This is a genomic window from Metamycoplasma alkalescens, from assembly GCF_900476125.1.
In the GTDB taxonomy this organism is placed as follows: domain Bacteria; phylum Bacillota_I; class Bacilli_A; order Mycoplasmatales; family Metamycoplasmataceae; genus Metamycoplasma; species Metamycoplasma alkalescens.
The window spans coordinates 692,058-749,728 of the sequence record NZ_LS991949.1; the positions used below are offsets into that span (position 1 = coordinate 692,058).

The 57,671-nt window shown below is 24.9% G+C and carries 46 protein-coding genes and 1 other RNA gene (2 of these 47 cut by a window edge); 10 read left to right on the forward strand and 37 right to left on the reverse strand.

Annotated features, from left to right (window positions below):
* The 5 genes from D2845_RS02950 to D2845_RS02970 form a co-directional block, all read left to right on the forward strand.
* Positions 1–161, forward strand: partial view of a LemA family protein gene (locus D2845_RS02950; RefSeq protein WP_110858095.1) — the 3' end only. 508 nt of this gene lie to the left of the window's left edge; the window shows 161 of its 669 coding nt (coding positions 509–669); the start codon falls outside the window, past its left edge; the stop codon is at positions 159–161.
* A gap of 158 nt (positions 162–319) precedes the next feature.
* The gene (locus D2845_RS02955; protein ID WP_110858094.1) at positions 320–2,287 is read left to right on the forward strand and encodes a DNA topoisomerase subunit B; all 1,968 of its coding nucleotides are present in this window, start codon (positions 320–322) and stop codon (positions 2,285–2,287) included.
* A 30-nt stretch (positions 2,288–2,317) separates the two neighbouring features.
* Entirely contained in the window at positions 2,318–3,067 is a 750-nt protein-coding gene (locus D2845_RS06790; RefSeq protein WP_110858093.1) for a phosphotransferase, read from the forward strand.
* A 25-nt stretch (positions 3,068–3,092) separates the two neighbouring features.
* A complete protein-coding gene (locus D2845_RS02965; RefSeq protein WP_110858092.1) occupies positions 3,093–4,565 on the forward strand; it encodes a hypothetical protein in 1,473 nt (490 codons plus the stop codon).
* Between the two features lie 12 nt (positions 4,566–4,577).
* Positions 4,578–5,384 (forward strand): hypothetical protein, encoded by an 807-nt coding sequence (locus tag D2845_RS02970; protein ID WP_002881650.1) that lies wholly within the window; start codon positions 4,578–4,580, stop codon positions 5,382–5,384.
* Here D2845_RS02970 and D2845_RS02975 read toward each other — a convergent pair.
* On the reverse strand, positions 5,381–7,111 hold the full coding sequence (locus D2845_RS02975) for an MATE family efflux transporter (protein ID WP_110858091.1): 1,731 nt from the start codon (positions 7,109–7,111) through the stop codon (positions 5,381–5,383). The genes D2845_RS02970 and D2845_RS02975 overlap by 4 nt on opposite strands.
* Before the next feature lie 55 nt (positions 7,112–7,166).
* Positions 7,167–7,940: a DUF2779 domain-containing protein gene (locus D2845_RS06795; RefSeq protein WP_110858090.1), complete on the reverse strand. Its 774-nt coding sequence runs from the start codon at positions 7,938–7,940 to the stop codon at positions 7,167–7,169.
* 193 nt (positions 7,941–8,133) lie between these two features.
* Here D2845_RS06795 and D2845_RS02985 point away from each other — a divergent pair, with 193 nt between their 5' ends.
* The gene (locus D2845_RS02985) at positions 8,134–8,655 is read left to right on the forward strand and encodes an adenine phosphoribosyltransferase (RefSeq protein WP_110858089.1); all 522 of its coding nucleotides are present in this window, start codon (positions 8,134–8,136) and stop codon (positions 8,653–8,655) included.
* A gap of 29 nt (positions 8,656–8,684) precedes the next feature.
* Positions 8,685–10,511, forward strand: a complete 1,827-nt coding sequence (gene pepF / locus D2845_RS02990) for an oligoendopeptidase F (RefSeq protein WP_110858088.1) — start codon at positions 8,685–8,687, stop codon at positions 10,509–10,511.
* Positions 10,512–10,561: 50 nt separating this feature from the next.
* Here pepF and D2845_RS02995 read toward each other — a convergent pair whose 3' ends face one another.
* From D2845_RS02995 to dnaK, 6 genes are all read right to left on the reverse strand, one after another.
* Complete coding sequence (locus D2845_RS02995) at positions 10,562–11,494, reverse strand: aromatic motif membrane protein (protein WP_110858087.1); 933 nt, start codon at positions 11,492–11,494, stop codon at positions 10,562–10,564.
* Positions 11,478–12,326, reverse strand: coding sequence for an aromatic motif membrane protein (locus D2845_RS03000; protein ID WP_110858086.1), 849 nt, complete (start codon positions 12,324–12,326; stop codon positions 11,478–11,480). The genes D2845_RS02995 and D2845_RS03000 overlap by 17 nt, the downstream gene beginning before the upstream one ends.
* On the reverse strand, positions 12,313–13,536 hold the full coding sequence (locus D2845_RS03005) for an aromatic motif membrane protein (protein WP_170107385.1): 1,224 nt from the start codon (positions 13,534–13,536) through the stop codon (positions 12,313–12,315). Before D2845_RS03005 ends, D2845_RS03000 begins: the two co-directional genes overlap by 14 nt.
* Positions 13,511–14,218 carry an ABC transporter ATP-binding protein gene (locus tag D2845_RS03010; RefSeq protein WP_110858084.1) on the reverse strand — a complete coding sequence of 236 codons (708 nt, stop codon included), beginning with the start codon at positions 14,216–14,218 and terminating at the stop codon, positions 13,511–13,513. Before D2845_RS03010 ends, D2845_RS03005 begins: the two co-directional genes overlap by 26 nt.
* Before the next feature lie 2 nt (positions 14,219–14,220).
* On the reverse strand, positions 14,221–16,059 hold the full coding sequence (locus tag D2845_RS06800) for an ABC transporter permease (protein WP_110858083.1): 1,839 nt from the start codon (positions 16,057–16,059) through the stop codon (positions 14,221–14,223).
* Positions 16,060–16,253: 194 nt separating this feature from the next.
* Positions 16,254–18,044: a molecular chaperone DnaK gene (gene dnaK, locus D2845_RS03020; protein WP_110858081.1), complete on the reverse strand. Its 1,791-nt coding sequence runs from the start codon at positions 18,042–18,044 to the stop codon at positions 16,254–16,256.
* Positions 18,045–18,702: 658 nt separating this feature from the next.
* Here dnaK and D2845_RS06805 point away from each other — a divergent pair.
* Both D2845_RS06805 and D2845_RS06810 read left to right on the forward strand, forming a co-directional pair.
* On the forward strand, positions 18,703–19,107 hold the full coding sequence (locus D2845_RS06805; protein WP_110858080.1) for a hypothetical protein: 405 nt from the start codon (positions 18,703–18,705) through the stop codon (positions 19,105–19,107).
* Positions 19,108–19,550: 443 nt separating this feature from the next.
* Positions 19,551–19,928 carry a hypothetical protein gene (locus D2845_RS06810; RefSeq protein ID WP_002881771.1) on the forward strand — a complete coding sequence of 126 codons (378 nt, stop codon included), beginning with the start codon at positions 19,551–19,553 and terminating at the stop codon, positions 19,926–19,928.
* A 50-nt stretch (positions 19,929–19,978) separates the two neighbouring features.
* Here the strand turns inward: D2845_RS06810 and D2845_RS03035 are convergent, their stop codons facing one another.
* From D2845_RS03035 to D2845_RS03150, 24 genes are all read right to left on the reverse strand, one after another.
* Complete coding sequence (locus tag D2845_RS03035) at positions 19,979–21,082, reverse strand: nicotinate-nucleotide adenylyltransferase (protein ID WP_110858079.1); 1,104 nt, start codon at positions 21,080–21,082, stop codon at positions 19,979–19,981.
* On the reverse strand, positions 21,073–22,335 hold the full coding sequence (locus D2845_RS03040) for a Y-family DNA polymerase (protein WP_110858078.1): 1,263 nt from the start codon (positions 22,333–22,335) through the stop codon (positions 21,073–21,075). The genes D2845_RS03035 and D2845_RS03040 overlap by 10 nt, the downstream gene beginning before the upstream one ends.
* Positions 22,328–22,753 carry an iron-sulfur cluster assembly scaffold protein gene (locus D2845_RS03045; protein WP_110858077.1) on the reverse strand — a complete coding sequence of 142 codons (426 nt, stop codon included), beginning with the start codon at positions 22,751–22,753 and terminating at the stop codon, positions 22,328–22,330. The genes D2845_RS03040 and D2845_RS03045 overlap by 8 nt, the downstream gene beginning before the upstream one ends.
* Positions 22,740–23,915 carry an aminotransferase class V-fold PLP-dependent enzyme gene (locus D2845_RS03050; RefSeq protein ID WP_002881778.1) on the reverse strand — a complete coding sequence of 392 codons (1,176 nt, stop codon included), beginning with the start codon at positions 23,913–23,915 and terminating at the stop codon, positions 22,740–22,742. The genes D2845_RS03045 and D2845_RS03050 overlap by 14 nt, the downstream gene beginning before the upstream one ends.
* Positions 23,916–23,919: 4 nt before the next feature.
* Entirely contained in the window at positions 23,920–24,657 is a 738-nt protein-coding gene (locus D2845_RS03055; protein ID WP_110858076.1) for a TlyA family RNA methyltransferase, read from the reverse strand.
* Positions 24,658–24,660: 3 nt separating this feature from the next.
* Positions 24,661–25,092 (reverse strand): transcription antitermination protein NusB, encoded by a 432-nt coding sequence (locus D2845_RS06815; RefSeq protein ID WP_002881783.1) that lies wholly within the window; start codon positions 25,090–25,092, stop codon positions 24,661–24,663.
* Positions 25,092–25,898, reverse strand: coding sequence for a TIGR00282 family metallophosphoesterase (locus D2845_RS03065; RefSeq protein WP_002881785.1), 807 nt, complete (start codon positions 25,896–25,898; stop codon positions 25,092–25,094). Before D2845_RS03065 ends, D2845_RS06815 begins: the two co-directional genes overlap by 1 nt.
* A gap of 78 nt (positions 25,899–25,976) precedes the next feature.
* Complete coding sequence (recA, locus tag D2845_RS03070; RefSeq protein WP_002881786.1) at positions 25,977–26,975, reverse strand: recombinase RecA; 999 nt, start codon at positions 26,973–26,975, stop codon at positions 25,977–25,979.
* A gap of 91 nt (positions 26,976–27,066) precedes the next feature.
* Positions 27,067–29,244, reverse strand: coding sequence for a phenylalanine--tRNA ligase subunit beta (locus D2845_RS03075; protein ID WP_110858075.1), 2,178 nt, complete (start codon positions 29,242–29,244; stop codon positions 27,067–27,069).
* Positions 29,245–29,255: 11 nt separating this feature from the next.
* On the reverse strand, positions 29,256–30,194 hold the full coding sequence (gene pheS / locus D2845_RS03080) for a phenylalanine--tRNA ligase subunit alpha (RefSeq protein WP_002881788.1): 939 nt from the start codon (positions 30,192–30,194) through the stop codon (positions 29,256–29,258).
* Between the two features lie 10 nt (positions 30,195–30,204).
* Positions 30,205–31,410 carry a replication-associated recombination protein A gene (locus tag D2845_RS03085; protein WP_002881789.1) on the reverse strand — a complete coding sequence of 402 codons (1,206 nt, stop codon included), beginning with the start codon at positions 31,408–31,410 and terminating at the stop codon, positions 30,205–30,207.
* A gap of 149 nt (positions 31,411–31,559) precedes the next feature.
* Entirely contained in the window at positions 31,560–31,859 is a 300-nt protein-coding gene (gene rpsR, locus D2845_RS03090; protein ID WP_110858074.1) for a 30S ribosomal protein S18, read from the reverse strand.
* Between the two features lie 14 nt (positions 31,860–31,873).
* Complete coding sequence (locus D2845_RS03095; protein WP_110858073.1) at positions 31,874–32,338, reverse strand: single-stranded DNA-binding protein; 465 nt, start codon at positions 32,336–32,338, stop codon at positions 31,874–31,876.
* 41 nt (positions 32,339–32,379) lie between these two features.
* Entirely contained in the window at positions 32,380–32,802 is a 423-nt protein-coding gene (rpsF, locus tag D2845_RS03100) for a 30S ribosomal protein S6 (protein WP_110858072.1), read from the reverse strand.
* 246 nt (positions 32,803–33,048) lie between these two features.
* Complete coding sequence (locus D2845_RS03105) at positions 33,049–33,750, reverse strand: ribonuclease HIII (protein WP_231992767.1); 702 nt, start codon at positions 33,748–33,750, stop codon at positions 33,049–33,051.
* Positions 33,751–33,761: 11 nt separating this feature from the next.
* On the reverse strand, positions 33,762–34,709 hold the full coding sequence (locus tag D2845_RS03110; protein ID WP_002881800.1) for a Cof-type HAD-IIB family hydrolase: 948 nt from the start codon (positions 34,707–34,709) through the stop codon (positions 33,762–33,764).
* Between the two features lie 93 nt (positions 34,710–34,802).
* On the reverse strand, positions 34,803–35,429 hold the full coding sequence (gene upp, locus D2845_RS03115; RefSeq protein WP_002881801.1) for a uracil phosphoribosyltransferase: 627 nt from the start codon (positions 35,427–35,429) through the stop codon (positions 34,803–34,805).
* Between the two features lie 39 nt (positions 35,430–35,468).
* A complete protein-coding gene (gene deoC / locus D2845_RS03120) occupies positions 35,469–36,131 on the reverse strand; it encodes a deoxyribose-phosphate aldolase (protein ID WP_110858071.1) in 663 nt (220 codons plus the stop codon).
* A gap of 37 nt (positions 36,132–36,168) precedes the next feature.
* Positions 36,169–37,464, reverse strand: a complete 1,296-nt coding sequence (locus D2845_RS03125) for a thymidine phosphorylase (RefSeq protein ID WP_110858070.1) — start codon at positions 37,462–37,464, stop codon at positions 36,169–36,171.
* Positions 37,465–37,466: 2 nt separating this feature from the next.
* Positions 37,467–38,186, reverse strand: a complete 720-nt coding sequence (gene deoD, locus D2845_RS03130; protein WP_110858069.1) for a purine-nucleoside phosphorylase — start codon at positions 38,184–38,186, stop codon at positions 37,467–37,469.
* 134 nt (positions 38,187–38,320) lie between these two features.
* Entirely contained in the window at positions 38,321–39,064 is a 744-nt protein-coding gene (locus D2845_RS06820; RefSeq protein ID WP_110858068.1) for a DNA-processing protein DprA, read from the reverse strand.
* Between the two features lie 100 nt (positions 39,065–39,164).
* An RNA gene (gene rnpB / locus D2845_RS03140) (RNase P RNA component class B) lies at positions 39,165–39,480 on the reverse strand.
* A gap of 58 nt (positions 39,481–39,538) precedes the next feature.
* The gene (locus D2845_RS06825; RefSeq protein WP_110858067.1) at positions 39,539–45,082 is read right to left on the reverse strand and encodes an SGNH/GDSL hydrolase family protein; all 5,544 of its coding nucleotides are present in this window, start codon (positions 45,080–45,082) and stop codon (positions 39,539–39,541) included.
* 10 nt (positions 45,083–45,092) lie between these two features.
* Positions 45,093–46,586 (reverse strand): TrkH family potassium uptake protein, encoded by a 1,494-nt coding sequence (locus tag D2845_RS03150; protein WP_231992768.1) that lies wholly within the window; start codon positions 46,584–46,586, stop codon positions 45,093–45,095.
* A 277-nt stretch (positions 46,587–46,863) separates the two neighbouring features.
* Between D2845_RS03150 and D2845_RS03155 the strand changes: the two genes are divergently transcribed.
* Positions 46,864–47,877, forward strand: coding sequence for an IS30 family transposase (locus D2845_RS03155; RefSeq protein WP_117275964.1), 1,014 nt, complete (start codon positions 46,864–46,866; stop codon positions 47,875–47,877).
* Between the two features lie 262 nt (positions 47,878–48,139).
* Here the strand turns inward: D2845_RS03155 and D2845_RS03575 are convergent, their stop codons facing one another.
* The 5 genes from D2845_RS03575 to D2845_RS03180 all read right to left on the reverse strand — a co-directional run.
* On the reverse strand, positions 48,140–53,023 hold the full coding sequence (locus tag D2845_RS03575) for a valine--tRNA ligase (RefSeq protein ID WP_231992769.1): 4,884 nt from the start codon (positions 53,021–53,023) through the stop codon (positions 48,140–48,142).
* Positions 53,023–54,030 (reverse strand): ECF transporter S component, encoded by a 1,008-nt coding sequence (locus D2845_RS03165; RefSeq protein WP_110858424.1) that lies wholly within the window; start codon positions 54,028–54,030, stop codon positions 53,023–53,025. The genes D2845_RS03575 and D2845_RS03165 overlap by 1 nt, the downstream gene beginning before the upstream one ends.
* Before the next feature lie 162 nt (positions 54,031–54,192).
* Positions 54,193–55,287, reverse strand: coding sequence for a YihY/virulence factor BrkB family protein (locus D2845_RS06830; protein ID WP_002881919.1), 1,095 nt, complete (start codon positions 55,285–55,287; stop codon positions 54,193–54,195).
* Positions 55,268–56,695, reverse strand: coding sequence for an Asp-tRNA(Asn)/Glu-tRNA(Gln) amidotransferase subunit GatB (gene gatB / locus D2845_RS03175; protein ID WP_110858423.1), 1,428 nt, complete (start codon positions 56,693–56,695; stop codon positions 55,268–55,270). The genes D2845_RS06830 and gatB overlap by 20 nt, the downstream gene beginning before the upstream one ends.
* Positions 56,688–57,671, reverse strand: partial view of an amidase family protein gene (locus D2845_RS03180; protein ID WP_110858422.1) — the 3' portion only. Its footprint extends 342 nt past the window's final position; only the last 984 of its 1,326 coding nucleotides appear in the window; the start codon falls outside the window, past its right edge — the gene reads right to left on this strand; its stop codon occupies positions 56,688–56,690. The genes gatB and D2845_RS03180 overlap by 8 nt, the downstream gene beginning before the upstream one ends.

Here is a 57,671-nt window from a genome sequence, read left to right on the forward strand (position 1 = left end):
ACAATTCAATTGTAAGAAGTTTCAATTCTGAAATCTATCAATTTTGAACAAATATCATTGCAATTAAACTAAATGCATATAACCAACCTTTATTTAGAGCTTCAGAGGAAGATAGACAAGATATTGACACATCTAGTTTGACAAGTATGTTCAATAAATAAGCAATAAAAGTTTAAGGAAAATCAATCCTTAGACTTTTTATTTTTCTTTATTTTTCTTTGATTTTTCTTTTGCTTATTTATAAGCAAAAAAAAGGTTGATTAATTTGATATAATTTATTGACATTGTTGTATAAATTACAGTTTTTTAAGGAGGTTTTATGCTAGATCAAAAGAAGTATGTTGCAAGTGATATTCAAGTCTTAGAAGGTTTGGATCCTGTTAGAGTAAGACCTGGAATGTACATTGGTTCAACAGGATACAAAGGTATTCATCATTTGATTTGAGAAATCCTTGACAATTCAGTTGATGAGGCAATGGCTGGATTTGCAACAGAAATCAATATAACCTTGCATCCCAATAATTTTATTGAGATTGAAGATAATGGTAGAGGTATGCCTGTTGATATTCATCCCTCAACAAATAAGTCCGCTGTAGAAACAATTTTAACAGTCTTGCATGCAGGTGGAAAATTTGATTCAAGCAATTATAAAGTAAGTGGTGGATTACATGGTGTTGGTGCCTCAGTTGTTAATGCTTTGAGTGAATCTTTTGAAGTTTGGGTTAAAAGAAATGGCAAATTGCATTACCAAAAATATGAGCATGGTGGTAAACCACTTGAAGATTTAAAAGTTATTGATGAAATTAGTTTAAATGAAACTGGAACAAGAATTAAATTTCAACCTGATTATACTGTAATGGACAAAGTTGATTTTGATTTTGGCACAATTAGCGATCATGTTAAACAAGTAGCATATTTAAACAAGGGTCTAAAATTTAATTTAATTGATTTAGTTAAAGATATTAAAAAAAGTTTTTGTTTTGATGGTGGAATTATTGATTATGTCAAGGAATTAAATAAAGGTAAAAAAACAATAAATCCTGATGTTATATATGCCTTAGGAAACTTTAGTGACACTGAAAAATCAAAAGATGAACAAGCTGATTCACAAAAGAAATCAAAAAAAGTTGACATTATGGTTGAAGTTGCATTGCAATACAATGAGGCATATCAATCAACAGTTATTTCTTATGCAAATAATATCCAAACAACGGATGGTGGAACACATGAAAATGGTTTCTATGATGCGATTGTAAGAATTTTTAATAAATATGCTGAAGATAATAAACTATTTAAGGGAAATGAAAAAATTAGTAAAGAAGATTCAAAAGAAGGACTAGTTGCTGTTATTTCAATAAAACATAGTGATCCTGTGTTTGATGGACAAACAAAAACTAAATTTGGTTCAGCAAACGCACGTTATGCAACAAATAAGGTTTTATCTGAATCACTTGAAAGATATTTATTCGAAAATCCTGTCGTTGCTAAAAATATTATTAACAAATGTTTACAATCACAAAGAGCAAGACTTGCAGCTAATGCCGCAAAAGAAGCTTCAAGAAAAAAAGATGGTATGGAATTTAGTGGTTTGCCTGGGAAACTAGCAGATTGCTCTTCAAAAAATGCTGAAATAAGAGAATTATTTATTGTCGAGGGTAATTCTGCTGGTGGTTCTGCTAAAGGTGGCAGAAACCGTGCAAATCAAGCAATATTACCACTTAGAGGAAAAGTAATCAATGCTGAAAAAAATGATAGAGTGAAATTTTTATCAAATCAAGAAATTCAAACAATTATTCATGCATTAGGAACTGGAATTGGTGATGATTTTAATATTAATAAACTAAAATATCACAAGATAATTATCATGACTGATGCTGATGTTGATGGTGCTCATATTTCAACACTTTTACTAACATTCTTCTATCGTTATTTGAAACCTTTAATTGAATATGGGTTTGTTTATATTGCAATGCCACCACTTTATAAAATTTCTTCTGGAAAAAAAGTTGATTATGCCTATAATGATGCACAAAAAGAAGAAATCCTTGCCAAGATTGAAGATAATAAGAATATTTCAATTCAACGTTATAAAGGTCTTGGAGAAATGGATGCAGAACAGTTGTGAGAAACAACAATGAATCCAGAAACAAGAAAGATGCTTCAAGTACAAATCAATGATATGGCAATATGTGATTCAGTGTTTACAACCTTAATGGGTGAAGAGGTTGAAGCAAGACACGATTTTATTGAAGAAAATGCAAAATATGTATTGAATATTGATTTTTAATCTAAACACAACGGATTGGATTTAGTTAAAATGGAATTATTAAAAAACCAAGGATTTACCAATAAAACTTATTATGATAAAGAAAAAAATCAATTTATTAAAATAAAAAATTATGATTCATTTAATCATAAAACCCCAAATGTAATTTTTAATGCTCTTGAATTTGCACCAAAAACAATTTATGAAGATCATGAAAAAATTATTAGTGAATGAATTGAAGGCAAAACACTATTTGGAACCAAAATAAGCAATGATCAATTAAAAGAGATCGGCAAGAAATTAATTACGTTGCATAATTCAAAATTAGATTTTTATAAAGAGAATCAATTGGCAAGGCGCTTTAAGGTCTATCGTGAAAAAATTTCAAAATTAGGAAGAAAAATTCCTATTTTGGATAAGCATTATAAGAAACTTAACTTGTTTTTAAAAAATATTGATAACTCAGCACCTGTGCATAATGATTTATGACTTTTTAATATGATTGAAAATAAAAAGGGAATCTTTATTACTGATTGAGAATATGCAACAATGGGTGATGTACATTTTGATTTAGCTTATTTTATTGAATCATCGAATTTGAATGCAGAACAAGAAAAAATTTTTTTAGATGCATATGGTGATGATTTTGAGCAAAAATACTTATTAGTTCATAAGATTCTTGTTAATGCTTTGATTGTTTTATGAATTAATAAGCATGAAACTAAACCTTTTGATGATCAAGTGTATCTTCAAAGGGTTGATAATTTAATTAATGAATATAATCAAAAATATCAAATTTAAATTAATGAATTAAAAAGAAGTTTTTATGAATTTGAAAGAAAAAAATATTGTTAATGAAGAACATATTGAAAAAATAGATGCAATGTATGAAAAAATATCAGCTGCTTTTTCTTCAGAAGTTGCAAATAATATTACACAAGCAAAGTTTCAGCTTACAAAAAATAATAATATGTATTTTATTGCGAAATATCTTGATACTTGGGTTCAAATAAGAATTCCAAGTGATGGTTTTCTTTCATTATTTGAAAATGAATATGAATTAGCAAAAACACTAAATGATTATTTATTTATTAAAAATGGAATTTTTATAAAAAAATGATTTCCTGGATCAGATTTATTTCAAATTGGACTAGAAAGCAATTTGATTAATCCAATTTTGAATTGTTTAAAAAAATTTCAAGAAAGAAATGTTGAGATTAAAAAATTTAATTGAAATAAATATAATATTAAGGATAAAAGATACCAAAAACTAGTTAAAAAATATAGCAATGATGAATTAGTTTTAAGTCATAACAATATAAGAAAGAATAACATTATTATTAACAAATTTGGTTATATCAAATTAGTTGATTTTGAAGCAGTAACTTTGAATTCAAAATATTATGATTTAGTTGCTTTATATTTCAATATTGGTATTGATAAAAAAACAATAATTGATTTTTTTAATTTAGATAAAGAAAAATTCAATGACTATGTTTATTTGTTTAAACGCTATAAAGAAGCACATTATCAAGATATATATTTAAATATTAAAAATATTCAGAAAAAAATGCCAAGTCCACATGTTTTTTTAAAAAACAACCAAACAATAAATAACAAATTTATTGTTTTTAAGAAGCATAATAAATTTAATTACCATTTGAATTTAAGTGAACTTGAGAATTTTTATTTTGTTCCTACATATATTTATGAAGATGAAAATAAAATTATTTGAAGATGATTAAATAACAAGGGAAATTTTGAACTTAGTTTAAAATCAATTAAACTAATTGCCAAAATTATGAAAACATATCATGATTCACATGTTAATTTTCCTGATTTTGTACTTGATAAATACATCAAATGATTGATCAAAAAAACGAATATTGTTGATTTCAAAAAAGAAATGGATGATTTTGATTTGATTAAATTAATTTTTTTATGACTAAAGCAAATAAAAATTGATGCCAATTGTCATAATAATTTAAGTTTTAAAAATATTCTTTGGGGCGAAAATCAAAATATATATTTTATTGATTGATCACTTGCTTCAAAAGGATCAAGATTTTTAGATATTGCAATTATGTTTGAAAATTTAAATGTTAATAAAGTTCAAAAGGAACTATTTTGAGCAGTATATTGTAATTCAAAACCAATTGACTTTTATAAATATCAAATCATTGCTTTATTTTTAATATATTTGCAAAATAAACAATTAAAAAACCATGATGAAAAAAATTATTTAATTATTAAAAAAATTAAATATGTTTTGATTAAAAACCGCATCAAAGTTAAATAAAATGGAGGTTCTATGGAAGAAAATGAGATAAGAAAAGATGAATTGGAAACAAAAGAAGAAATAAAGAAATCTCAAAAAAAATGTCGTAAGGTGACAACAGCTTTGATGTTCACAGGATTAATTGGTGCCTTGACAATTATTCCGATTGTTTCAATCTTTTTTTCTTCCAAACAACCAAGAAAAAATCAATATATTTTTGATTTTAATGATGCAGTTATTAAAAAAGAAATTCCGATTGATGAAAATAAGAAAGAAATTTTATTTAAATTTGATGAAGAAATTGAATCAAGCAAACTTTTTAATTTCAAAGATCTAATTCAAATTGAAAAAAAGGAAGACGACTATCAAATTGATATGTCAAATAATTTTTCTTTTTATCGAACAGGAGATAGATTTGGTGATTTTTTTAATACAAATCAAATTACAAAAAAGAAATTAAATCAAACTTCAAATAATGAAGAAATTATTGAGATTGATTTGGTAAAAAAACTTGCTGATTTTAATCAAGAAAAAAATCGAAATATCGATTTCAAATATTTTATTCAACAATTATCAAGTTTAAAATTTTCATTTTCTTATTCCTTTAAAAATCAAGATGAAAAATTCTATTTTTATAATACAAATGGTAAACTTGCAGGTTATGAGATAAAGAATTTTTTTTCAAGGGTTACAAAATATCTTAAAGAAGAAACAAATGATCAAAAAATTAGTAATGAAACTTATAAGATTAAAGTTTTTGCAACAAATAAAAATGGTGTGATTGAAAAAATAAGATTTGATATTGAATTTAAATTTCAAGTAGAAAAAAATTTCAGTTAGACTGAAATTTTTTTAGTTTCTTGATTATCCAAATTATTAATTACTTCATTTGTAACATTTCTTTTTCAATTTGTTTTTAAAGCAACAATTTCAAAAATAATAAATCTTACAAAATCAAAACTATAGAATAATAAGAATGTTATTTCTAAACTTAAATGAAAATTTGGTACAAATGCAAATAATAAAATAATTAATCAAATAAATGATGCTCAAAAAGCAGCCAAGATTGTAATTGAACCAATGATATTTCTTCCTCCTGCTCTTGGTAATGCAGCTGCAGTATAGAATCAACATCAAAGTGGATTGAATAAAATAAATGTTAAACAAGTGAATAAGAATATTCTTCTAAATGTCAACCCTGTTTGAATTTGCATTGCTTCAATTCATTTGCTTGTATCTTCATTCGAGACTAAGAAGTTTTTGAAATTTTCAGGATTATCTTTAAATGTTTCTATTGCTTTTTGGGCATTTTCTACAATTCTTGAATCAATAATTCCCGATTCTATTTGCATTCTAAATATTTTATTTAAAAATTTCTCTTTATTTTCATGTTTGAAATAAAATTCAATATTGTTAGGAATATTTGCTTGGGCTCCACTTACTGTTGTTTTACTATAAGCAATGATCAATACAACGACAAGCATAATCATTGACATTCCAAAACCTGCAATTGCATGGAATCCTCTTAGTGCATAAGCATGTTTTTCAGCTTCCTCAAAGTTATTTTTTCCAAGATTACCAGCAACAAAATAAGAAACATTGGTTGAACAAGCGGATGTTATTGCTGATGCGATTGATGAAAGACTTTCAACCAAACCTAATATTGTTACAGCGCTTAACCCCATTCATTTCTGTGATATTCCTGAACCATTTACTAAATCATCAGGAAATGCTCTTGATCAAGCAATCATTCTAATTGGAATTGTAATCATTGCCGCAATTGTAATTAACATTGCTGGAATTCTTTTTAGAATTTGTTTGGCGATTGGTCTTGTTACATAATAAATTTTTAAAACATTGATAAAAATTGGACGATCTTTATAATAAGTGAATAACAAATCAGATGTTAAACAAACTAAACCACTAATAATTGATCCAAAAGCTGCATAATATGCATTTCCTTTAAAACCATATAATAAAATCGCATTGATTGTTGCATTCACGATCAGCGTTAATGAAGCTGAAATAAAAGCATAATTTGAATGCCCTGTTTCATTTAAAAGCATATTTGTATTGAAACTAAATGAAGTAATAATTCATCCAATACAAATTAGCATTAAATACATTCTTGCTTCATTTAAAACTGATCCTTTAATTTGTTTACCACCAATTAAATGAATCATTGCATCAGGTGCACTTCAACAAACAATTGAAAAAGCAATTGTAATGAATAAAAATAATAAGATTCTTAAGTTAATAATTTGCTTGACTTTATCATATTCCTTCCTACCAAAATATTGACCAACAAACATTGCCGCAATTCCTTGAATAGCAAAGAAAATTGTATAAATAATTCCTGTATATGTATTTGCATATGTTAGTGCATCGATTCCGGATGGAATATGACTTACCATGAAGTTATCAAGAAAACCATTTAAACTAAATAAAATTTCACCAATAATAATTGGCCAAGTTTTTAAAAAGTATAGTTTTCAATCGCTTCTTGATTGAGGAATTACTCTTTTGAAATAATTTTTATGTTTATGTGTTGAAGTTTCTTTTATCATCCTTAAATCACCTTGGGTTTTAATTCATTAAAATTTTTAATCAAAAGGTGATTTATTAGAGACTTCAAATTTTTTGTTTAATTTCTTTAATTGTAAGATTATCGTTGAAATTGATGTTTTTAATTAACCTCATAAAGTCTTTTTTGTATAAATACCGTTTAATTAATAAATTTGTTTCTTCAGGATTTGCTGCCAAATATAGCATTTTATTGACATCATCTTGTGAATATTTTCGTAATTCTTTGATTACAACATTTTTGTTTAGTTTTAAAAAGTATTTTTTTCGTTTATCATTAGATCTTAAAATTACTAATGAATTAACATAAAGTCAAAATCCCAAAAAAGATGCAATCAAACCATTGCTTTTTGTTATCATCTTTTTTAAGATATTGATTCCGGATTTTTCAATCATTTTTTTAGTATTTAAAAAATATTCTTGCTTAAATACTGATCCAGTCAATTTTGATAATGAAAGAACCGGATTAGATTTATCATCTATCAAAGGGATAACACTATTCTTTGGAAACATTTTTGTTAATATTTGTTTCTCTAAAGTAGGATTATGACCAATAAAAATGATTTCATCAATTTTTGCTTTTGAATCAATTTCATAAATATGCTTGATTATTTTTTGTTTCAATGTTGATCAAACATCCTTGATCGAATTTCCCTTAACAAAATCAATAATAAAAGTTTTTGTTTCAAACTTATTATCATGATTTAATCCACCAAGTGAATAAGCAAATGGAGTGTTTGCTGGGATTGATAATAATCTTGCAAAAGGATTTGAAATTGCTTCAAAATCAATATATATGTATTTATGACTCATAATTATACATTATAACATTTAATATAAAAAAAGTAATTGATCAAAAATATTGAAAAATATTGCTATTTTTTATTGAATTTTAAAGAAATTTATCTGCAATTAGATTTAATTTTTAATGTCTTTATTTGGTGTTTTTATGAAGATAAAAAACTGTGCTTTTTCTTTGTTGAAAAATATAATATAATATTAAATTATGGACTTAAAAAAATATATTAGAACCGTTAAAAATTTCCCAGAACCAGGGGTTGAATTTAAAGACATTTCTTTATTGCTTGCAAATGGAAAAGCATTGAATTATACAATCAATAAAATGTCAGAATTAGCTAAAGATGCTGACATTATTGTTGGTCCAGATGCAAGGGGATTTTTATTTGGAACACCTGTTGCTGCTAAATTATCAAAACCTTTTATTATGGTAAGAAAAAAAGGTAAACTACCTGGTGAAGTTATTAGTTATGAATATGGGTTGGAATATGGTCGTTCAATTTTAGAAATTCAAAAAAATCTTGTAAAACCAGGGCAAAAAGCAGTAATCATTGATGATGTTTTAGCAACGGGTGGAACATTGGAAGCAATAATAAAATTATTAAAAGACCAAGGGGTGGAAATTCTAAAAATTATTGTTTTAATGGAACTTGATGGTTTTGATGCAAGAAAAAAATTAAATTGTGATATTGAAAGTCTAATTTTTGTTGAAAAAAATAATGATAAATAATTTTTAATTTCTTGCGTGGAGGGTTGAAAATGAAAAAATATACAAAATATGAAGATATTGAAGAAAAATATCGTTTTGATCTTGAAGATATTTTAGGTAATCAAACATACAACGAATTAAAAGACCAATATTTTGAATTAGTTAAAAAACAAATTGAAATTAAAGATTCGAAGTATGAAAGTTTTGAAAATTATGTTGATTCTTTAAGGATTAGTGAGAAACTATTGATATTAAGCAATAAGATTGAAAATTATTTATCAAATAAGTTAAATACAAATGTCGTTAATTTTGAAATCAATAAATTAATTTCAGAATTTGAAGCAAAGAAAGCAGAATATAATAAACAATTTGGTTCAGAGATCAATCGTGTAGCACAACATAAAGAAAAAATTGAAAAATGAATGCATAAACCAGAATTAAAAGAGATTAAAAAAGATCTTGAAGCAACATTGAATGATTTAAAACATAAACTAGATGATAAAACTGAAACATATTTAAGTGCAACACAACATGGATTTCCGAGTGTTGAAGAATTATTTGGGGTTTTAACTGATAGTGAGATTAGTTATGGCTATGCTCATGATAAATGGGGTAAAAAATACGAAATTACTGAAGGTACACGCGTTGCATTATTAAAACACCATGATGAGAGAGTTAGAAAAGAAACTTATTTTAACTATGCAAATGGTTATTTAAAGCATAAACAAAGTTTAGCGCGAATGTTATATCAACATTTAAAATCAATTTCGGTTGATGCTTTGTATCGAAAATATGAATCATCACTTGATTCAATTTTGTCACATGATAATGTAAATAAAAAATTACTTGAAATCATTTATAAAAATGTGTTAAATAACATCAATATTTTTAGAAAATATCGAAAAGCACATGCGAAATTTTTTGAAAAGAAATTTAATAAAAAAATGGAACTATGAGATACAGCACTTGATCTAGTAAAAGTAAAAAATAAGTATTCAATTGAAGATGGTCAAGAGATTCTAAAAGAAATTACTTCAATCATGCCATATGAATATTCAGAAATTGTCAATAAGGCAATCAATGAAAGATGAATTGACTATATCAATGTTCCTTCAAAAAGATCTGGTGCATATTCAATTGGTGGAACCCATGGATTGAATAAAATTTATATTTTAATGAATTGAGATTATACAATTAATTCAATCAATACACTTTGTCATGAAATGGGTCATTCAATGCATTCATATTTTTCAGTAAAAAATCAAAGTGCATTTCGTAGTCAGTATCCAATCTTTTTAGCTGAAATAGCTTCAATTTTCAATGAATTACTATTGAATGACTACTTAATTTCTAAAGCTAAAACAAACGAAGAAAAATTCTTTTTATTGAATGAAAGTATCAATGATTTTATTGGAACAGTTTTAAGACAAACACAATGATCTAATTTTGAATTTGAATTATATAATCGTATTGACAAAGATGAACCACTTAGTTCATATGAGACAATTGAAGAATTATATGTTGAAAATGCAAAGAAATATGTAATTTCTGACATTGAACCAAAAATCAATGATGCAATGAATGTTTATAGTGTAATGGTCCCACATTTTTATTATTTCTTTTATGTATACAAATATGCTTTAGGATACATTGTTGCAAATGTATTTTTCCAAAAATATAAAAAAGAAGGAAAAGAAGCACTTAAAAATTATGTTGATAATTTCTTATCATCAGGGGATAAAGATTGGCCAGTTACAATTTTAAAAGAAGCGGGTGTTGATGTTTATTCAGAAGATATTTATAAACAAGCATTTAGTGTTTTAGAAGAAAAAGTTAATGAATACATTAAATTAGGAAACAAAATTTTTAAAGATTAAAATTAAAAAAAATCAGAGTTTAAGTTACTTAAAAATTTAAAACTCTGATTTTATTTTTTATTATCAATATCAACAATTGTGTAACTAAGTGGAGACCCTCCTCATTCAGCATCAAAAATCGTTTTTTTTGCATCATTAGTTCTTGAATTTTCAAATAATGTTTTTATTTGAACATATTTTGATAAATCAAATTTTTTTAGTAGTACTTGATTATTAAATAATTTAGGATAAATATAGGAATATGTGTTTATTGCAATTTTATGTTTTTGTTTTTCTTTGGGAATTTCTTTTTTATTTTGATCTAAAAGAGTTGTCGAAATTTTTATTTCTAGAATAATTCCTTCCTTAGTTAATAAAAACATCTTGTCTTCTTTTTTATGTTTATTTTCAGCGTCTAATAAGGTAGTGAATTGTAATATTTCATTGGTTTTTGGTTGGTTAAAAGTTCCAAGATTTAAGCTATTTCTTTGAAATTCAACATTTAAATCATCAATATTACCTTTAAATTGGTCAATAGCATTGTAATTTACAAAAATAAATTTATCTAAGTTAAATAAAAATCATAATCAATTTTTTTCATATAACTCATCGAGTTTCTTATCAAAAACACTAATAGCAATTACTTTGTCTTTTTTATCAGTTCAGTCGTTGTCATTTGATCCAATACGAGAAATTATGTTGTTAGCATAATATAGATAAGTTTTAATTTCTTCAAAATATTCATTTATAATTTCTTTTTGTTGTTCAATATACTGTTTTTTTTCTTCCTCATTATCTTTAAAAGCAAGATTTAGAAGTGAATTCACATATTCATATTTTAAGAAAATATCTCATTTATCTTGTTGGTAATTTTTTATATTGATTTCACTTAATTTTTCTTCATTGATTTTTTGATTGCTTTGTTGACATGAAATCATTGTTGTTGGCAATATAGGAATTAAAAAAGACGCAAGAAAAAAATTTTTTTTATTTAATTTTTTCATTGGTTACTAATACCCCCAATCCTGGTTCATTATAATTTCCAATAATAGCTTTTTCAAAATCATTGTATGCTTGCTGATTATGGTGAAGAATACCATTATGAATTGCATCTGAAATAAGTTTAACAATAATCTTATTATTCAATGATCTTGGGAAAAAAATTATTCGATCAAAAGTGACTTCATTTTCATTATTTTTTGAAATAAGTAATCTTATTATTAATTTATCCTTTTTTAAGTAATAGACATATTTATCTTTATAGTGTGCTGATTCGCCACCCTCAATAAGGTCATCAAAATAATTATTAATAAAAATATGATCATTTGGATTCGATAATCTTTCTAGTTTATCTAGAAATTCTTTACTATGCTTTGCATTATTTTTTTTGTTAGTTTGATCAATATATTCATCAAACTTTCATCATTCTAAAAATTTTCATTTTAATTTATCAATGTTTTTGAGAACAAAAAATCAATTTTGTGAATAAAAATCTATTAATTTTTCAACTGAATCTCCATTTTTTATTGATTCAATTAATTTTTTACTTAACTCCTTCAAATTAGAAAGCAGAATTTCATCGTTATTTTGTGAATTTAAAAAATTTGTTTTTTTAATCTTATCTTCTTTAAAAGTTAATTTAAGAAGTTTATTTAAAATTTCTTTTGTTCTAATTTCATCATTGTTTTTTGTAATTGGATTAACTTCAAAACCTGTTGGAATTTTATTTCTTAATTCACTTGATTCAGTTGTGTTAATGCATGAAACTAAAGTTGATGTTATTAATGTATTTATTAATAAAGAAGGAATTAAAATAAGTTTTTTAATTTTTTTCATCTATTGACCTCATACTAAATCTAAAAATTTTTAGTTCTTTGTTTTTGCTTCATGAATAATTATTAATTTCATTTATAACTTTTGTAAAGAATGAATTATATTTATGTGTTGCTTTAAATTCCAAATATTTTTCATCATTTTTATCTTTTGCTCAAGCAATAAATTTTTTTTCTAAATCAACTTCTTCATCTTTATTTTTTTCTTCTAAATTATCTTCCTTATTTTCATCAACTTCTTCACTAAATTTATTTTCTGATTCCTCAATTTCTTCATATTTTTCATCAAATAATTCATCAAAATATTCTTTAAATTGTCTTTCGAAATCATCTTTTCTTTTTTGATGAATTTTATTCTCAATATCAATAATTTGTTCTTCAATATTATTTTTATTATTAAATACCAATAAATCAGTATTGATTCTAATAACATTTTTATTACTTTTAATGTATTTTCAAAGTCTTATTGCTTTATTTTCATCAAAAATTAAATATCATGCTTGTTTTTCTTTGTATATATTTGGAAAAGAACCAAGTTTAGATAGAATATTTTTCATTTTATTTCTAAATTCTTCAAGTAACTTCTTAGTTTTTTCTTCATCGTTTGCGTATTTTTTAATCAATTCTTCAGCTTGCTTTTCAAACTTTTTTTCAAATTCTTTGAAATCGAAATCTTTTAATTCTTTTTCAATTAGTGAATTAGGGAATTTATTATTAATTTTTGTAATTATTGATTTGAAGGTGTCATTTGTTTTTTTAAATCATTCTTTTTCATTCTTAAATGCTTTATAAGCATCCTCATATGGATTATATACAAATTCAATTTTTTTAATATTATTAAGAACTCAATATCAATCATTTTCTAAAGTATTTTTAATTACATTTCTTGAGTTTCGAATAATTAATTCATATTCCGTAGCGCCACTAATACTATCTTGAACTATGATTGGTTCATAAACAAAAGCAGCTTTTAATTCATCATATTTAGAATCAGATTTATTTTTTTGTTGTGAAAGATAAATCTCTTTTTTTTCTTTTTGATTGTTTGAAAAGAAATCAAGAAGTTTATTTATATGTTGATTTTGTTCAAACTTTTCTTTATTTTCTGCAGATTCACTAGTTTGATTTTGATCTTGATTTTTTTTATTACAACTTATTGCTATAATGGGAATTGGGATGAAAGCTAAATTAGTTGCTAGAAATAACTTTTTCATAAAACAATTGTTCAAGGGATTGATTTTTTTTACCAGTGTATAAAATTTTTCCATTATGAATAAGTGTTACAGAATTTACATATCTATCAATTTCAGATAGAACATGTGAACTAATTAAGATTGTGATTTTATCTTTGCGATTAAGTTCTTGTAATAAAGCAAATAATTCATATCTTGCTGTTGGATCTAAATTAGCAGCCGGTTCATCAAGAATTAAGAGCTTAGGGTGATGCAATAATGCTTGAATTAAAAGAATTTTTTTCTTTTGACCAGATGAAAATGAATATGGTTTTTCATGGATTAGATTTTCAATTTTAAAGAGTTTTAAATATTTATTAATTTGCTCAATTAATTGCTTTTTTTTGATATTTGAAAGGATTCCTAAATTATAAAGATAATCAAATGTGCTTAATTCTTTAGGAAAATTTGCAACTTCAGGAATGTATCCAATGATTGAACGAGATTTTGCATCTTTAGTATTAATTTTATTGATTAAAATTTTTCCTTGGTAATCAACATAGGCACCAATAATTGTTTTAATTGTTGTTGTTTTTCCAGCACCATTTTCACCAATAAAAGCATGAAAATCACCTTGCTCAATTGCTAGATTGATACCATTGACACCACGATTTGATTTCTTATAAATTTTTTTTAGATCAATGACTTCTAAGATTTTATCCATGATTATTTATAATCCCTTCTTTTATATAACACAAAAGTTGAACCAAATAAGATAACAATTAAAATTATTCAGATTACAAAATAAACATTTTTATTCACAATTTGTTTATCACGAGTAATGCCAAATAATTGATCTGTTGTTTGAAACAAGTAATTTGAATCACTTTTTGTTAATTCGTATCTTTTAATAACCTTTTTTTCTTTTTCCTCATTTGTGATATTTTCATCATTTTTGATTATTTCTTTTGATTCGTATGAGCTAAATCCACCAATCAAATAATTAAACCCAGCGACTTTTAAAGTAATTTGATAATTTCCAAAAAAATCATTTTGTGGATTCTTAATCATTGCCTCATAAAGTTCTTCATCATGGTAGTTAAAGTAAATGAAATTTAAAATTGCAATTGCAAAATAAATTTTTCTTTCAATTTCAGATTGTAATTTTTTTTCTTTGATTGCTTCTTGATTAAAAATTGTTAGATTGTTATTTTTATATTGATTAATTTTAGTATTTTCATTATTAATATATTGAGATAGTTCATCAAATAATGTTTGATTAATACCAAATAGTCCACTAATTTCTTTTTCTTTAATTGTTTTCAGCATTTCTTCAATGAATTCTTTAGCAATAATATTGAATTCTGAGTCTTTTAAAACTTCATAAACATAGTCTCATTTGATTTTGCCAACAAGATTATTTTCAGCCGCAAATTGCGATTCATCTTCAGGAAAATTAGTTTCAGGATTTTCGGCATTTTCTCTTTCATAAATAAGTTCTGTGTCAATTATATTCGGAATAATTGAGTGAGATTTTAGCAATCCTGGAACAATGTATTTTTTATCATTTTCATCTTTTGAATCATTTGTTAAATATTTTTTTTGTTTGATATCTTTATTTAATTTATATTTATAAGTAATGTTATCAAGATGATGATAATAAACATATTTATCTTGGTTTGAAAATTTGTTGTTGGAAATAGTTTCAAAAACATTGATATTTTTATGATTAAAAATATCTAATAATTGGTATGGAATTGAAAGTCATGAATAAATTTGTCATTCTTTTGAGGAATTATTTGAGATTTTCATTACTTCTTCCAAATATTGTTTTTGTTCTTCTGAAAAATTTTTGTTTTGCATTCCATTTGGAACTAAAAGTAATTCATCTTTTTGATTGTTAATAAAAAAAGGTTCAACATTTGCTTCATTACCTGCTAAATGTAAAGGGTATTGTTTGTTAATATAAAAAGCTGCGTTATTAACATTCGTTGTTGCATTAGCTGATAATAATGCCCCTCCTAGTGATAAAGGAATAAATAAAACTAAAGGAATTGTCATTGAAATTTTTGAACTTAGTTTATAGCAAATTAAAGCTGTTAATAAACTAATTAGCATGTATGTACTAAATCCCACAATGAAAAATAATAAACTATTTAAAAATAGATTTCTAATTGAATAAATTCCATATAAAGAGATTAAGGCTGAAACAAATAAAATACTTGATCAAATTAAACCAAAATAGATTAAGGCAAGTAATTTTCCAAATATTAAATTATTTCTTGAAATTGGTTTGGATAAACTAATTAATTCTAGTCCTTCTTTTTCCATATCTTTAAAGATGTTTAATGTCTTGATTGAGGCAAAAATAATAGTCATTAAAGATATTGCAAAAATATAAATAAAAGTTGATAAATCCAAATATTTTGGATTGATTAAAAATTTAAAAATTAAACCAATTATTAGTGAAAAAATCAACACTAAAATCGGCATGATAATTGAGTTTTTTTTCTTTAGTGTGGTATTGAATGTGAATTGGGAATATTTGATTGCACTTGTATTCATAATTATTGTCCTTTTAACCAAAAAAATTATATCTCAATAATTAAAAAAATACAATTTTTATCTAATTATAATTTTATTTTTATTGTTATTTTTTTGAATATTTGTTATTTAAATGCATATGAAATAATAAAAATCCAAAATTTTCAATTGCATTTTGGATTTTTTATTTATTGATATTTTTTTAAAAAATCAAATTAATTTGTTTCATTATTTTTATCATCTGCTTTCGAAGAATTTGATTGTTCTTGTTGTTTTTTTAGAAATTCCATTGCTTGTGCTAGTTTTTGTTCAAATTCATTTAGTTTTTTTTCTAATGAATCAAAATCTTTATCATTTAGTAATTTTTGAATTTCTTCTTTTTCTTTTTTAATTTCTGAAAGTTGACTTTCATCCATTTTTTTTGCTTCCTCAGATGTAATAGATTTATCAATTTGGTGAATTATTTGTTCAGCACGAACAGTCAGTTCAACCTCACGACGTTTTTTCTTATCAGCTTCTCTGTTTTGTTCAGCTTCTTGCACCATTTTTTCAACATCTTCTTTTGATAATGCTGAAGTATTTTGAATTGTAATACTTTGTTCTTGATTTGTTTTTTTATCTTTAGCTGTAACTTTTGTAATTCCGTTTACGTCAATTGAAAAACTCACTTCAATTTGAGGTACTCCTCTAGGCGCAGGAGTAATCCCACTTAAATCAAATCTTCCTAAGAATTTGTTATCTTGTGCCATTTGTCTTTCACCTTGTGTAACAACGATTGAAACAGATGTTTGGTTATCGGCTGCAGTTGAGAAAATTTGACTTCTTGTCACAGGAATTGTTGTATTTCTTGGGATTAAAGGAGCAACAATGTCGCCTTCAACAACAATACCTAAAGTTAGTGGTGTAACATCAAGTAATAAAACATCTTGAATATCCCCGGCTAAAATTGCACCTTGAATCGCTGCACCGACACTAACTACTTCATCAGGGTTGATTGAATTATTTGGTTTTTTGTTAGTGATTTTAGCAACTAATTCTTGTACAGCTGGCATTCTTGTTGATCCACCAACTAATAAAACTTCAGTGATGTCATTTCAATTTAATTTAGCTTGTTCTAAGGCATCAATTAAAGGTTTTTTTGTTCTTTCTAATAAATCAGTTGTCATTGCTTCAAACTCTGATCTTTTTAATTCAAGTTCAACATTGATTGGACCATTTTCATTCATTGCTAAGAATGGTAGAGAAATATTTGCAACTAATGATTCAGATAAAGCAATTTTTGCTCTTTCAGCTTCTTCTTTTAATCTTGCCATTGCCATTTTGTCATTTTTGGCATTGTAATTATATTTTGTGTTAATTTCTTTAATTAATCAATCAACAATTTTGTGATCTCAGTCATCACCCCCTAAATGATTGTCTCCTGATGTTGATAAAACTTCAAATGTTCCATTTTCCATTTCCAAAATTGAAACGTCAAATGTTCCACCTCCCAAGTCAAACACTAGGATTTTGTGATTTTCATCTTTTGATTTATCCAATCCAAAAGCAAGTGCAGCAGCAGTTGGTTCATTAATGATTCTTACAACATCTAATCCAGCAATTGTTCCGGCATTTTTAGTTGCTTCACGTTGGGCATTGTCAAAATATGCAGGCACTGTAATAACAGCTTTTTTAACTGGTGAACCAATTTTCTTTTCGGCATATTCTTTCATGTAAGATAGAATTAATGCACTGATTTCTTCTGGTTTGTAATCTTTTTGATTTGCTTTAATTGTTGATGAACTACCCATTAATCTTTTAATTGAAGCAATACTATCTGGGTTTGTTTCTAATTGTCTTTTTGCATTTTCGCCAATAATTGTTTCATTATTTTTAAAAGCTACAACTGATGGTGTTGTTCTTTTACCATTGGGATTTTCTAAGACTTTAGGATTTCCATTTTCAATAATCGAAACAACTGAGTTTGTGGTACCTAAATCGATTCCAAGAATAATTTCTTTTGCCATGTTTAACTCCTTTAATTTAATTTAGAATATTTAATTTTTTAATTTTTTTTAATAAATTATAAAACTATTGTACCACATTTTTTAGCACTTTTAAAAAAAGAGTGCTAAATTTAATTTAATCGATGTTAAGTTGATTTTTTATTGTGAGAGTATTGAAAATAATTAATTTTATAAGGTCTTGTATGATAAAATTAAAGATCCAATTTAATTAAAATTAAATGATAATAAAAAATAAAACATAAAAAAGATTACTTTTGAAAATTAATTCTAAATATGGTTTTATCAAAATTATTAATTTAATGATTTTAAAACTTAAAAAATATTAAGTTTCATCGGATTATAATAATCAATAATTTTTTTAATATTGATTTAAAAAACAATTGTATAAAAGTTTTTATTAGTTTATATATTTAAATAATCATGTTTGTTATTTTTTATGTTAAATTGATTTTATTTTGCTTGAGAAGCAAATTAAAAAAAGATTTTTTTAATTATAATTTATTTTTTGAAATGTTTATATGATTAAAATAATTTAGTTTTTAAAAGCATTTTTATCATTTAAAAATTGGTATTGCTAATAAGAAAAATGATTTTTAAAATAAACAATTAGAATTATATTTTTTATTAGAAATGGAATTTATTTTAAAAGGATTTATTTATGGAAAAAAATTATCAAAAATATGCCAAATTGCATTTATTAAACATAATATTCTTATCGATTAGTTATGTTTTTTCATTTATTATGTTCATAATTTTGTTCAGTAAAGCTGCTAGTCAAGCAGCAAATATGTCAAGCTCAACAATAAATTTTAATTCATTACTAAATATTAATATTTCTTGACTTGTTATTGCAGGAATTTTATACATAATTTGTTTTGTTTTACAAATAATTGGAACAGTTTATGCCTACAAAGTAAATTCGACAGTCGGAATGATTTTATACATTGTTGGATTTTTTGTTTTTGTATGTGGACTAATTGGTGCAATATTTTCATTAATTGATGTTAAAAAGAAAATTAAGATAAATAATGATGTTTCAATTTCACCAAATACTGGTCTATAGATTTATTAAAAAAGATAAAAGATGAGGATAATTTGTTTCCTCATTTTTTTTATTTATAAATTTGATTACAGTTTATGAATATTATTTTTTAAGCATTTGATTTTTGCAATGAAATAACAAAAATAATTTTATTTATTTTTTTTAATTAATTTACAATCGCATTTAGAGAATATAAGTTTTTAAATATAAAGAAAAAATTTTTTTAGGATGCATAATTTTAGTAAAATTATTTTGCTTACTAAATATTTTTTATTAATGAGTTTAACTGAAGTTAAATTTTTATAAAAATTATTTATAATTTTATTTGTTTTAATGATTCATTTTAAAATTTAAGTGTTTCGTTGCGCAATATTTTTAACTTTTAATGATATTAAACATTAAGCACTATAACTTTTATTATGTGAAATTAATATATATATTTTTTAAAAAAGGAGAAGATTAAATTGGAAAAACAACAATTAAGAAAATATGGAAGATTACATATTGCAAATATAGTTTTACCTTTCATTGGATTTATTTTTCTTATTTGACTTTTGATTAGTGTAGCCACTGCGGGTGCAGCGGCAGCAGCAGGTCAAAATGAAGCAGCGACATTTGCTATTGCAGGGGCTGCAGTTTCAGGACTTGCAATTTGATTGTTACTTGGATTTTTAGGACTGATTTTATTTATTATGACAATCGTTGGAACAGTATATGCATTTAGTGCTGGATCAATATTAGCAGGAATTTTTTATATTATTGGAATATTTATCTGAATTTTTGCTTTTGTTGGTGCGATCATTGCCTTAGTTCAAGTAAATCGTCAAATTAGAAAAAGTTAAAAAATAACACTATTAATCATAAATAATATATAAATATAAAAAATGGGGGTTTATTTGTTTCCCCATTTTTTATATATTTCTTTTTGCTCGGGACTAAAACTATGTCCACGCACATTACTTTCGTAATCTTCTGATCTTGAAACAATATAAGCAAAAGCCTTATCTAAATCTTCAAAACTTAATTTTCGAATTTTTTCAATTCCTTTTCATTTTCGACCTTTACTGATTTTATCAGCAATATAGAGAATTTTATCTAAAATTGATAATTCTAAATCTAATGAAGTGTGCTTTTTAATTGCATCCAAAACTTCTTCATTATCATATTTATAAACATCTCTTAATCAATAATAAGCCGTTGTTTGATGTAGTTTGTATATTGGTAAATTGTTTTTATTATATCCATATTTTTCTAAAAAAGCATATGATTTTTCTTCAGATCAATTTTTTGTAATATCATGGATTAAACCAGCTTGGTATGCATTTTTAATTTTATAGTTATGTTTTTTAGCCAATTCCGAAGCAAATTCAGCTGTTCATTTTAAATGAAAATAACGAAATTGTTTTTCCTTATCTTTGATGTCAAAAAGAAAATTTTTTGCAATTTCATCAATGTATAAAAAGTTTTTGCCAATATATTCTTGAACTAATTGTTCAACTTCAAATAAATTTCCTTTTTTATAATTTGTTGATGAATAGTTTCAAATTGGATTATTTAAAATTTTTACATTATATTTTCTTACATTAATTTTTGAATACTGATTGCCACGTTTAAAAGCAATAATTTTTACTTTTTTAGCAATTTCATCGATATTTTTTCATTTGTTTAAACTTGGAATGTTATCTGTTCCAATCAGTAAAAAAAGTTCATCATTTGGGAATTTATTTTTAAAATGATTAACTGTATCAATTGTGTATGAATTACCTTTTCTTTTTGTTTCAAATTCAGAGATAAACATTTTGTCTTCTAAAACTAATTTAAGCATGTTGATCCGGTGTTGATTATCGACATAATTACGTGATTTTTTAAAAGGATTTTTATTTGCTGGTACAAAGAATAATTTATCTAAAAATAAGTCATTTATCGCATATTTAGCTAACTCAATATGTCCTTTGTGAATTGGGTTAAAACTTCCTCCATAAATAGCTATTCTCATTCGTCCTCCAAATTAATTTTTTTGTTATAAGTTTTAAAATTTTTTCTTAAAAAACGGATATTTTCTTTATTTTGATTTTTTTCTTGGTCATATTGATTTAAAGTTTTTAATTTATTTTTTCCAATTACAAGATTATTTTCATTGATGATTTTTTCAACAATTGAATTTTTTTTGTTTTCAAATTCAAATAAATTTAGTGATTCTTTTTCACTAAAAACTGATTTTAATCCCCCAAGTCCAACACCTAAACCGCGAATTTTTTGTTCGTTTCATATTTCATTAAACAATAAAAAAACAATTTTTCAGATTTGTTCAAAATCATTTGTTCATTTCGAAAGAATTTTATTTTTGTGAACTCAAAGTTTATTTTGATGTCTAATTGAAACAGAAATATTTTTTCCCTCTAAATTCAAATCTTCTGCTCTTTTAACAATATTTACTGTAATTTCTCTTAATTCATTGATTAAATACTCTGAATCATTTGAATCTTCTTCCATAAAGGTTTTAGAATTACTAATACTCTTAATTTCATTTGTTAAAACATGCTGGCGATTATTATTATCCCCTTTTAGATCCTGAATGAATAAAAAATAATTTTTTCCAAAAATACTTTTTAAAAAAACTTCATTTTGGCAATTAACTAAATCTTCATATGTATTAATATTATTTCTTATTAATTTAGGAACAATTCCCTTACCAATCCCAAAAATTTTTTTGATTGGAAGCTGATAAAAATGTTTTTTAATATCTTCTTTCTTTGTTTCAATGATACCAAAAGGTTTGGCTTTATTTGTTGACATTTTGGCTAAAAATTTTGTGTATGAAATACCAATTGAACACGGAATTTTAAAGACTTTATAAATTTCATCTTGAATTTTCTTAGCCATTTCATAAGGGGAATTAAATTTTTTAACTTCTTCTGTAACATCAATGTAACATTCATCAATTGAATATATCTCAATTTTATTTGTAAAAAAAGTTTCAATAAATTTAAAAATCTTTTTTGATGTTAATGAATATAACTGATAGTGTGGTTCAATTGCAATTAAGTCCTTAATTTTATTTTTCATTAAATAAAATCCGTCACCAACCTTAAAGCCATATTTCTTAACTTCATAGGACATTGCAGTTGCAATTGCTCTTTTTAAATTTGATGCAATTACAATTGGTTTATTGTTTAAAGATTGATTTTTTGCTCGTTCACAACTAACAAAAAATGAATCCATATCGATATGAAAAATTACTTTATTCATTTATTCCTTTTTTAAAAGCACGATAAATAATTGATGCACATTCTAAACGATTTAAATGAATTTTTACATTTTCAAATACACTTAATTTGCCTAAATCAAAATTTTTATTTTGAGTATTACCTTCATTTATCATTTGGAAATATTGATCAAGAATTTCATTAATTTCCTTTTTTGTTTTATTTAATAAGTTTTCAATCATTAGTTCAATGCTTGCAATAAAAATAGCACAACCAATCGCATAATATTCGGCATTTACTAAAAGATCATTTTTAAAAGATAGATATAATTCAATTTCATCGACACAAACTGATGAATGTTCAGAAATTCCTTGATTTTTTTTAGTATTTAATTTATATTTTGGGGTCGAATAACAATCAAAAATAATTTTTTGTTTTTCTTGGTTATTATAAAATTTCAATGAAATTTCCTCCAGTTTTAAGAACTTGAACTAATTTATCGATATCATTTTTTTGATTGTACATTGCCAATGAAATTCTCACATATGCATTGGAAAAATTATTTATTTCTTTAAATTTATAAGCACAAAAAGCTCCTGAACGAACATAAATGTCGCGATTTCCTAAATAAGAAGCAACATCCTGCGGAGGAATATTTTTTATATTAAACAAAATAATTGTATCTCCTCTTTGCGAGGCGATTTCAATGTTTTTAATTTTAGATAGGGCATCAAAAGCATAATTAGCTAATTCTTTTTCATGCTCAATAATATCTTTGATATCAAAAGATAAAAAAAATGAAATTGCTTCGCCAAGTTGCAATAACCCTGCAAAATTAGGTGTTCCTGGTTCCCATTTATTGATTGAATTTCGAACATTTCAATTAAAATCATCAAATATATTTTGAACTTGTCCACCACCCCATTTAACTAAAGATAATTGGTTTAGTAGATTTTTTTTAATTAAAAGTGCGCCAGTTCCAGTTGGTCCATAAATTTTATTTCCCGAAAAAACTAATACATCACAGAATTCAAAATCAACCTCTTCATGAACAATTGCTTGTGCAGCATCATTGATTAAAATTGTGTTATATTCTTTGCATTTAGCATAGATTTTTTTTAAGTTGTAATTTGCTTGAAAATTATTAGACACTTGCGGAATTACAATAATTTTTGTTTGTTGATTTATTGCTAAAAGAATTTCTTTTTCATCAAGACAATATTTAATTTTAATTTTTTTGTGATTAAAATTTTCAAGAAATGGGACAATTGCTGATGAATGATTAAAAAAACTAAAAATGATTTCACCCTCATCAATAATATTTGCAAGCATTTTTGCAATTTGATTTAATCCATCTGTTGTACCTTGGGTAAAAATAACTTCATCTTCATTCGCATTTAAAAATTTTGCAATTTTATTGCGAACGCTTTTTATTTCTTGATCAATTCTGATTCCTAATTTTGAATCAGCAGTTCTTGTTGAAATTGAATATTTTTCATAAAATTCATTTCCTTTATTGATGACAGAGATTGGTTTAAAAGCAAGTGCTGCATTATCAAGATAAACAATATTAGGATTATTTTTAAACATTGGAAAAATTTTTTCTCTTGCAATTTTAAACATCTAATTAATCTCCTTGTTTTTCAAAAAAGGCTAAATATTCAATATTTTTCGATTTTTCACCTAAAATTGGACTTTTTATAATCGCTTTTAGTAAATGAAAATTATTTTTTTTTGCAATATTTATAACTTTATTCAAAATAAACTCATGATATTTTTGTTCAACATAACCACCATTTGCAACATATTTGCTGCTTGCTTCAAATTGTGGTTTTATTAATGTAATTAATTTTATTTTGTAATCAAAAATTTTATTGCAAATTTCAAATACATGTCTTAGACTAATAAAAGATACATCACAGGTTACTAAATCAAGTTTTTCAACAAACATTGAGGGATTCATATTTTTTAAATTAGTTTTTTCATAAACAACAACATTTTCATTCACTCGCAATGAAAAATCTAATTGGTTGGTACCTGAGTCTAGTGCGTAAACTTTTTTTGCATGATTTTCTAATAATATTTGAACAAAACCACCGGTTGAAGAACCAATATCCAAACAAACTTTATTTTTGATCTTAAGTTTAAATTTTTCTATCGCTTCTTTTAATTTATAAGCACCTCTTGAAACATATTTTGTTTTCTTGAATTTTATTTCAATCTTATCACTATCTAAAAATTTTAAAGATGTTAACAAGACTTTTTCATTATTAACAAAAACCCTTCCTTGCATTGTTAAGGAATTAATTTCCTTGTCATCCAAATTATATTTTTGTTTGATTAGTTCCTTCAATGTTTTTTTCATAAATTATTTGTTGATTATTTGTTTTGATATTTTGTCTAAAATTTTATTTACAAATTTGTAATCATCTTTTGGTGAAAGAATTTTTGTAATGTTTATCATCTCATTAATAACAACTTTTGGATTATTATATGTTAGTTCATAAATTCCAAAAATTAAAATCGCTCTAATTAGTGGACTAATTCTTTCTCAATCCCATGTTTCCAATAAAAATTTTTTTGCAATATTTTCAATGGTTTTATATTTGTTTTCAATAATTTCTAAGGTTTTAATTTCTGATTCAGAAACTTTATTTAATTTATTATTAACAATTTCAGCTGTATTCAAATTTGTGCCAAAAAGTTCAGCTTGATAGATATAATTAATAACATTTTTTCGGAAATGATATTTTTTTAATAAAAAATTACTTCTATTTTGAATATTTTTTTTATCCTCCATTAATCCTCCAAAATTCTTATTAATTTAATTCTTTTTTCATTTGTGTTTTTGCTCAATGTAAATAAAACTGCATTTAATTCACATTTGTTATCAGACACTTTAAAAGGAAGTCTTGCATCATAACGCATTTTTTGATAGACTTCTTCATAATTTGAACCAATTGCACAATCTCTTGGCCCGCACATCCCAGCATCTGTAACATAATAAGTCCCATTAGGCAAAATTTTTGCATCATTTGTTTGTACATGCGTATGTGTACCAATAAAAGCATCAACTTTACCATCAACATATAAACCAAAAACAGATTTTTCTGACGTAGTTTCAGCATGAAAATCAATGATTCAATAATCAGCATGATGAGAATTATATACTGCATCAAATTTATCGAAAAAATTATTAGCAACTTGTTGTTTTCATGGTTCAAGAAGAGGGTTAAATGTAATTCCCATAAAAGACATTATTGCTATTTTCTTATTTTTAATCTCAAAAAATCTAATTCCTTCACCTGGGTATTCATTATTAATATTTATTGGTCGAATAAGATCATCATTATTAATAATTTCAATTATTTCTTTTTTTGCTCAAACATGATTTCCAAGCGTAAATGCATTTACACCAGTTTGTTTTAATTCTAAATAGTCTTCTGGAATAAAACCTTTTCTTCCAGAAACATTTTCTGCTTGGGCAATAACAAAATCAACTTTATTTTTTTTAATTAATTTTTTTAAATGCTTTTTAACAAAATTTATACCAGGTTTTCCAAAAATGTCCCCAAGAAATAAAACATTTATACTTTCTTTTTCCATATTAGTAAATTATATATAATTTAATCTTATTAACATTAACTTGCTTTGGAAATAAATAGATAAAAAATTCTTTCAGATTTAGTCATTATTAAGTTTTTCAACAACTAGATTATAAAGTTCATCATATAAGGTTTTATTTGTTTGTAGCAATAGTGATAAATTTAATTGTCCTTGCGCAATATTTTCGCCATTATAGCTATATCATGAACCTTTTCGATTGATAATTTGAAATGATTCTGCTAATTGGATGATTTCACCAATTTTTGAAATTCCTTTTGAAAATATAATCTCAATTTGTGTACTTTTATAAGGTGGTGCTAATTTATTTTTTACTACTTTACATTTTATTTGGTTACCAGTGATATCACCATTATTTGTAATGTTTTGGCTTTTACGGACTTCTAGTCGAATTGAAGCGTAGAATTTTAGGGCTTTACCGCCTGTTGTTGTTTCTGGATTACCAAATAAAACACCAATTTTTTCCCGAATTTGATTTAAAAAGATAATTGCAGTTTTATTTTTTGATAATGTTCCTGTAATTTTTCTCAATGCTTTTGACATTAGACGAGCCTGTGCACCAATTGTTTGATCACGCATTTCACCATTTAGTTCAACTTCAGGCACTAATGCTGCAACTGAGTCAACAACAATTAAATCAATTGCACCAGTTTTAACTAAACGATCAACAATTTCTAATGCTTCTTCACCAGAACTTGGTTGTGCAAGGATTAAGTTTTTTATATCTACACCTAAATTTCTTGCATAAATTGGATCAATTGAATGTTCAGCATCAATAAAAGCAGCAATTCCACCTTCTTTTTGAATTTCAGCAATTGCATGTAAAGCTAAGGTAGTTTTTCCACTACTTTCAGGTCCAAAAATCTCAATAATTCTTCCTTTTGGTCATCCACCAATTCCTAAAATATTATCAATACACAAAGATCCTGAACTAAAAGTTTCAGGAATGATGTCAGGACCTTCGCCCAAAAGCATAATCGATTCTTTTCCAAACTCTTTTTCAATTTCTTTTAATATTTGATTAATATCAGCAATTTTTTTTGTCTTGTCTTCACTCATTTATATTGCCTCCACTAAATATTTTTCATTATATTCCTTTTTCTTAACTAAATTTGGGAAAAAATAGTGAAAAAATAAAAGTAGCATTTCTTTATTTTGCTACTTCAAAAACTTGTTCCAATTTTTTAATTTCCCAATCTTCAATTTTAAATGAAAATGTAATATTTTTGATTTGGTCATCTTTTTGGTAAATATCAATTATTTGATATGAATGAATACCTTTAATTTGCTTAATTTTATCAATAATTGTTTGAACTGATTCAAATTTATTAAGTGAAAATGTGATATCTCTTGTTTTGATTGGTTCATGTTTATAATTAACAAATTGATTTTTTGTATCAACTAATTTATTAAGTTTAATTTCAGCAAAAATTGCATCATTACCAATTAATTTTGGATGGATTTTTGCAATGTAACCAATCAACTCATCATCTAAATAAATTTCAGCCGCAGCATTTGGATGAAAAATTTCATTTTTTGCTTTTTTAAAAATTAATTTTTTGTTTGTTAAAGAAATAATATCAAGTTTAATTTCATCAAATGTTTTTTGGTTTGAAACTAATCCTAAGACATTGGTTTCTCTTCCGATCATTCCAATGTCAAAAAAAGAATTTTTTTCAAAACCTTGTTTTTTATGATGAATCAAAATTTCATTTAGACTACTAATTAAAGATAAGCGAATTTGCGAGTGATCATAATTTTTTGCATCACTTGCATTTAAAATTTCAGTGATATTAAAAGGGTTAAAAAGATTATTCTCAGGTTTAATTAATGTGTATGTGCGCACATTTGCATAATTTTTGTTTGCCAATTTAGAAATAAAATCAAAAATGTGATTTTTTTGATAATTTAATCGCGTTATTTTAGGTTGCTTTAAAGGAAAATTATTGTATCCATAAAATCTAAAAACTTCTTCAACAAAATCTTGAAGAGTATCAAGATCATAACGGTATGTTGGAAATGTCACCATTGAAAAATCTTCTTTAAATTTGAAATCTAGAATTTCTAATTTTTTCAAAACTTCAAGATATTTCTTTGTTTTTACTATGTTAAAACCAGCAAATTTATTTATATATGCTTTGTCAATTAAAATTGTTTTTTTAGAAATTCTTGGAGCATTGATTTGGATTGAAAAATCAGTTAAATATTGCGATAAAAAATTGTAAGCTAGAATTAAAGATCCATTAGAAATTTCTTTACTTCCTCTTTGTGAAGATAGTGTTGATAATTTGCTTTGTTTTGCATTTTTTCTGATTTCATTGATGTTAAATGAAGCTAGTTCAAAAACAACTTTTTGTGTGTCTTTTTGAAATTGATATACTTCAAGACCAATTGTTGCAGCAATTGAGATTGGATTGCTTCCATTAAATACACATAAGGAATTTTCAAAATTAATCTCTTTATTACCTAGGATATTTAATTTTCCTGAATAATAACCAACATTAAATTCATTAGATTTTAAATCATTTTTATTATAAACATGACATGGAACGCCGGCATATAATAAAACTAAATTTGTAAGATCAATTGCATTTGAAAAAGTTTTTATACCATGTTTTCAAAGCAACATTTTTTCTTTAATTGAACAATTTAAATTAAGATTTGCTGCTTCAACTAAAGTAAATGCATTTGTATTTTTTAAGTTTTTAATTTCAAAATTTGAAATTAAATTATGAGTTGGTTTTTTAGGTCATTTAATTTCAGTTTGAAAATAAGCTGCTAATTCTTTTGCCATGACTAAATAACATTGTGCATCAGCACGATTTGATAAAATTGATATTTCAATCATTCAATCATCTAAATCAAAATATGTAATTGGATCAAGATTCAAATCAATTTCTTCAAGTTGGAAAATCTGGTCATCAAATTCCTGAGGAATTATTTCTTTATCAAAACCAATTTCTGAAAGTCCAACAAACATTCCTTCAGAAACAATTCCTTGCATTTTTCTTGGTGAAAAAATCAAATCTTTACTTCTTGAACCTGGAACAAATGACATCACATATTGTCCTGCTTGCATGTTTGTTGCTGTTGTTTGAATTATTGCTTTGTGACCATTTCCATATTCAACTTCACAAACAGTTAAACGATCGGCATTGGGATTTTTATATGTTTTTAGGACATGACATAATTTTATGCCTTCAACATCAGCAAACTTATAATAATTCTCAACCTCAAAACCAATTGAATTTATTGCTTCAACCATTTCTTTGATTGAGATATTTTTTAAATTTGCTAATTTATGTAATGTTTTATACGAAAATACCATTTTATTTTTCCTTATTTAAATTGTTTTAAAAATCTAATGTCATTAAGATATAGTTCTCTGATGTCTTCAATACCATATTTAATCATTGCAATTCTTTCAATCCCAATTCCAGCAGCAAAGCCATTCATTGAATTTGTATATCAAGCGGCCTTAAGAACTTTTTCATGCAACATTCCAGCCCCAAGTACTTCAATTCATTTGTTTTTAAAAAAGATATCAATTTCAACACTTGGTTCAGTAAAAGGAAAATAGGAAGGACGTAATCGAATTTGAATATCTTGTTCAAAAACATATGAAAGCATTTCTTTAATTGTATAGATTAAAGAAGCAAATGAAACATTACCAACACTAACTAAATCTAACTGTGTAAATTGATGTGTATGAGTTTTATCTTCTTCATCATTGCGGTAAACTTTTCCAATTGCAAATTGTGAAAATTCATTGTTTGCAAATTTTTCTAATGCGCGTGCACTAATGCCAGTATTGTGTGTCCGAAGTAATTCATTTTCATTTAAGTAAAGTGAGTCTTGCATTTCCCTAGCCGGATGTGAAGATGGAATATTAAGATTTTCAAAGTTATATTTATCATTTTCAATTTCTGAGTAATCTAGTTCAATATAACCATTCATTAACAACCATTCACGAAAACGCATTGCAACAAGATTAACTGGATGAATAAAATCATTTCGCTGCACCGGAATAGCAAAATCAATAAATTCATTTTGAAGTTGTTTTTCAATTTCTAAATTTGTAATTTTTTTTCTTGCTTCTTCAAAAAAATCTTCAGCTTTATTTTTTAGATCTTGAATTTTTTTACCAATTTCTCGTTTTTTTTCTTTGTCTGCTTGTTTTAATTCTTGCATTAATGTAAGTAGTTCTTTTGAATTGCTAAATTGATTTTTTGCTAATTTAAGATCTTCTAAATTATTTATTTTTTCTAAATCAAACATTTTATTGTCCTTATTTTTTAATTTTTTCTCAATACTCTTTGATTTTTTTCTCTCATCCTTGGTTTTGAAACTCATATGCAACAAAATTATTCAATTCATTTGGGAGATATTGTTGTTTTACCCAATTATTTAAATAATCATGTGCATATTTATAATTAATACCTCGGCCTAGTTTGTAAGCCGATTTATAATGTGCATCTTTTAAGTGTAAGGGTGGTTCATATATTAAATTTGCATCCAAAATCTTATTTGTATTTTTGATTGCAAGATAAGATGAATTTGATTTGGGACTTAGTGCAAGATTAAGAATTGCAAATCCAATCGGAAGATTTCCTTCAGGTAAACCAAGACGTTCAAATGTTTGGATTGCTGCTAGTGTTTGCATGCCGACCATTGGATTTGCTAATCCAATATCTTCATAAGCAACTGCTAGCATGCGACGAAATAAATCATCTACATTTCCTGATTTTAAAATTAAAAAACCTCAATATAAGGAAGCATCTGGATCTGAACCTCTTAGTGATTTATGAAATGCACTTAACAAATCATAATGATTATCACCATTTTTATCACTAAAGAAATTGATGGTGGGAATAATTTCTTTGATTTCTTCAAGTGTAATTTCTTTTTCAAAATTTAGTTTGTTAATTAGTTCAACAATATTTATTGCAGCCCGAAAATCTTGGTTTGCTTGTGTGGCAATAAAATCTTGTAATGTTTCTTTTTTTAATCAATTTAGATTTAAAGTATTTGCAATTTCTTTTAACTTATTTTTTATGTCTTTTTTGGATGGTAAATCCATTTCAATAATATGTGCTCTTGATCTTAGAGCTGGATTTAGTTTGAAATATGGGTTTTCTGTTGTTGTTGCATAAATTGTGATGAGACCATCTTCCAAATAAGGTAATAGAATATCTTGTTTATCTTTATTTAAACGATGGATTTCATCAATAATTAAAATATCATTATTTTTAATTTTTATTATTAAGTCTTCTTTTTTATCAATTGCTGCATTAAATAAATCATAGTTAGCATTGATTGCGTTTGCCAAAATGTTTGCAATTGTACTTTTGCCAGTTCCTGGTTTGCCATAAAAAATAAATGAAGAATAATCTTTATTTGTAATAATTGCTTGGAATAATTTCTTTTTTGCTTCTGAGCAAATAAAGTCATCTAAATTATTTGGTCTTAATTGGCTTGCTAAATTGATTTTCATGTAATTAATTATATCTAAATTTATATTGACTAAGAAACTTTGTTTCTTATAGCAATAAATAAGTTAAAAAACTTTGATTTAAGATTGATTTTAAATATTTTTTTGAATTAAAAAAAATAAGTGAGTTATTTTGCACTTATTTTTTTTAATTATTTTGTTTCTTGAACTTCAGAAACTTGTTTTGTTTCTCTTTGTACATCTTTTTTAACTGGACCAATGTATGGCAGGATTGCAACTAATCTAGCTCTTTTAATTGCTAATGCAACTGCTCTTTGATGTTTTGCACATGTTCCAGTAATTCTTGAAGAAATGATTTTACCTTGTTGGTTTACTAATTTTGATAATAATTCTTCATTTTTGTAATCAACATAAACAACAGGAGATTTACTTAAACAAAATTGACATGGACGTTTACGAACAAATAATTTTTTACGAACAACTCTTGCCATTTTTTTCTCCTAAATTAAAGATCTCAAGTCAAACCATCATAATTAACCTCTGAATCATCTTCAGCTGGTTCTTGTAAGATTGGACTTGGTGAATTAATTTTATTTTCTTCTTCTGAAATACTAAATTCTTTTAAATTATTTTTTCTTCTTTCTTCAGTAACTTCTTTTGTTTCAAGTGATTGAATTCGATCAGCACTAATTACATAACTATTTACTAATTGCCCATTTTGATCAGTCAATCTTGATGATTGAAATGAACCTTCAACCAATAAAAGTGAACCTTTATCTAAAAACTTATTGATAAATGTTGCATTTGATCTTCATGCGACACATGGAATAAAATCAGAAACTGGTTCAGTATTTGGTGCTGCATAGTTTCTTGTAACAACAATTGTAAACCTTGAATATTCAATGTTTGATGCTGTGATGCCTTTAAAAGGTTTTGAAGCTAGTCTTCCGATTAAAATAACCTTATTCATAAGTATCCCTTCTTTTTGAATCTGAAATAAAATTTTGCTTATTATTCAACTTCTTTGTTTTTAGTAGATTCTTTTTTTATTTCGTGTTTTTTATCTTCTGTTGTTGTTTCTTTTCTTTCGTGTCTTTCAAATGGTTTTTTATTATCAAAATTTCTTCTTTGGAATCTTTTTTGTTTTCTTGGTTTTAAACCTTTTTCTGAATCTAAATTAATAACTAAACTTCTTAAGATTGTTTTGTCAATATTGAATTTTCTTGTTAGTTCTTTAATTGATTCTGGTTCAGTTTTTGTTAAAACTAAGAAATAAGATGCACGATTTAATTTTTTGATTGGATATGCTAATTCAGTTCGCTCTAATCTTTCGAATTTAGTGTTTTTTTCATCAAGAACTGAAAATAACAATTCTTTAACACTTTCTTCTTTTGATGTAGGGTTAACTAAAATCATAATTTCGTATTTTGACATTATAATTCTCCTTTTGGACTTTTGGGTCAATTACTGACCAAGGATTTTACCCTTTTGTAATTTGTTAATTAAATATAATATTTAACTTAATAATTATATATACTAAATGATATTTTTTTTGAAGTTTAAAGAAAACATATGTTCTTTTTATTAAAGATTTTTTATTAAAAATATACAATTTTGAGGTAGTTAATTATATAAAAATATTTGTAAAAAAATAGTCCACAGAAGGACTAATTTTCTTTTTTAATTTTCTAATTTTTCAAAGATTTTTTTTGTTGTTTTGAATGATATTTTTGCAACATTATAAAGTTCACTTTTTCCGAATTTTTTAACAAAATCAGCACCTAAATCAATAATTTGGTTACTAGCACCAAGTTTGAATGGAAAATTGTTATATGTTTTTTTTAAATCCGACATTTTTTTTAACAAAATATATCTTGCCATTATTGATGCACAAGCAACATTAAGATATTTCTCTTCAGCTTTAGTTTCTAAAACAATTTGAAAATGATTGAATTCTAAATTTGTGACTAGTTTTTCTTTTTTGAGTTTTTCAAGATGTTTTTTGAGATTGATTTCGGATGCATATTGATCAATTACAATTGGTAGTTTTTTATCTAAAAAAGTAATCAATCTTTTTATTGAATTAAAATGAATTAGAGTTTTAATTGCATTATTATTAATTCCAATTTTTGTCAGATCGTTGTAGTTTTTTTGACTTAAAATTGTATCTTTGAAATAAGCTAAATTATTTTTGTTAATTTCTTCAATAATTTGAATAATTTTTTGGTCGCTTAATTTTTTGCTATCTTTAATTCCTAATAATTTAATCTTATCAAAATTTTTTTTAGGAATGAAGCAAGCAACAGAAACAATTGGACTAAAATAATCGCCCACGCCTGTTTCATCAATTCCAATATATTCAAATTTTTTATCATTCATCATTTTTTACTTCTTTATTTTGTATAAAAATTATCTGCACCAACAGTTTTTAGACTCTTTTTATTTTTTCTTCTTTTTTCTTTTGCTAATTCAATATATTTGTCTGGATCATTCAAGAAAGCATCAATAAAATATCCGACTGCTCCTTCTTTATTTGTTTGTTCCATAATAACTGTTGAAACATTTTTGATTGCATTTTCGGCATTTGCTGGACAAACACCAACGTTGCCAATGTCATACATACTTAAATCATTGTATGAATCTCCCATGACGATTGTATCATCAATATCAATATTGTAATAACGCATCATTAAAGAGATAACTTTTCCTTTATCAACCCCGATTGAAGTAATATCAAAAACAGGACTTAATCCTTCACCTTTTGATCATGAAGAAAATTCTCCTAAATCGCCATATCTTCTTTTTAAATAAGTTAGTAGTTCCAAAACATCTGTTGTTGGTTGACAATCAAAAACAATTCCTGTTGGTTTTAAAGGAAGTTTTTCAAGATTTATTGATTCACGAAATTTTGTTGCTTGATTGAATCCAAAAACCTTTTCAAGATTTGGATCACGGTGCATTAATTGCACCCAATCAGGTCCTTCAATTGCATAATTTGAGATTTCTTTTTTAACTTTTTCATCTCCCAAAATATATAAAACTTCATTCAAGTCTAAATATGTGATTGTTGGAATGAAAAATGGATCAGCAGGGTTATGAATATGAGCACCATTGTAATTTCCAACAATGGCATTTAAACCCAATTTGTCATAAACAGGCATTGTTGATCTTCATGGACGTCCAGTGATGATTGAAACGATATGTCCTTCTTTGACAGCACGTTTAATTGCTTCTTCAGTTTTAGGATGAATTGTTCCAGCACCTGAATCAGCTAAAAGTGTCCCATCAAGATCAAGTGCAAATAAAAATCTTCGTTGTTTTGAGTCTTTATTAAAAGCCATTTTTTATTTTTTATTCCTTCCATAAAAGTAATTATTTTTTATTATAAATAAATAAAATTATCATACAAAAAAAGAGATTTTTCATCTCTTGAATTATTTTTTTGTGCCAAAAATACGGTCTCCAGCATCACCTAAACCTGGAATTATGTAATTATTTTCATCCAATCCTTGATCTTTTGTTGCTAAATAAATATCAATTTCAGGAAAGTGTTTGGTGATATTATTGATACCTTTATCAACACCAACAAGACAAAGTAGTTTGATATTTAAAAAGCCTAATTTTCTTAATTTATTAATTGTGTGGTAGGCCGAACTACCAGTAGCTAGCATTGGATCAACAACAATAATGTAACTTTCTTTTGAAACATCAGGAATTTTAAAAAAATATTCAAAAACTTGTTTTGTTGTTTCATCACGATACATTCCAACGTGCCCAACTCGCGCTTGTGGAATTAAATTAAGAATACCATTCACCATTCCAAGCCCAGCTCTCAAAATTGGGATTATCACAATTTCTTTGTCAAGTTGTTGACCTTCAAAAATATGACCAATTGGAGTTTTTACTTTCAATGGTTTTGTTTGATAATCTCGAAGCATTTCATAAACCATTAGCGAAGTAATTTCATCTAAATTTTGTCTAAATTCATTGTTATTTGTTTTTTTGTCTCGTAGTTTTGTTAATTTAGCATCAATCAATGGATGTGAAAAAATTTTAACCATATTTTTTACACTATTTTTTTTAATTCGGTTGCGTCTTAGTTAGTAATTTGTTGAAGTATCAATTTTTCCTTCAACGATTGCAACTGATTTTGATGTACCTAGTCGATTTGCACCTAAATCAACCATCTTTTGTGCATCTTCTTTTGATTTAATACCACCTGATGCTTTAATTAACAGTTTGTCTTTAGCAATATTTTTCATGATTTCAACATCTTCAAAACTGGCACCCCGATATGAAAAACCAGTTGATGTTTTAATGAAATCAGCACCTGATTGTAAAACAATTTCTGTTGCTTTTGCAATTTCATCATTTGTTAATAATGCTGTTTCAACAATAACTTTTAAGATTTTATTTCCACAAACTTCTTTAATAGCTTTAATTTCATTTAGAATGTATTCATATTGTTTATCTTTGAAACGTCCAACATTCATTACCATATCAATTTCATCAGCACCATGTTCAATTGCGATTTTGGTTTCAAATACTTTCACGCTTGTGACATTGTAACCAAGCGGGAAACCAATCACAGTGCAAATTAGAATATCAGTATTTTTTAATTTCTCTTTTGCATACTTAACATAAGAAGGTGCAATGCAAACAGATTTGAAATCATATTTTTTTGCTTCGTCAATTAATTTGTCAATATCTTTTGTTGTTCCAGCTTGACCTAAAAAAGTATGGTCAATTAATTTGTTTAGCATTTTTTCCCCTATTTTTATATTTTTTTATTTTGAATTATTAATTTAATTTAGCTAAAACTTCTTGAATTTCAAATGGTTTATTATTGAATTCAATGACATTTAGTAAATCATTTGCCAATGTTTTGTCGATTTCTTTTGATGAATATAAAGTAAAAAGAATATCATTTTTCTTTACAAAATCATTTGATGTTTTGTTTAGATATATTCCTGCTTCATAGTCAATTAAATCTTCTTTTTTGCTTCTTCCAGCACCTAATTTCATTGCAACAATTCCAAATTCAATTGCTGAATTAATTTTTAGATAACCTTCTTTTTCTGAAATAACTTCATACTTGAATTTAGGATTAAATCAATTTTTTGCATAAACTGAGTCAATATTGCCATTTTGAGCTTTGATTCATTCATTAAATTTGTTTAGTGCTTGTTTATTTGCAATGACTTCTTCAATCATTACTCTTGCTTCTTTTTCATTTTTTGCTTTATTTGCTAAAACTAACAGTGTTGAAGCTGATGAATAAACAATTTCAGTAAAATCTTTTGGACCTTCTCCTTTTAGCGTGTCAATTGCTTCAAGAATTTCAATTTTATTTCCAATAGTTCTTCCAAGTGGTTTTTCCATATTAGTAATTTCAACAGCAATTTTTCTGTTTAATTTTTTTCCAATTTCAATCATTAAATGACCAAGTTTTTTGGCTTGCTCTAGATTTTTCATGAATGCACCATTACCACATTTTACATCCAAAAGAATGCAATTTGATCCCGTTGCAATTTTTTTAGACATAACTGAACTAGCAATTAATGGAATTGAATCAACTGTTCCAGTTACATCTCTTAATGCATAAATTTTTTTATCAGCAGGTACTAATTTTTGGTTTTGACCAACAATGGCAATATTGTGTTTTTCAACGACATTTTTAAATTCATCATCTGATAATGAAATTCTAAAACCTTCAATTGACTCTAATTTGTCTAGTGTTCCACCTGTGTGACCTAATCCTCTTCCAGACATTTTTGCAATTGTTAGTCCTAAAGCAGCTAAAATTGGGCAAAGTACAATACTTACTTTGTCACCAACACCACCTGTTGAGTGCTTGTCAGCAATTGTTGTTTTTAAATATGATCAATCAATTGTATCACCTGAATTAATCATTGCATTTGTTAAGTATGATGTTTCAGATTCATTTAAAGAATTTAATCGAATTGCCATTAATAGTGCAGATGCTTGATAATCAGGAATATTCCCATTAACATAATTTTCAATAAAGAATTCAATTTCTGCTTTTGTTAGTTCTTGTTTATTGGCCTTTTTATTTATAATATCAATGATTCTCATTGTTATTGGAAGTCCTTAGCTAAAGAAAGTGCCAATTTCATCATATCATTAAATGAATTTTGTCTTTCTTCACTTGTTGTATATTCATGAGTAATCAAATTATCAGAAATTGTTAATAATGTTGCTGCTTTTTTATTTAATTTTTCAGCAACGCTAAATAACCCATATGCTTCCATTTCAACACAAACTGCGCCATCTGAAATTTTTTCTCTTTCTTCTGGTGTTTGGAATGTATAGAATGCATCTTCGGTTAGGATTTTGTCTAAATGAACATGCATATTTAAATCTTTGGCATTTTTAATGATTAAATCATTTAATTCTTTGTTTGGATATGCAACATGTTCATCTTTTGCATTTTTAATAATTTCATTTCTAAATGAAGTTGATTGACTATATGCTGATGAAGCTAAAACCATTTCACGGTTTTTTAAATCAGCTTTTAATGAACCGGCTGAACCAATTCTTACAATTGCTTCTACACCATATTCACTAAATAATTCATATGAGTAAATCCCGATTGAAGGAACTCCCATTCCTGATGCACAAACAGAAATTTTGTTTCCTTGATAATAACCAGTGTACATAAAAACATTTCTTACACTTGAAACAAGTTCAACATTTTCCAAGTAAGTATCAGCAATATACTTTGCCCGCAATGGATCTCCTGGCATCAATACCAACTTAGCAAAAGCATTTTCTTTTGCATTAATATGTGGTGTCATAATTAATTTTTCTCCTTAATTTTAGTAGTTATTATTTCTATCTATCTATTTCTTTCAAATTTTATATTTTTATTACATTAAAAATTATATTATAAATTTGCTAAGCATTTCATTTTAAGATGATCATTATTTGTTTAAAAAATTTCTTTATTTTCACTGATTAATTCAGCACCTTCATTGATTAAATCAATATTTCCATCATTAAGATCATGATCTTTAAACAAAAGACATTGAATATCTTTTCCTTGGTCTAAAAATTCATTAATTAAAGTATTATATTTTTTTTCTAACGATGATAATAAAATCATTTTTGTGCACATTGAAGCATTAATTCGATTTCTTGTAGCATAGGCAGTTCTTGTAATATGATATTCATTTGGAAATTCAGATAGAAATAAACAGTTTGGATGATTAAATTTATTTAGATCAAGATGTTTAATTGCTCAATTGATACCGCATGGAAGAATAATTATTGCCTTAAAATTATTTTTTAGAATTGAATGTAAAATTGTTTGTTCTAAACCAGGTCAAAAAGAATTAATAATTGTAATATTTTTATTATTTTTTAGATTATTAACATATTCTATAATTGATTTTGTTTCGTATGAACCAGTTAAATATATACATTCTTTAGCTTCTTTTAAAATATTGATATTTCCTTTATAAAATAAAACAAAAGGTGGTTTATTTGAAGCAATTAATTGCTTTGGATATTTTTCTTCCAAAATTGTAAAAAACTCTGGATTATCTTTTTTGATTTCTTCTAAAACTAAATTGTAATTTTCATCATTAATAATTTCTTTATTTTTTATTGCTTTATAGATATTGTTTCAATTGCCTTTATATTTGTATGCAAAATACAGTAAGATTTCATTCATATTTATCCTCCAGTTAATCTAAATATTAAAAGAAGGATTTTTTTAATAATCCAATTAGTGAAAAAATAAAGAAAATAAAAAAGGCTAATATAGCCTCTTGCACTATAAACCGCTTTTTGTATCTGTATTTAATTCTAAATACAGTGCCAACTATTTATCTAAGTTTTTAAAAAACTTCCCAATCTTAATTCATTTATCTCGATTGAGTTCCCCTACCAAAATTTGGGTTTCTAACTCATGGAGTTTACATCGTTGCACCTTAACTTAATAAGCTCGTCTCTGTTGCACTAGTCGTCAATTAAATATTGAAAAATAATTGCCTAGGCTTATTTGGCCTAGCATGAACACTACTTGCATCGCAGCAAGTGCTAGAGCGGATTTTCCTCTACAAAACTATGCAGCAGTTGGCCGTGCACTAATATTTTACATTAAAAAATCATAAGCGTATAAATAACTTGCGGTTTTTAATTTTAATTATTTATTTGGTTGAATATTGTTAAATTCGACTTTATTTAATCCAGATCATTCTGATTTGGATGTGTGATTATTTAATTTCATAAATTTAGCATATCCACCTTCTTTTAGAGTTAGAAGAATGTATTCTTTTTTAGTTATTTTTTTATTATTATTCAAGTCTATTTTATATTTAAATTCAGTAGGTTGATTATTTTTTTCTTCTTTATTATATCCAGAAGTAACTATTATATACGTAATTGACTCAGGGCCATATGTGTCTTCATCAAAGTACTCGGTTTTTCTAAAAGGTCATATTCCATTATCTTTAATTAAATAATTAGTAAACTGACGACGTTCTTCGGGATCCTTAAAGTAGGTTTGCATACCTGAAAATTTATTATTAATCCCAGGAATTCATGAAATATTTTCTCCTTCTTGTAATTCCCATAAAATTGCTCTTGTTCCTGAATAAAGATTGATTTTTGATCAATTGTCACGATCTTTTGTAAGTGTTTCACGACCAAACATTTCAAAAATAAAGAAATCAAATGCAACTTTTAAACGATAAATAGCTTTTCATTCATCTGTTTGAGATTTAACATAAAAATTAGATTCTTTTGTTTTTGGATTTTTTTCATATTCTAAGTGAAGTATTTTAAAAATATTGTCAAGCAATTTTAATAAATCAATTTCTGGACTTATATTATTTGGATCATCTAATTGATTCGAATTTTTATTTGAACTAAATATGCTTCCTATACTAATTTGATCATTTAATGTCTGCATATTTGTTCTTTTAGAACGATCATCATCCATATTAATATTTCTTAATGCATCATATAAAGATGATTTTTCTAAATTACTTTTTTCAAAAATTAAATTGATTAATCTAACAAGAATATTCCCATTAATTGGCTTATCTTTACCAATTAATTCGCTTAATATACCTAAATCTTTAAAACTAAAACCTGATTTTATTTTTTTTGCAAATTCTATGATTCATTGAAACGGATTTGAGATATCAAATTGTTTGCTAAATAAGGAAAAATGTTCTGTTGTTCTTTTGACAATTTTTGTTTCGAAATAATCAGTATCAATCAAATGATTAATTGATTCTTTAATGACTTTTTCTAGAAGTTCCTTATCATTAGAATTTGTATCTTTTAAATTTAAAAAGTCAATTAGATTATTAACTACAACTTTAATTAGATTTTGATCATTTGAAAATCCTTTAATAATATTTTTAAATTCACTTTTAAGTTTAGTTGATATTTTTTCAACTATATTACTAATAATATCCTTTGAATTTGAGTGAATTTGATTTTTTTGATTTAAAAATTCATTAATTACACTATCAACTAATTTCTTAAAATGAGTATTTTTGATCAATGTTAATAAAATATTTTTTAGTCTTGGATCTGAGGATGTTATTGCTTGCTTAATTTGATTCTGAATAATTTTGTGTGTTATTTCTATAAAAACTTCTTTAGCAGTATTTTTTTCGCCAATAAATAAATTATTGAAACTATTTAAGAAATTAACAAGAATTTCTTCATTATCTTTTGAATAATTATTATTGTTGTTATTTGAGTTTGCTAACAAAATTTTTGAACTATATGTTTGTTTAAATTGCTTTATTTTTGGCAAATTTCTTGATAAATAATTATAAATTGCCAAAAGTTGATTTGTAAACTCTTCTTTATTCACATTTTTATCAAAAAAAGCTTTTGTTATTTTTTCAAAAAAATTCTTTGTAAAAATGCTTTTATATTCAATCTTTTTCAATGTTTTAAAAAATTCTTTTTCAATCTGTTGATTCGCATTTTTGTTGTTGAATAAATCATTAATTAGTACACTCGCAAATTCTTCAACTATTCCTGCTATTTCATTTTCTTTTTTTAAATTTAAAGTTAATTTTGCAAGAAAGTTAGCAATATTTTTAGTTTCATCGCCTGTTGCTTCAAAGTCATACTTTTTATTGATTGTTGTTAATAAAAAAGAAAATAGTTTATTAATATACTCTTGGTCACTATTTAATTTATTAATTGTTTTATTGATAAAACTTTTTAAGTTTAATTGTTTTTTATCAATAATTTTTTTGAATAATTGTGATCAATTATTGATATCTCCTATTTTTTCTTTTTTAATATTTAATATTCCAGTTACTACTGAATTAATTACTTCGTTATTAATTTCTTGATCAAAAATAATTTTGTTAATTTTATTTATAGTTTCTTTTGCGAATTCTTCTGCTTCAGCATTTTCTTTTAAAATAGTTTTTTCAAGTCTATTTGTTTGATTTTGAATCATTTTTTTAACAATTGAATTTGTTAAAAAACTATTAAATAATTTTTTAATTTCATTTTTAACTGACTCATCATTTACATTTTCAATTTTTTCAAGAATTATCTTAAATAGTTTTAAACTGAAATTGATTTTTTGAGACTGAGATTGGTCATTTTTTTTATCATCAATTTCTAATAAGGCAAAAAAGTTTTTTATGATTTCTTCAGTGATAATTTTTTGTGATGAATTAGAAAATAATCAATTAAAAATTTTTTGAATTTTGCTAATTTTTGATTGCTCTTTGTTTTCAACATTAATTGTTTTAATAATTTCAATTAGATTTTTTATTCAGGTTTTTAGGAAATCTGAATTTGGTAAATTTCTAATTATTTGATTGATATTTTCTAATAATTCTTTTTTGATATTTTCATCTAAATTAATTTTAAATTTCTTATTTAAAGATTTTATTAATATATCAACCAAGAAAGAAGTACCATATTTATTTGTTGTTATTTGATTTGTTATTTCTTTTATAAGATCTAATAAACCATTTTCATCTTTATTTTCTAAGATTGAAATTATGAATTTTTCCAGACCTTCTTTTTTATGTTTATTTTCATCAAAAATTAAGTTATGAATAAAAGTTTTTAATTTGTTGATTATTTCTTTGCTAGCTATTAATTGATATAAACCCTTATATCAATCTTTTACTAAATCTTCAATGTTTTCAAAATTAGGATTTAAATCCAATATTTCTTTTTCAAGATGATTGTTTTTTAAGTAACTTAACATCGGATTAATAATTAAATAACTACCAAATTTATCAATTAATTGTTTGATGAAATTATTGTTTAAACTCTCATCAATTATTAAAGAAATAAAATCTTGAAAATGTTTTTTGGTTTCATCTGTATTCTTTGAGATTTTTTGATAATTACTTAAATTTTTAAAAAAATTAAAAAGAGATGTTTGATTTGTTATCAAATCATTGATTTCGGTTGGATTAAAAAATTCATCAATTTTAATTAAAGAAGTTCCTAAGTATTTCATGCCCTCAAGATATTTGGATTTATCTAAATTATTTTTGTTTGGTAAATAATTGATTAGTTTAAAAAATACTTGATTTTTTTCATTGTATTCTACTTGATTATTTAAGGCCAAAAATTCAAAAAAATCTCGAGTAATTTTCTTATTTTTATTTGTTTTAAGAATAAGACTTTTTATAAAAATATTAATTAATTCATAACCTAAATTATCTTTTTTATTTGCATTAAATTCTAATGAATCAAATAAATTAAAAATAAAATATTCAATTGAATTAATTTTTTTATCTAAATTGATTTGATAAACAGTCTTAATTTGAGTTGTAATTGTTTTAATTGTTTTTTCAAATAATTCTTTGTTACTTTTAATATGATTAATTGATTTTGTTAATAAATTAGAGAATTCTTTTTTTACATCAATTAAAACATCTTTTATGAAATCTTCAAATTCTTTATTTTTAAAATAATTTTCTCTTTTAGATGCATTTAAAAGATTACTTGTGATTTTTTTAATTACGAAATCAAATTCGTTTTTTAAAGAGATATTATTAAAAATAATTTCTTTCAATTGATTTGGGAAGACTTTATTAATAATTTGTTTGTGAAAAAAAGCATCAATAATTTTTGCTAAATTAGTTTCTAAAAATTTAAGATTATTGTTATTTTTTAAATATTCTTCATTCAAAAAATCTTTAATTAAAAAATAAGAATGATTGTTTTTCAATCATTGATTTTTTATGATATTTTTGATACTTTTAATTGATGTATGTAGATGTGATTGTTTAATTAATAATTGTAAAATTTCTGAATTTGCTTTAACAAGAAGATTTTTTGTTGTTTTTGCATTAAGAATTTGAATAAATAATTCTTTTACTGCTTCAATTTTTTTTGTGGCGCCTGGAGATTTTGTTATAAGCAAAAAAGTTTGATAGACTTCTTTGTTTGATATTCCTAAGATTGTTAGGATATTTTTAATTAAATCATTAAGTTCGTTGTCAGATGCTGTAATTAAATCATTTTTTAATTCTTGCAATAAAAAATCTATTGAAAGATTTTTTTCTTCAGAGGAAATAATTTTTTGATTTTCTTGATTTTTTTCAAAAGCAAACTCTTTAATAAATGCGTCTTCATTTGGATTATTAATTCCAAACAAATAAGATTTAATTGTTGTTGATTTTTTACTAAAATCAATTGCGTTTGAATGACTTGATCGAGTCTTATTATGAAATAAATTGTTGTATTCTTTGTTTTTGATTAAAACTTTGGCAATGATATCTTGAGCTAATTTTTTATAAGCATTTTTGTTTGGCAAAAAACTAAAAAAATCAGTCGCAAATTTATTAATATTTTCTCAAATATAATTTTTATTTTCAAATGAATAAAAATTAAGATTTTTTTCAATTGCAACTGATTGAATTGTTTCATTTAATTGCTTTGTCGCATTTTTTAAAACTTCATTTAATTCTTGATTGTCTCGCAGATTAATTGCATGCAGAAACGGGGATAAAAAACCGATTAAATTAATATTAATGTTTTGATTGATTTTTTTAATTTCATTAACTAGCGTTAAATAATTTGCTTTGAGAGTTTCTATTCTTTGATTAATTTTTTCTTTGAAATTTTTTATTTCTTCAAAAATTTTTTCTTCATCACTAAAAATAAAGGCTAAGATTTCATGTTTTTTAAAAATATCATTAAAACCAATTGAAATTGTAAGTAAATTAGCATTTTTAATTGCTTCAATAACTTTTTTTGCTGTAAGATCAGCATTAATCAAATTTAAACTTTTATTTAATTGTTTTATTTGTTCAAATTTTTTATTTTGGTTAGGATGAATCTCTGGATTCAATAAATACAATCAATTTTCAATCTTAGAATTTGCAACTCCAAAATTTTGGTATTCACTTAGGGTTGTTTTTTCATCTTTTAATTCTAAAATTGTATTAGCTAAATATGAAGGGTATGATATGCCATAAACTTCATTTTTTTCTTGATCAAAAAAATTATTATTTCTTGAATTTCTAGTGTTATTATGGCCAATTGCATAATCATCTCCAATTGCCAAATATTTAATTGCACCAGTGGAAACTTTTTTAATTTCAATTTGTTTTTCATCAATACTTTTTATTTGCTGTTGAGTATTACAAGCTCCAGAAATAAGTGGTGTAATTAAACTTGGGAAAATTATTAAAGGTAGTTTACTTATTTTGCTAATTTTTTGATTTAGTTTCATAAAAAGTGTCCTAACCAATTGATACATCTTCATAAACATATTGATAGCGTTCAGGTTTTTCTTTGTCTCTTCCAAAGAATTTGATTGCTTGCGGAATTCCAAATTGACCAATGATCATTAAGAAAATAAGACTAATTTTTCCAGCAATATGTAAATTCATATCAGCTGTTAATCCGGTTGTTAATCCAGTGTTACCAAAAGCAGAACATGCTTCAAATAATGCAAAAATCATATCTTTTTTGCTTGAAGTTGTTGGAAGTGTTGAGTAGTTTATAATTGTTACAACAATTACTAACAATGTTGCTAAAGTGAAAACATTGACTGCTCGAATTAGTGTTTCTTTACCAATTTGACGTTTGAAGGCATTGATCCTTTTTTTATTTGTCAACATTGTCACAACACTTAAAAATATAACAGCAATTGTTGTGTTCCGAATCCCTCCAGCTGTTGAAACAGGTGAGAAACCAATGAACATTAGAATCCCATGTAATAAGATTGTTGATTGATTAAATTCATAGTAATTAACTGTTGCAAATCCAGCTGAACGTGTTGAATTTACTTGGAAAAAAATTGCAAAAATTTTGTCGCCATCACTACCATATTCTTTCTTGCTTCAAAATGAATTTGGGTCTTTTGAAGTATATTCAATAATTGTGCTTAGTCCAAAACCAATGATTGTAGTAATGATGAAAGTTATAATTGTGAATTTTGTAAATAACTGAAATCGATGAATGCTTTTATTTTCTCTTGCAGCTTGAATTCGTTTTCAAACATCATAAATAACAGGAAATCCAACCCCACCAAGTAAAAAAACAATGATAGTCACACTTTGAAAAGCATAGTCAAAATAAAAAGGTTGTAAACTATCCTTTCCAAATAAATCAAATCCTGCATTGTTAACTGAACTTATTGCATGAAAAATTCCTAATTTCAAAGCCTGTGGAAAATTTCCATGTGGAATTTTTTGGATTTTTATTTGTGGATCACTAAGAGCATTTTTGATTGGTTGAAGGTTATTATCTTTTAAATAAAGCAGCATTGTGAATATAAAAGAAGCAATGATTGTTGTGATGATTAAGAATGAAATTGCAACTTTTATCATTTTTCTAGTTTCAGAAACAGAACTGGAACCTCTTTCTGTTTGTGATGCCATATTGCTAAAAATACTTGACTTAAATCCAAATATTGTTTGGAAAATATAAATTTTGATTGTAAAAATTCCAATTCCACCAGCAACCATACTAATGGCAATTAGTATTTGTCCAAATTCATTGAACGTGTTTGCAATTGTTAGTGTTGTTAACCCAGTATCACTAAAAGCTGACGCAGCAACAAACAAGGCATCAATATATTTAATTTGTTTGACACCTTTATTATGTGAAATGTTTCAATAAAGTAATAAAGAAATGATTATTGTAAATAAGATATAAATAATAAAGATATATCTTATTGTTCCAATTTTTCGAAAAAACTTTAGGAAATTATTGTTTTTTGAAGATTTCATTGTCTTATTTTTCATGCGCATAATTATATATTAAATTAAAAAAGAATATTATGTTAATAATATTTGTTATAAATTGTATTCCTTAATTTATAAATATTTCTAATTAATTATTTTTTTTAAGAAAAAAAATCACAAGAAGATAAATTTTCTTGCGATTTTTTAAAAATAAAAATTCAAGTGCAACACACTAAAGATATAAAATATAGTTGTGGACACTTGAATTTTTATTTTTAAAAATAAGAAAAAAAGTCCCGCTTGAGATAAAGGAACTTTCAATATGAATTATAACAAAAATAATAAATATAAACATATAAATGAAGTTGAAAGATCTTATATAAAATTTGAGCTTAATCGTAATAAATCAATACGTTCAATTGCAAAAAAATTAGATAGAAGTCCTTCAACAATTATGCGAGAAATAAAAAGAAACACAAGCTTAGGAACTTATGACCCCATTGTAGCAAACATTAAGGCTAAAAAACGTCATAGACATAAATATTATTTTAGATTTTTGTTGCCGAATAAATTTGATAAATTTACAGAATTATTCAAAAATAAATATGACAAAAAATACTATGGTGTGAAAGCTACATTACATGAGATAAAAAAGGATCCAAATATAAATTGTCCTTCATTAAGAACGGTATACAACTGAATAAATAAAAATCTTTGAGTTATCAAAAGAAAAGATAGATTAAGAAAATGATATAAAAAGGGCGGAAAAAGAACTACATCAGTTATAAAAAGATTGGTTAATTCAGCAGATTACGTTTTTCCAATATGAACAAGACCAAAAAAAATTGATTTAAGAAAAGAATTTGGACACTGAGAAGCTGATCTTGTATTGGGTAGAAAATCAAATGGATATTACAATGTTTTAACACTTACAGAAAGAAAAACAAGAATCGGATTCGCAATAAAAGTTCGTTCAAAATCTGGATTTGTAATAAATTCAAGTCTTAAAAATCTAATTCAAGATAACAATTTATTTGTCAAAAGCATAACCATAGATAATGGTATTGAATTTGAAAAAATTGGTTTATTAGCTAAGTGGTTAGACATAAAAATATATCGTGCAGAACCATATGCATCATTCCAACGAGGTAGTAATGAACATTGAAATGGGATTTTAAGAAGAGAATTTAAAAAGGGGTTTGATTTTAATGAAATAACCCAAGAAGAATTAGAAAAAATAGTTTTCAAAATCAACAATATGCCAAGAGAAATATTAAACTGATTAACACCTTTGGAGTTGTTTAAAAAAGAAAATAGTAATGACTTTATATTATAAAAATTTACTTATTTAAAATTGATAAAATCAAACTAAAAAAAATAATAACTGACTAATGTCAGTTTTTTGAGTATTCCAAATTTTAGTTTTAATAATAAAACTCTTTAAATTGAATTTAGATTCAAAAAAATAATAAATATTTTTTCATTTTAAACAAAAAAATAAGTTATAGAAACATTTAATTTATAATAAAAAAAGCAAATGCAACAGTGTTGCACTTGAACTTTTCATTTAGGATTTGGTTATTTTTTAAACCAAATTTTTATTTTTCTTTATTTTTTAATTCTTGCAAATATAGCTCCAAATTTTTTTGATGTAAAGCTAATTTTTCTTTTTTTTGTTTAATTTGATCTTCTGGAGCTTTTTGCATAAAGGTTGGATTGTTTAAAAATTTTTCATTAAAAGCAATTTCATATTTTGTAATTTCAATTAATTTTTTTAATTCAAGAATTTCATTTTCTTTATCTTCATTTCGTTGTTTGATAAACAATTTTGAAAACGAAGTTTGAATTAAGAAATCCTTATTTTCTTCCCAACTAAAATTAGCTAATTTAAAAATAATTAATTGTTCTAGTTCACTAATACTTGTTGCTTCAAGAAAATAATTTAATGTTAATGCTTTTGAAATTTGCTTATCTTCACGATATTTTCTTAATAAGGTTATTAATTCAATCAAATTATTGACATGATCTGATGTAAATTCTTCAGAATTGAAATATTCAGTAGTTTTAGTTTCCAATACCTCTTCAGAATAAATACTTTCAAACAAATAATCTGTTAAAAATGGCATATATGGATGTAACATAATTAATATTTCTCTAAATAAGTAATGAACAAAATAATTATTATTTTTAAATTTTAAAAATTCTAAATATCAACCTGAAAATTTATTGATAACAAAATCATAAATATATTTATAAACAATTGTAAATTCATAATTTTTCATTGCATTATCAATATTTTGATTTGTTTGATTAAGCTCAAACAGAATTCATTGATCAAATTGATCTAAATTTTCATAACTAAATTCTGCATTTAAATCAATTGGTATATTTTGAATTAATCTGGCAATGTTTCAGAATTTATTAATAAATAATCTTGCACTTTGAATTTTTTCATCACTAAAATTAATATCAGCACCCGGTGTGCAATTAAAAATTAAAGCCATTTTTAAAACATCAGAACCATATTGATCAATGATTGCAATTGGATCAATTCCATTGCCAAGTGATTTTGACATTTTTTTCCCTTGCGCATCACGAACTAGGCCATGTAATAAAACTTCTTTGAAAGGAATTTCATCCATAAATTCTAAACTTTGAAAATACATTCTTGAAACCCAAAAGAAAATAATGTCATATCCTGTTACTAATAAATTTGTTGGAAAATATCTTTTAATTTTTTCAGTTGTTTGTGGTCAACCTAAAAAAACAAAAGGTGCCAGAGCTGAACTAAATCATGTGTCCAGTACATCATTATCTTGGATTCATCCTTCACCTGGATTTTCAATCTGAACTAAAATTTCATTATCTTTATATCAAGCAGGAATTCGGTGTCCTCATCAAATTTGCCGACTAATTGTTCAATCATGAACATTTTCCATTCATTTAATAAGATTATTTTCAAATTTAGAAGGAATGATTTTAATTGCATTTGAAGAATTTAAGTTTTTAAGAATTTTTTCAGCTAAAAACTTCATTTTTACAAATCATTGTGGTTTTACTAAAACTTCAATTGGTTCTTTGCTTCTTTCACTATAACCAACATTTGAAACTATTTCTTCAACTTTTTCAACAAAACCATTTTTATCTAAATATTTTGCAATTAATTCTCTTGCTTCAAAACGATTTAGACCTTTGTATTTACCTGATAAAGAATTCATTTTTCCTTCATCATCAATACATTCAAGAATTTGGAGTCCATTTCTTTTAATAATCTCAATATCATCAAAAGCATGAGCTGATACTTTCATTACACCAGTTCCAAAATTTGAATCAATAAATTCGGATGCAATAATTGGAATTTCTTTTTTTGTTAATGGATGAATAATAAATAAATTTTTTAATGCTTGATATCTTGAATCATTTGGATTCAAAGCAATCGCAACATCTGAAAACATTGTTTCAGGTCTTGTTGTAGCAACTATTAAATGATTTTTACTATTTTTAATCGGATATTTAAAATAATACATTTTTTGCTTAATTTCAGTTGAAATGACTTCAATATTTGAAAGAGCTGTTTTAAGTTTTGGATCTCAAACAATTGCTTTTTTATCACGATAAATTAAATTGTTTTTATACATCGTAATAAAAACTTTTAACACTGCTTCATTCGCATTTTTATCCAAAGTAAAACGTTCATTTGGATAATCTAGAGCAAGTCCTAATTTTGCTCATTGTGCATTGATATTATTTGAATATTCATCTTTTCATTTTCAAATTTCTTCAATAAATTTCTCACGACCTAATTGATATTTATCAAGTTTGATTTCTGCAAGTTTTTTTTCAACTACAACTTGCGTAGCAATCCCGGCATGATCTTTCCCAGGAACTCACATCACATCAAAATTTTTATTTTTTTTATACCTAATAATTGTATCTGCAAGATATGTATCTAAAGCATGACCAATATGCAATTTCCCTGTTACATTTGGAGGAGGAAGAATAATAGTAAAAGGTTTCTTATTTAAATCATGTGTTGAAAAAGCTTTCATATCAATTCATTTTTGATTTCTTCCTTTTTCAACTAATTTGTGATCAAAAATTTTATCCATTTTTTCTCCCATTTTTTTGTTTGAAGCATTTAATTGACTAAAATCAATAATTGTTTTTTCAATATAATCAACTTTTTCATTGATTGTTTTGGGACTTAGTGCTGTTTGTGAGTCCAATAATAAAGAATTACGAATTTTTTTATTTTTAATATTTTTGTCATCCGCCCAATTAATTAATTGATCCCATTTGCATCAAATGTAATGATCAGGTTCAATTTCATATTCAAGTATATTGACAAATAAATAATTTTTATCAAGAAATTCTTTCAGATTCTCTTGCGATTTAGTGTCTTCTTTATTCAATAATTTTTTTACTAATGGATTGATTGGATTCTCAATAATTTTATTGGTTTTACCTTGCTCAATTGTTCTTGCATTATAAATGATATTCAAATCAGTTGTCAATCTTGCGGCAACATTTATATTATCTAAAAAATAAATGCCAATTCCTTCATTAGCTAAAAGATATGCATTAAATTTATTCAAGATATTAATTTGATTTTCTTCGTTTAATTTTTCTAAAAAAATTCCAATTACAATCACGCTTGGATCATTAATTAAAACCTTATTAATTTCCAAGGAAATTTTTTCATCAAGAGTTAAATAAGATAAATTCATGATTAATTTATCAAGTGATATATTCGATTTTAAAAGAATTCGATAAATATTTGACTTTAAAATTAAATTAAAAATTTCATCTTTATTATTTTTTAAATTCTTAATGATTTTGTTGTAATTATAAAAATTATCAAATAAGTCAAAAAGTAAATATTTAATTGCTTTAAGATCATAAAATACTTTCAAAAAAGGTTTGGGTGTTAATAAATTATGATCTTGATTTAAAAATTCTTCGGCATGTAATTTAGAAATTTCTTTCATTAAAATATCAATTTTTTTATGAATAAAATCAAGGTTATTTTTATTATTCTTAAAAAAAGGCAATGAATCAATAAATAAAGCATTAGCCTGATTTTTGATTTTTTTACCTTCTGTATCAATATTTCAATAATATTCTGATCTTTTTTCTTCAAGATCATATTCATATTCTTTGATCTTAGATAAATTAACAAAATTATCTTTTTTCTTATCCTCAATATAAGCATCTAAATTTGTTTTTTTAAGAAAAATTTCATTTTGTTGATTAGCTAAATTTTTGAAACGATAAACATACATTTTAATATTTTTATTTAAAATTGATTTTGTAATTAATTTAACTTGTTTTCTAAATTGTTTTTGTGAATTTAAAACTCCAAGATTGCCAATTTCATAAAAAATGTCATTCCGTAAATTGTAAATTTCTTTGACAAAATCAATAAATATTGAATGTTGCATCAATTTAATTTTTTTAAAATATTTCAAATGTGCTCAATAAAAGCATTTATTAACATAATATCGTGGATAAAAATAGGCAAATGAATCAAATTTAGTCTTTTTTTTCAAAGAAAACTTATTAAAATTAATTTCTTGAATAAATTCACTTTTTAACTTTGAAAAAAATTTTTTTGTATCCAATTTTCGTTCGCGTTTTAATTTAAATAGTCTTAATGAATTTTCTCACTTCGTAAGAAAAAATAATTTTTTTGAACGTGAATGCAAAATATTTTCTTGATCAAAAAATTTAGCATATTCTTGTTTAGCTTGTTTATATTCTTTAAATTTCATTAAAGAACTTCCTGATTCATATTCTTTAATTCGATCTTCTAAATAAACAAGAAATTTTTGCTCAGCTTCTTGAATTGATTTTACAATCAAACGAATTAAATTATAAATTTCCTGCATCAATAGCGTTTTATCTGAATAATCCATTTTTTCAAGAACTGATAAATCATTATTTAAAAGCATTTTTTTAAGTTGCTCAATATTAGTTGCAATTGTTTTTTGCAACTCCAAATTTATTTCATAATATTTGTAACTTAAATGATATTTTGAATCTTGATAAACATCTTGTCAATTATTTTTAAAAAGTTTTGTTAAGAAATTAACAATATTACTTTTTTTAATATATCTTTGTAAATATGAAAAAACTGTATCTTTGGTTTTGTTTTCAAACAAATTACTATCATCAAAACCAAACGATACTTCTTTTTGATAATTAGCATTATTAAAAATAAATGCATATTCATCTTCATTATTTTGTTTAAATTCAATAAAACCTTGATACCTGTTATCTTTGATCTCATTATTGACAATTAATTCAAAAATTGTTTTTTTAGCTTCAGTATCATTAGATAAAATTCCTAAAATGTTGTTTTTAGCTAATTTAAAGTTTAGATTATAAACATGTGTTTTTAAATAAACTTTATTATTTGTTTTAATTTTGCTTTTCTTTTTTAAATTTAAAACTCTCAAGCCAGTTATTTTTTTATCTTCCATTAAAATCTATCGCCTTCCTTTGATTTGATTAATGAAGCTACAACTTTATATGTTGGCAAAATAATTGCTAAATTGAAAAAGATCTTAACTGGACTTGTTAGTGTTTGCCCTGTAAAATTAACTCAAAAATCTGTTCTTAGGGTAATTGTGTCAGCTCATGCCAATAAAACTGTGTTGACTAATTCCAAAATTGCACAAAATGTTATAATGGCCATTATTTCAATAAATGTTTGATATTTTTTTCTTAAAAATAAACGATAAAGCACAACAAAAACAATCATTCCAATAAACCCAGATGTGGTAAGAATTACATAAAATGTTTTATTTTTAATAAAACGGTTATGTTCAAAAATTGAATTATCTAATTTTGAAAAAATTGCAACAATGATAATAATTTGTAATACTAAGAAAACGATTGCTGAAATGAAAGCAAAATTGATCATCGCCATTGGTTTTTTCTTTGTTTCTAGCAAAATAATCTTAACTTCATAAAATGCAATTTTTTCTGAAAAATATTGTAAATCTTCCGAATTTTCTCTTGCAAGCGCTTCAGAAAATTGAATTTTAAAAAAATCAACAGTTTGCTTATATTTATAAATTCGATATTTTCTTGAAAAAAATAATTCATTCAAATTAAAGAAATAATAAGCAGCTAATCCCGGGACAAAACCTGCAACAGCCACTGCTAAAGTATATAAGACATTATAATAAGTTGGGACTAATGCAAATGAAATTAGATCAGCTAAAATTCCTGTAATAATGCCAACAATTGGACCAAAAACAAACCCTGTAATTTTAATTGGTAAACCAATAAAACTAAATTTAAAAGCAGGTAACGCACTAATTGGCAAAATTCTTACTGAAATTAAAAACATCACAACAGAAATAGCAATCAAAACACCAACAAAAGCAATTTTTTTAGAATTTCATTTTTTGAATGAAATACTTGTTTGCGATCTTGCTCATTGCAGGTAATGATTTATTCCACCAGGTAATTTTGAATTCATATTTGTTCCTTTAAATTTCAGTTTTTAAATTTATTATAAAAGTTAATGCATTACAAAATAATCTAATAATAAGCTAAAAAATCTTGCTATATCAATATAAATAATAATATATTATTATTGACTTAATTTAATCAAATTACAAAAAAACAAGATTTTCTACTCTTATTTTTTATTCAATCATCCACCTTTTCCAATTGTTGGAAGATTAATAAAAGTCTTATAAAAGCTTGAATTAACAATAATTCCGATGTAAATAAAATATGACATCACACTTAATAACAAAATTATGTACATAAATGAAGCAACAACCCCAAATTGTTTGTAATTAATTAAAGAGGTTAGTGAACCAAAAATTAAAATATACAGCGCAGTTGGAATTGCTGCAACAAAAGCACCAGGTGTTATTTGTGAAAATTTGATTCTAAAACTTGGTGCAAATTTAAATGCTAATAAAAATCCCAAACAAATTGCAAATGGTAAAAAGAAAATTGTTGGTAATCAAAAAATAAGTTGAAATTCCCAGGGTAGATCTTTTAAAACAATATCTTTTGTAATTTTAATTCCAAAAACATTATTTAAAATGAATGCTAAAAATGCTGAAATGATTAATAAAAAAATGATTAAAGCCGAAGTGATAATAATGCTTGTAATAAAACCTTTGATTCTTGTTTGTCAAGCAGCATTTTGGGTTTTGTGTTCATACAAAGCATCAAGTGATAAAATGAATTTACTATATCCTTTTGATGAAAGTCATAAAACTGAAATTGCCACAATGATAAACGTTGTTGCTCCACCAGCATTGGACCAAACTTCAGAAAATGCTGGAATGACTTTATCAATTCCAGGAACTAATTGCCCTAAGATAATAACTTTTATTACAAATTCAAACTCTTGATTAATCGAACCAATAATTCCAATTACTAACCCAATTGTTGGAATAAATGATAAGAATAAATACATTGCATACCCAGCTGGAGCAAAAGCAAATTCAAGTGAGTTTATTTTTGTATACGCTGAATTAACAATTTCTCTACCTTTTGTTTTTGAACTTTTAATGTAACGAGGAATTGTAATAAATAAAATTCCATAAATTATTGATTTAATAATTTTTTCAAGTAAATTTTGCTTCTTTTTATTTTTTACAATATGCTTTGAGGAAAAATTATTTGAATAATTATTATCTTTTTTTATTTCCTGAGAGTCATCTTCTTTATCTCAACCAGTCGGAAGAAGATCTTTATTTTTTTTCTTTTTCATATCTTACCTTAATTAATTCATTCAATTCAATTACATTTGCTTTACCAGCTGTTTTTTTCATCACTTGACCAACTAGAAACTTCGAAGCACGATTAAAATTATTTTTAAATTCAGTTTCTAAAGTTGGATTTTCAACTAAGATTTGAGCAACAATTTCTTCTAATAAAATTTCTTTTTTTTCTAAAAATAAATGATTTTTCTTAGCAATTTCTTCAAAAGAAAGATTTGGATTTTGCTTGCTAATTAAAAGTATTTTTTTAATATCATTTTTGTTGATTTTTTCATCAATAACTCATTGCATTAATTCTGAAATCTGATTGACATCAAAAGGAATTTTTTGATTTGAAAAATTATTTTGATTTAAGTATGAAACAATTTCTGAAAAAAAGATATTTGCTGTTTTTTTAAAATCAGTTGTATGCAAATGATCAAGAAAATTAGCATATTCTAAATTATTTATTAATTGTGAAATCTGAACTGAATTTAACCCCTTATCAAGATATCTTTTTTCTTTTTCATATGGCAATTCCTCAATTTCAATTGAATTGATTAATTCATCATTTAATTTGATATAGGGAATATTTGGATCAGGAAAATATTTATAATCAATTGCATCTGATTTTGAACGCATTAAAATAGTAATGTTTTTTGATTCATCAAACCTTTTTGTTGATTGTTCAAATTCTTGATTTTTTTCATAGCAATCAACTTGATAATCAAATTCATATTTAATTGCTTTTTCAATATTTGAGATTGAATTTAAATTTTTTATTTCAATTCTTGTGTTCAAATCTTTAGTTCCTTTTTTTCTTGTTGAAATATTAACATCAACCCTTAAACTTCCTTCATTCATTTTGGCATCAGAAATATCGAGTGCAAGAACAGTTTGTCTAATTGCTTCAACATAAGCAACTGCTTCTTTTGCTGAATGCAGCACTGGACTTGAAACGATTTCAATCAATGGAACTCCCGAACGATTATAATTTAAAAAAGTAAGGTCTTTTTCATGCAATGATTTTGCTGTGTCTTCTTCAAGATGAATTCTTTCAATTTCAATTGTTTTTCAATCATTATCAACTTTTATCTTAACTGAACCATTTTTTCCAATTGGATTAAATTGTTGGGTTATTTGATAACCCTTTGTTAAATCTGGATAAAAATAATTTTTTCGATCAAAGCGTATTAAATGATCAATTTCCATATTCAATGCTTTTGCTAATTTAATTGCTTTAATAACTGCTTGTTTATTTACAATTGGCAATGTCCCTGGATATGCTAAATCAATTGGTGAAACATAAATATTTGGAGTATCAGAATATAAATTTGGTTGTGAAGAAAACATTTTTGTTTTTGTATTTAATTCAATATGAATTTCAATACCGATTACCAATTCTCAATCACTATTCATTTAATTCTCCTAACAATTTTTCTAAATATAATGCATATCCAAATAAATTTGTGTCCTTATTTTTTTTAGTATCAAAAGCAATATTAAAAGGCATATTTGTTTCTTTATCAATTCCCAATTTCATTGATAAAGAAGGATTGCCAACTAAATTAGCATATGTTAAAATATTGTCCATATAAGATTGATAAGTTGGTTTTTTACCAATTTTAGGTGCAATATCATTTGAAGCTGGATAAATAAATAAATCTGAAGAATCATGAATTTTTTCAAAATATTCAATTAATAGTCGACGTATTTTTTTTGCTTTAACAAAATATTTCACTTGATTTTCATTTTCTAAGAAAAATGAACCTAAAATCAAACGAGTTTGCACCATTTTACCTAAATACTTTGATCTTGTTTTTGTATAAGTTTCAATTCAATCTCTTCCTTCATTTCTTTTTCCAAAAGAAACACCTGTTAAATTTGCTAAATTAGAAGATGCTTCAGAATAAGAAATAATTTTATAAATCACATCAATTGAGTTTAAAAGTTTTTCTTCTTCTTTAATTTCAACTAATTCAATTCCATCTTGATTTAATTTTTCTAAGAATTTTTTATATGAATTGGTAATTGAAGGATTTAATTTATCAAAGCAATTTAAATAAGCAATTTTTTTTGGCTTATTTTTTTTAATTTGTTGATATTCGAAACTCAAATCAATTGATGTCATATCATTTTCTTTGTCTTTTTGATAAAGAATTGATGAAATTTTTATTAAATCATTAACATTATGGCAAAAATAAGCAACTGTGTCAAGTGAAGATGCATATGAAAATAGACCATAGCGACTTATTGCACCATAACTTGGTTTAAAACCAATAACTCCAATATTTGAGGCGGGTTTTCTAACTGAATCGCCTGTATCTGAACCAATTGCAAAATCAATATCATCAATAAAAGACGCTGCTGCTCCTGAAGAAGAACCTCCAACTAA